This is a genomic window from Mariniphaga sediminis (assembly GCF_003573545.1).
GTDB lineage: Bacteria > Bacteroidota > Bacteroidia > Bacteroidales > Prolixibacteraceae > Mariniphaga > Mariniphaga sediminis.
Map to the genome: position 1 here is coordinate 403,701 of NZ_QWET01000001.1, position 57,671 is coordinate 461,371.

The window sequence follows — 57,671 nt, forward strand, 5'->3', positions numbered from 1 at the left end:
CAGAAGGTTTCATATTTGTCATACACAAACCAAAGATAGGGCATCATCCTCATTGTTTAACCGATCCTACACCGATTGTCAACTTTATATGTAATCAAACTGAAGTTTATTGATCACGCAATGGCGAAATTATTTTGTAATCAAACATAGATTCGTCAAAGCAATCTCAATAGGAGACAAGGGTTATTGTTGTGGTTGGTGAGTTAATGATATGAATTTCAAAGTATTAATAGGTAGATCTACCGATTTTAACCCGATATAAAACTGTGTGAACATTTGACATTAACGATCCCTTTTTTCTGACTCAATAGCGATATTTTTTTAATTTAGCGCCCTCAAAAGGTTTATAAACCGGTATTAGTTATTTTATGGTCAAACCGCTTGTGAAAATAGATGAATCTGTAATCGCCAGAGTGAGGAAGGGCGATGTGACTGCTTTTGATGTGTTGTACAGAACCTATTGTCAGCGACTGTTTTGCTTTGTTTTGCAGATCATTAAAACGGAGACCGATGCTGAAGAGATCGTTCAGGAGGTGTTTCTGAAGCTTTGGGAAACACGCCTGCAAATCGATAAACATGCCGTGTTTGAATCTTACCTGTTCACTATTGCCCACAACACAACAATAAGCCTCATCAGAAAAAGGCTTTCCGAAAAAAAGTATATCGACTATATTTCTTCACTTCAGGAGGTTACGTCGGCATCAGAACCTGACGGGGAAACGGAATTTAAGGAACTTTCACAACAATTGCAGAATCTGTTAGAAAAGCTTCCCCCCCGGCAGAAAGAGGTTTTTCTTTTGCATCGCGAAGAAGGACTTACCTATCAGCAAATAGCGGAAAAGCTGGATATTTCAAAGAATACGGTGGAAAACCATATTGCAAAAGCCCTGCAATTCCTGCGCAAGAACCTCGGCGGGGGACATTTTTCCTCCTTATTGTTTATTTGTCTTTTTCTGGAATCACAAAGCGGAGTGTTTATATAGATGGAGAAAATAATAAAAAGTGGGACTGTTCAATAGCCTTCCGTTCCCTTCTCAGGGTAATTGAGTTTTACTTCTGTAATAACTGAGAAAAAAAAATTGTACCTCAGGTAGTGGTTTATGCAAAGTTAAACGTAAACTAAATAGTTTTTCGCTTTGAATAAAGCAAAATATATTTTTAGACTACATTTACAATAATGGATAAAGAACTGTTTCAGAAATATTTGAATAACAATTGTAACCCTGAAGAATTGCAGGAAACGTTCAGGTGGCTGAAAGAAGAAGCAGGAAGCCTGCACGGAAAGAGGATGTTGGAACAGTTCTGGAAAGAGTATAATTCCGGGAACATCTACGTTGAAGAAGACAGGGTGGAAAGAATGCTGGATAAGTTGCATCATCGGTTAAACCTGTACAATTTTGAACACAAGCTTATAAAGAATGCGCAAAGCACTTCAACCACATTTCAGCGTATAACTTTTTTCCTCAGCCGGGCGGCAGCAATCCTCTTTATTCCGGTGCTGTTGACGCTTGTATATACATGGTCTCGTCCTAATTTGAGCGAGAGTGAAACTTCCCGTATGACCGGGAATATAGAGGTGGTAGCCCCGGTAGGTTCGCGAACCTTTATCGAATTGCCGGATGGCACGGGTGTCCACCTGAACCACGGCAGCAAACTTTCGTATCCCCATAAATTTACGGGAGGGAAGCGCAGGGTATCACTCAGCGGAGAGGCCTATTTTGTGGTGACAGAAAACCATGAGCGACCCTTTCTTGTAGATGCCGGGGATTTGGTTGTTACTGCACTGGGAACAGAATTCAATGTCATGGCCTATTCCGGTCAACCCAGGTTGGAGACAACCCTGGCTCAGGGGAAAGTGCTTGTACAAAGGAAATTGCCGGATAACCGGCTGGAAACTCTCCAGGAAATGAGGCCGGGCCAGCACCTGAGTTATCTGCTGGAGGAAAACAGTTTTTCCTGTGTAAAAAGAGACATACAAAAATATATACTATGGAAAGACGGGCTGCTGATGTTCAAAGATGATCCGTTGGAGGAAATTACTCAACGGCTGGCCAGATGGTACAATGTTGAGTTTATTTTTAGTAATGATTCATTGAAGGATTATCCTTTCACCGCTACGTTTGTAGATGAAACCCTGTCTCAGGCGCTCGATCTTTTGTGCCTTGCCATTCCGATGGACTATCAGGTCACGCCCCGGGTCAAACAGCCCGACGGGACCTTTACCAAACAAAAAGTCATTATAAACTCAAAAAAGTAAGTTATTTGTAACCTGACATTAAAAAAATCAAAATGCCTATGGAGTAAGATCTGCTGCTGACAACAAAAAAGCAGAAAGATGCGCACACATCCTTCTGCTTCACGTGATTTAAAAGAAATTTTTAAACCTATTAAAAACAAAAGTATGAAATTTCGCAAAAGAAAAGATGCGGGAGGGATAGTAAATCGCTCCGTACTTAAAATTTTAATGATTATGAAACTTACTACCTGTCTGTTTCTGATTTCAACCCTCGGCGTACTGGCGAATTTGTCGTATGCACAAAATACAAAGCTGACGCTTCACTTTAAAAACACTCCGGTGGAGCAAGTACTTTCGGCCATAGAAAACCAGAGTGAGTTCTTTTTTCTTTACAGCAAAAAGGCAGTTGACGTGGAACGTACAGTGGATATTTCTGCTAACGACGAGACTGTAATGACTATCCTGAATGAACTTTTCAGGAAAGAGAATGTGCACTACATTATCAAAGGACGGCATATCGTCCTTTCAGCCCGGGACAACCTGTGGAATACCGAATCCCTGGTTTACCAGCAACATACGGTTTCCGGTAAAGTTACTGACTCCGGCGGCTCACCTCTTCCCGGTGTAACAGTTGTAATTAAAGGCACCACTCATGGTACGGTAACGAATGCGGACGGGGAGTATTCTATTTCTAACTTTCCTGAAGATGCTGTATTAGTGTTTTCGTTTGTGGGAATGAAGACACAGGAAATACCTGTGGCAGGAAAAGCATCAATCAATGTAGTGATGGCAGAAGAGACAGTTGGGATTAAAGAGGTTGTGGCGATTGGATATGGTACGATGAAAAAAGTGAATTTGACTGGATCTATTTCTTCCGTTTCAGCGGGTGAGTTAGAAAAGAACCCTGTACAAAATCCATTGCAGGCATTACAGGGCAAGACACCAGGAATGCAGATTGTACAAAATTCAGGTGAACCAGGGAATGAAGGTTATCAAATTCGTATCAGGGGGCTTAATTCATACGGGAGTTCAAACAATCCTTTGGTCATCATTGATGGAGTGGCCGGATCGTTGGATTTACTAAATCCTATAGATATTGAATCGGTATCCGTGTTGAAAGATGCTTCGTCAAGTGCTATATATGGAGCCAGAGCAGCAAATGGTGTTATTCTCATAACTACAAAATCAGGAGAAAAAGAACCAATGAGTTTGACTTACAGAGGGAATTTTGCGGTGCATGATGCTATTATGCCATTTGATTTTATGAAGTTTGATACAGCGGCTGATTTTATGGAAGCTTTAAATGCAGCAGCTGATAATAATGAAGCTGTAGGTTATGCTGCAGCTCACCGTAAGTATTCGCAAGCTGAAATTGATCAATATAGAAATAATCCGGGTAGTAATCCTAATTTTGATTGGTTGGATTACATGATGCAATCGCCATTAGTAATGAACCACCATTTGGGTGCATCAGGTGGTACCGAAAAGGCGAGATACAATGTCTCCTTGGGGTATTACGACCAAAGTGGAGTGTTAAGGGGCTATGATTATAATAAATATACAGGCAAAGCTAAATTTGATTTTAAAATCAATAAACATATAGAAGTTGGAACTAATGTCATGTTTGGTTCGGGATTAAGAGAAGGAGCTTACTTGGATGCAAGAGATACCTGGTGGTGTACATTAATACAGCGGCCTACGTATGAGCCTAAGTTATCAGACGGGAGATGGACTTATTCGGCTTTTAGTCAGGAGTACACAAATAAAAACCCGGCTCTTTCAATAAACAGAGAGGCAGCAGGATATAAGGACACTCATGAATATAATGTGATTACAAGCGCTTATCTACGAATAAATTTTTTGAAAAACTTTTCTTGGGATATTACCGGTGCAATGAATTATGACAGGGCTGAAGTTAAAGCTCATCAAAAGGTAGTACCCCAATATCTATATCATTCAGGAGAATATTTTTATAATTGGGCTAAGTTTACCGAGATATCGTTGCAGGATACGTGGAAGAAATCAGTTAATAATACCGTCTACTCTACATTAAAATATAGTATTCTGCTGAACGAATCCCACGATATTAATTTAATAATTGGCTATAATCAAGAGAACTTCAAATATGAATACCTTGAGGGATATAGAAGAGGATTTAGTAGTGGAAATTTAGATGCTTTGTCTGCTGGAGAAACAGGAGAGATGGTTGGTACCGGGGATATTACAGATTGGGCTTTGCAATCAGTATTTGGCCGTGCGAACTACGATTATAAGGGCAGATATTTATTTGAAACTTCTTTCAGATATGATGGCAGTTCACGTTTCCACCCGGATCACCGATGGGGGTTCTTTCCTTCATTGTCTGCAGGATGGAGATTATCAGAGGAACCATTTATGGATGATATTTCATGGGTAGATAACATTAAGTTGAGAGGTTCATGGGGACAATTGGGGAACCAGGATGTAGGTGCTTATCCCTATCAAGCGACAATTAATATTGGCAATAATTATCCTTTTTCTGGTGAAGTTTCTCAAGGAGTTTATTATAACACTTTTAATAACGATAAAATAAGTTGGGAGACTACAGAAATAAATAATATTGGTGTCGATCTAAGTATTTACAGAGGACTTTTTTCAGTTAGCCTGGATGTCTATCAGAAAAATACTTCAGGCATAATAAGAAATATGCAAGTCCCAAGTGCTTTGGGTTTATCCGGACCCACAATCAACGGTGGTAAAATGAAAAATACCGGGTATGAGTTAATAGTGGGGCATAGTAAGAAATTAAATGAATTTAATTACCAGATTAGTGCTACCTTATCTCGTTTCAAAAATACATTGGTTGATTACGGTGCAAGACACATAAGCGGTCTGTATATTTATGAAGAAGGTCTTCCTTACAAGTCTTATTATATGCATGAGTTTGCCGGAATTTTCCAGGATCAGGAAGATATCGAAAGCTCTGCAAATCATCCTTATAAGGTTTATCCGGGAGCCATAAAATTAAAAGATCAGAATGATGATGGTGTTATAAATGGAGATGACAGAAAAGTTATAGATGGTGCATATCCAAAATTTGATGGGGGCTTGAACCTGGCATTCCAATATAAAAATTTTGATTTTTCCGCTTTTATTTATGGTGTATATGGGAAAAAGTTTTACGGATCAGTTTTGGGAGTATGGCCTTATTACCAATTTTTGAGACCTGTAAAAGCATGGGAAAATGCATGGACACCAGAAAACCATTCCAATGAAATGCCTCTTCTGACATTTGACACACCTGCTGCTATTAGATACAATTCTTCCTTTTATTTAATGAATACTTCATACCTTCGGTTACGAAATCTACAGTTAGGTTACAATGTACCTGATGTTTATGTTGAGAAAATTGGGTTAAAATCATTGCGGCTCTATTTCTCAGGACAGAATTTGTTCACATTACATAATATGAAATTTGGAGGAGACCCGGAAATGACTAGTAATGATGCCTGGAATGTAAGTTATCCCCAGGTTAAAGTGTTTTCTTTAGGGATAAATGTTAAATTTTAAAAACTATGTAATTATGAAAAATATAAAATATTTTTTAATATTCTTAACTATTACTTTCTGGAGTTGTGATGATTTTCTTGACAAATATCCCCACGATGAGCTCTCGGATAATACATTCTGGAAAAATGAGGAAGAATTGCAGATGGGTTTGACTGCTTGTTATGGTTTGATGCAAAATGAATATATTTCGTCAGCTACAGGATCAGGAGATAAGGTTTATTGGGATGGTTTAACAGACAATGCATTTGTTAGTGATTTTTGGGGACTACAGGAATTTTACTCAGGAGATCAAAATCCAACTAATGATCTCGCAGGAGGGTTATACTCAAAATGTTATAATGTTGTAGCAGCCGTAAATTCTTTTCTTTCAAAGATTGACTTAGTTGATATAGAGCAGGAAAAAAAGAATAAATATATAGCTGAAGCTCGTTTTATAAGGGCTTATGTTTATCATGAATTAGTGTTAAACTTTGGTGGAGTTCCCTTATTCAGTTCAGAGCCGACGATTGAGAGTGCAAGTGTAGGCAGAAGCACTAAAGAAGAGGTAATGACTTTGATCAATAATGATCTTGATTTTGCAATCGAAAATCTTCCTGATGAAAGTTATACCGGGCATGTGGTAAAAAATTCCGCACGAGGATTAAAGGCGCGTGTATTACTATATGGCGACGATTGGTCAGGTGTTGCACAATACACTCAAGATATCATGTCTTCAGGGAAAACATCACTTTATACTAATTATAAAAATATGTTTATTAATGAGGGCCAGGGAGATGATAATACTGAGATTTTGTTTTCAATAAAATTTTTGGCACCTGAAGAATGGCATAACATTGATTACAGGGTAGGTGGCCCATCACATATCAATGTTCTTGAAGATTTGGTTAACGATTATTTGACAATAAATGGTTTGCCAATTGATGAAGATCCTATTTATAATCCAGATTCTTTACATAAAAACAGGGACCCCAGGTTACAACAAACTATTTTCTGTGAAGAAGGAGAGCCATGGATATATGATGTAAACAATGGCTATACCTACTATTTTACCAATAATACAACGAAATTTTCTTGTAAAAAATATATTGATGAGAGTGTGCAGGCCAGTCATGTTACACAAAGTGACCAAGATATTGTTTTGTTACGCTATGGCGATGTGCTTTTAATGTATGCCGAAGCTAAAAATGAATTGGGGCAATTCGGACAAAATGAATGGAATCAATCAATACGTCTAATTCGTGAAAGGGCTGGATTTATTGTTAGCCAAGCCTTGGATTTTCCAGGTGGAAATCAAAGCAATTTAAGAGAGATTATACGGCATGAGCGCAGGATTGAAATGGCTTTTGAAGGATTCAGATACTATGACTTGTTAAGGTGGGGTAATATTAAAGAAGTATGGGAAAACATTGAGGGAGAGAACCCACAGGTAAGACAATACAATGAAAATAAACCGCTTTTCCCAATACCGGAGAGTCAAATAGATTATTATAACAATAATGATATTCCTTTTGAACAAAATCCTGGGTATAACTAGAAAATTTAAAATTCAATTAATTCAATAATATAGAGGCTGTTGTTATTACTCAACAGCCTCTTATTACCACTTTCTATAAAATTTTGAATTTCCCTAATTCGTTAAGGATAGACTATCTATTTATATATCACTTATCTCAACATGAACAATTTATTCAAAAAAATTCTATTCCTTTTATTTCTTCAGATATTGAGTCTATCTCAATTGCTTGCCCAACAAAATGCTTTCGTAAAATTAAATAATCCTGATTCATGGACAATGGTTTTGATTCCTGATCCACAGGCTTATGTGAAATTTGAACGGAACCAGCCAATAATGGATATTATAACTACGTGGCTCAAAACCAATAAAGAAGAATTGAATATTGAACTGGTGCTGTGTACAGGTGATTTGGTGGAAAGCAACAATTCAATTATCCCCGGTCCCAAATATGGGGGAGATCAAACTGCTTGGCAGCAATGGGAGGCAATTTCCCATTCATTCAATAAACTGAATAGTGTTGTACCGTATATTCTATGTGTAGGCAATCACGATTTAGAAACTTCGAAAGGTGCCTGTAGGTACAGCCAGTTTAATTCGTGGTTTCCTCCCAATGGAAATCCTCTTACCGAAAAATTGTTGGTGGATATGTTTCCAAATCCATCAAATGTGAAAACATTGGAGAATGCTTATTACGAATTTGTTTCACCTCATGGCGTTCCCTTTCTTATCTTTTCTTTAGAATTTTTGCCTAGGAATACAATTGTAAAACAGGCCGAAAAAATTGTTCGGATGGATAAATATGAGAAATACAAAAGCATTGTGTTAACCCACAGTTACCTGGAGGCAGATAATAGCCGTTGCCTGAAAGAAGGTTACCGGTTGAAAGATGTAACAAATGGGGAGGATTTGTGGAAGAGGCTAATTGCCCCCTCTGAAAATATTGAAATGGTAATTTGCGGGCACAAGGCCGGAAAAACGCATAGGGAACACGTTGGTTACCGTATTGATAGAAATGCAGGAGGAAAAGGTGTACATCAGATTTTGTTTAATGCGCAATGGGAAGGAGGTGGTCCCAATGGTAACGGGGGTGATGGATGGATCCGGATTTTTGAGTTTTTGCCGGATAAAAAAACAGTTCTGGTGAAAACGTTCTCCCCTCTTTTTGCAATCTCTCCGGAAACCCGGGATAAAGCTTTTAGGACAGCAGACTGCGATCAATATGAATTAAAATTAAAATAGTTGGCAATGAACAGGAAAACCACACTTCTCATTTTAATACTGATGACCACACTATTGGCATCGGCGCAGCAAAGATTACTCAAGAAAGAATTCTTGGTTACCAATCAGTATTTACTTTTTCCAATAGACAATGGAGCGTCAAAATCACGAATGAACCTTAGCGTTGGGAACCTCAACACGTATTTTGATATTTGTTTAGCCTCTGATTCCGGGAAAGTTGATTTCTGGGTATATCTGGACGTTGGGCGGTTTATGAAAGAAAAATTAATAATTTCGACCTCTTTGGATAATCATCTGGAAAAGGGATTCGATTTATTATTGTTTGATGATAAAATAAAGACATTAGTACCAATTTATTCAGAGAAACTCCGGCCTCAATTACATTTTTCTTGTAAAAGGGGGTGGAATAGTGATCCAAACGGGTTGGTTTACTATGATGGCGAATATCATATGTTTTATCAGCACGATCCATTTGGCTGGAAGAAGAGCCTTGCCAGTTGGGGACATGCAGTAAGCAAAGACCTTATCCATTGGGAAGAATTGCCGGTTGTACTTTTCCCCGATTCAATGGGAATGATTAAGTCCGGCTCTGCAGTTGTGGATTTTAACAATACTGCCAGCTTCCAAAACGGGAAAGAAAAGGTAATCGTTGCAGCATATACCGCCGGGCCTGAGTATGGCAAAGTTTCTTTAATTGACTCTATTGAAGCATCACGGCAGTGCCTTGCTTACAGTAATGATCGTGGACGTACTTTTACCAAATACAAGGGAAATCCTGTTCTTCCTCTGTCAAAGAGAAAATTATGGTTTAACTCCAGAGACCCTAAAATATTCTGGTACGAACCCGACAGCAACTGGGTAATGGTATTGTTTGAAGGGCTGGGGCATTCAATTTATACTTCCGGGAATCTTAAAGATTGGAAATACGAAAGCCATGTGAAAGAATTCTGGGAATGTCCCGAGCTTTTTGAATTACCTGTCGATGGAAATCCCGAAAATAAAAAATGGGTCATGTACAGTGCATCGGGTAACTATAAGATTGGTAATTTCGATGGAAAACAATTTATTCCCGAAACAGATAAAATACGATATTCAATATATCGGGATATGTATGCAGGCCAGACTTTTAATGATGAACCGAATGGAAGAAGAATCCAGGTGCTTTGGGGAAAAACCATTGCAGAAGGGATGCCATTCAACCAAATGATAACTTTCCCTACTGAACTGTCGTTAAAAACACACCGGGAAGGCGTTCGGATGCATGCTAATCCGATAAAGGAAATTTCAACGCTTTATAAAAAATCATACAAATACGGTTCTTTTGTTTTTGACAAAGAACTATTGATTAATGATTTTCAAAGTAAGTTGCTTCACATAAAGCTGGATATAAAAACATTAAGCGCCATTATCTTTTCAGTAACAGTTAATGGCTATAAGTTTACCTATGACGGCAACTTTAGTAAATTGAACGATGCTTTTATTCCCTTAATTGATGCTGAAAAATTAAAACTTGAATTTATTATCGATGTAAATTCAATAGAAGTTTATATTAATGACGGCCTATATGTAATGATGATACCTTACGATTCGAGTGATAAGCAACCTGAAATTCTGTTTAGCCCTACTATTGGTAAGACTACAATCGTTGAAAATCTCGAAGTACACGAATTAGAATCAATTTGGAAATGATATAATGTTGATGAAAATTAACTATTCGCGCAATTAAAATTAAGTTTAATGAATAAAACAATACAGGTATTCACTTGGTCTATCATTGTAGCTTTGGGTGGTTTTCTTTTTGGATTTGATACCGCAGTTATTTCCGGCGTGGAGAAATCGATACAACAATTATTTGTGCTTTCTTCATTCTGGCATGGTTTTACAATATCCTCGGCCCTGATTGGTACAATTGTTGGAGCATTGGTTGCCGGAAGGCCGGCAGATAAATACGGGAGGAAGCCAATCCTTTTTGTAATTGCTTTTCTATACACAGTTTCCGCAATAGGAAGTGCCCTTTCAAATCAGATATTCACTTTTATCGTTTATCGTTTTATCGGAGGAATTGGAGTAGGAGCCTCTTCTGTAGTCGCACCTATATATATATCTGAAATATCTCCGGCAAAAGTAAGAGGACGCATGACAGCGCTTTTTCAGTTCAATGTTATTTTCGGGATATTAATGGCATTTATATCGAACTACATGTTACGAGAAACCGGAAATGCTCCCTGGAGATGGATGCTTGGAGTTGAAGCTGCACCGTCTGCAATCTATTTTGTACTCTTATTTTTTGTGCCTGAAAGTCCAAGATACCTTATAAAAGCAGGGAATATTGTAAAAGCAAAGTATATTTTGACTAAAACAGAACCGGGAAATATTGATAATGAAATCAATAAAATCCAGATAAATCTGAAACAATCAGGAACTGCAAAGAAAAAGCTTTTCGCTATGCGGTACATAAAACCAATTTCCATTGCTTTTTTTGTTGCTATGTTTAACCAGTTCTCAGGAATTAATGCTATTCTTTATTATGCTCCGCGTATGTTTGAATTAGCTGGTTTTTCTTCTGATGATTCCATGTTCCAGCCTGTAATAATAGGATTAACGAATGGCATATTTACGGTATTGGGACTTGCAATAATTGATAAATATGGAAGGAAAAAATTGCTGATTTCTGGTTCAGTGGGAATGTCGTTAAGTCTGGGACTAATTGCTTTTATTTTCTATACTTCTGGTAACATCGGATTTGAATTATTGATATTGCTTATTGTATATATTATGTTTTTTGCTTTTTCTACAGGAGCCGTAATTTGGGTGTTAATATCAGAAATTTTTCCCAATTCAGTACGGGGAAAAGGACAATCATTGGGAAGCTTTACGCATTGGTTTTTTGCGGCTTTAATAACTTTCTTATTTCCTGTTATCGCTGAAGACACCGGAATGGGAGTGGGGCATTCATTTGCATTTTTTTCATTCATGATGGTGGTTCAGGTATTTGTTGTGTGGAAATATTTTCCTGAAACCAAAAGAAAAACATTAGAGGAACTTGAGATAAAATTATCAAAACAATAAAAATATTTTCTTAAAAATTATTAATTATGAAAAGTTACAATCGAATTTTTTTATTAATTATCATTACTCTTTTTTATACTTTCCAAGTAGCATGTGCTCAAATTCAACAAAAAACGCCAGATAAAAAAGATTCTTTCAGTTTTGTATTCATGACTGATGTTCATATTCAGCCTGAAAGACATGCTGTTGAGGGGGTTTTACAAGCCATTGACACGATTAATAAGATAGAACCTGACTTTGTTCTTACGGGTGGTGATAATGTGATGGATGCTTCTTCTCAAAGTTTGGGTCGGGCCGATAGCTTATATTCGCTGTTTACTAATACCATGAAAGTACTTAAAATGCCATGGTATAGTACTTTTGGAAATCATGAAACTTTTGGGCTTCATAAGAAAGATTTTACTTCAGAGCAACGTAAAGGGATGTACAAAAAGTACTTTGAAAAAACGTATTATACATTTGAACATAAAGGCTGGCAATTTATTGTGCTCGATGCCATTATGTATGGAGATGGAAGGGAAGACAGGTATTACGGACAGATTGATTCGGTGCAAATGGACTGGATGAAAAGCGTTTTTGATACCATCGGAACAGAAAAACCAGTCATTGTTTCATTGCATATCCCGATACTTAGTGTTGGTGACCAGATTGAAAAAAATGGTTTTACCCCGAGGTCAGTAATAAGGAGGGGAAATGCGATGGAGTTAATCAGGCTTTTTGAGGCCCACAATGTAAAAGCCGTATTACAGGGACATTTACACATGTACGAAGATATTTCGTTTAACGGTATCCATTACATTACAGCTGGTGCTGTATGCGGCGGATGGTGGGAAGCCAGGCTTCCAGGAAAAGAAAGGGAAGAGGGTTTTTTGTTGGTTAATATCAATGGAGATGAATTTACATCGGAATATATTGATTATGGGTGGGATGTAGAAGAATAATCTGAATTATAAACCAAATTTTTAAAAAATATTTTTACATTATATAGATAGTGCGATTTTTCACGCTTTTGAGGCTTCTAATATATGTTAAATTAGTTTAATGCCACGGCCATTGGGGAGGACTGGTATTGTTTGCAAAGTAAATTTCCATTGAATACCTCGGGGTTCTACCTTGGGTAATCCATTCTTATGATGCTGTGCGATAGTGATTTTAGATTCACTATAATATAAATCAACTTTCTATACATTTTTAAATATTGAAAAGCAAAAAATTGTGTGTACAACTATGTTTCTTGGCGTTATTTTAATGTTTCTTTCTTTAGGCTGTCAGAAGAAAACAGAAATTCCAGAGCGGCTTTGGTACACAAAATCTGCAAAAAGCTGGCATGAAGCTCTGCCGTTGGGAAATGGCAGATTGGGAGTTATGATATTTGGATCGGTAGCCGAAGAACATCTTCAATTAAACGAAGAAAGCTTATGGGCTGGCGTGCCGGAAGATCCTTTCCCTGAAAATATAAAGAAACATTATGCGGAATTTCAACGTCTGAACCTGGAAGGTCAATATCCACGTGCATTTGATTATGCTATGGCGCATTTGGCTGTTTCCCCAACCGCTTTCCGTTCCTATGAGCCTTTAGGAGATCTTTACCTTTATTTTGGACATAATAATCCTAAAAATTACAAACGTTCACTTAACCTGGAAAAGGGAATAAACACTGTGGAATATGAAATAAACGGGGATAAATTTGTTCGCGAATCATTTGTTTCGTCGAAATACAATGCTGTTTTTTATCATTTCACAAGTGTTGATAAAGAGGAGGTTGAGTGTTATATACGTTTTGAAAGAGAAAGAGACATTAGAAAGTATGTAAATGCTGATAATATCATTTGTGTTGATGGGCAAATTTTCGATGATCCGGAAGGGGATGATGACAACCAAGAGGGGTCTGGAGAAGGTGGCTACCATATGAAGTTTTCTGCTCATGTCGGAGTGAAGGTTGAAGACGGAAATATCATTGCAAAAGGTGATAGTCTGGTTGTTTCTGGCACAAATGATTTTACAGTTATTGTGAGTTCCGTAACTGATTATAATCCTGATTTAATGAATTTTGATCGTACAATTGATTCGGAAAAAGAATCGCTCAAAATCATGGAGACAGCATTGAATACACCTTACCAACAAATAAAGGAAGAACACATTCATGACTTCTCATCTGTTTATAATCGAGTTAAATTTCACTTAGGAGAAAACCCAAAAGATACTATTCCAACAGATAAACGAATAAAAAATGTACAAAAAGGGGGTAATGATAATTACCTTACCCAGTTACTTTTTCAATATGGCAGGTACCTTTTAATGTCCAGTTCAGGTTTTCGAGCCGTTTTGCCAGCCAACCTTCAGGGGATATGGAATGCAGATATGTGGGCTCCTTGGGAATCTGATTATCATTTGAACATTAACTTGCAAATGAATTATTGGCCGGCTGATGTGTGCAATCTTTCGGAAACACTTAAACCTTTATCTAATTTTATGGTTAGATTGACTGAAAAAGGAAAAACAACAGCAAAAAAGATGATAGGTTCTGAAGGTTGGATAGCCCATTATTCAACAAATGTTTTTGGGCGTACAATTGCCTCGGGATCGACGAAAAGTTCACAAGTAAACAATGGCTATTGTTTTCCCCTGGCTGGTGCATGGATGTCTTTAACTTTGTGGCGACATTATCAGTTTACCCAAGATCAAGAATATCTGAAAGATACAGTTTATCCGGTAATTAGCGGCGCTGTTGAGTTTATTCTTGATTTTCTGAAAGAAAACAGCAAGGGAGAACTGGTGACTGTGCCATCCTATTCTCCTGAAAATTTTTACATCGATCCGGTATCTGGTAAGAGATTGCGTAACACGATGGCTGCTACTATCGATATAGAAATTATTCGTGATATTTTTGATGCCTGTCTGTCTGCTGAAAAAATTCTGTCAAAAGATAAATTAACAAAAAGGATCCATGAAGTATTAGTAAAATTACCGTCAATAAAGATTGGAGCGGATAGTACTATCCAGGAATGGTACGAAGATTACGAGGAAATAGAGCCCGGGCATCGTCATATATCCCATTTGTATGCTCTTTATCCATCCAATCAAATTACAAAAGCTACGCCTGAACTTTTTAAAGCAGCGCGGACAACAATAGAAAAACGTCTGTCAGGCGGAGGTGGACAAACCGGATGGAGTCGTGCCTGGATTGTAAATTTTTATGCAAGATTATTTGATGGTAATGAATGTAACAAGCATATTAATGGCTTGCTCTCTGGGCAGGTTTCGTCAAACCTTTTTGACCTGCATCCGCCGCATGTTTTTCAAATTGACGGGAACTTGGGAGTTACCGCAGGTATTGCCGAAATGTTACTGCAGTCACATGAAAATAAAACAATACGTTTGTTGCCCGCTTTACCCAAGGATTGGAAAGATGGTGAAATAAAAGGGCTTTGTGCAAGAGGAAATTTTATTATTGATATTGATTGGAAGGATGGTAAAATGGAAACTGTCTGGATTTATTCTCCAAAAGGGGGAAAATGCAGACTTCGATATCAGGGAAAAGAAAAGGAATTTAGTATGAAAGCAGGTGAACAACTTAAATGGGCTAACTTTTAGTTCATTGAAAACACAGTCTAATCAAAATATACAATAATGAAAAAAGCTCTTACAGTATATTTTCTCCTAATTAATTTTTACATAACCGCACAACCTATCTCCCGAACCTTTGAACTAAGGTACTTTACCAGTGACCCTGCAGCCAATGGGGAAACAGATTTCAAGGGAGAAACCGAATGGTTTAACACTGAAGGTAGGGTTCAATTTTTAAATGAATATGCAAATTTTGCTTCCCGTTATTTTGATAATCCGGAGTTAGACAAGGAGATAGTTACGGAAGAAGAGATTGGTGATCTGGTAAGAAAAATGAAACCCCAACCAGGAACCAAAATCCGGCAGACAATTCCATTGAACGGATGGAAAACTTACGGCTATAAAAAAGGGCAGGACATTCAAAACGAAAAAGAACTTGAGTTCTGGAATAACATTCCCGGGGCACGAATTATTAACGATAAGCTGGAATTACGCAATACCACTATCAAAAAAGAGTTCGGACCTTTAAACTGGCGGTTTAAACTGGAATGCAAGGTAATGGTTGCAGGGAACAGCCAGGTTACATTTAAACTGAAAGGAGAAGATAAAACGGCTGTCTCCCTGGCTTTAAACAAGGAAGAATTAAATACAGAAGGTTCTGAATTGGTTATCGAAGGGGACATGACCCAAAAAAGGTTTAATTGTTACGTGAATGGCAAACTGATTCATGACTTTGCATTAATGACTGACACTACAGTTACAGCCATATCTGCTTTTTCAGTTTCAGTATCCGGTAATGGTTTTATTGATGACCTTTTTTTGTTCAATCACGTTTTGCAGGATAACGCCAATTATCCCTACTATTCGCAGGTTATTTTGGATGAGGATTTTGAAGAAAAACCTGCAATCGAAGGATGGCAATCCGTCTATTTCGACGATAGCCACTGGAAGAAGTCTGATTTGCCTGCCGTACACGGAGGCCTTCGTGAAAAGGAAGAATCCTTTTATCTAAGAAAAAAACAGTATGTCGGAGAATTTGAAAGGGCTTTTTTACAAATAGAAACCCTCGACCCGGGTGGAGAAGTTTGGATCAATAACGAAGTAGTGGCTGTTGTTAATAACCGGCATCCCCAGGAAATAGAAGTTACCCGCTTTCTGAATAAGAATCAGGAGAACTTGTTTGCGGTTAAAGTAAACCCATACAAATTGAATTTTCCAATGCCGCATACCCCAACAGACCATCACATTGGATGGTTTTTGGGACGTACAAAACTGGAGCTTACCTCGAAATGCAGAATCAAAAGTGTGGTTGCTACTACCCGCGAGTTGGGAGAGGAGGCTATACAGGCACATAAAGTCATCCTGCAATACCCCACACGGAATTTTTTTGAGGGGAGTATTGAAATCAATTACTATCCCTGGTTCCCGGAGGAAGGCGAAAGGGTTGCCTCTTTCTCCCGCGAAATAAAAGTACGCCCAAGGATAGCTCATGAATTCCATTTCGATATTCCCGTACCTTCCCCCGGCCTGTGGAGCCCGGAATCACCGAACCTGTACAGGGTTGAGACAATTTTAAAAGATAAAGAAGGGAACCCTGTGGACGACTTTGTAACCACTACCGGAATAAGGACGGTAAAGCAGGCAAACGGTCACCTGTATATCAACGGGAAAGCCGAGATGTTAAATGGTGCACAAATTATGGGATTTCGCACTCCCATTGAAACAACCTCAAAGTATAACAGATGTGCACCACTTGAAACCGTGGCTGAGGAGATGCTCATGATAAAAAAAATGAATGCAAACATGCTACGTGTGCATGTACATGCCGAAAAAGATACAGTAGATGGAATAAATGATCCGCGGTATGCTGAATTTGCCGATCAGATGGGCATTTACCTGATATGGTCCACAGCCGGATTTATCAGGGAAGGTGAGGCCTGGAATGTGGATTTTGAAGGTTATCCCAAATTTATGAAACAGGTCATCAATCATCCGAGCATTGTTCTCTGGGAAGCCTCCAACCACCCCAACCGTTTTAAACTTCACGATATTTCCGAAACGCATGACTATATAAAGAAAATATATCAAACTATTTCCGATGCCGATCAAAGCCGGTTAATTTCACCAACCTCTTTTTGGCAACATACCCACTATGCAAATTATGATGGTACCCTGGATTACCAGGGCAATTCCATTACAGCAGTCCCAGAATACATGGCTGCCCTTAATACACGGGGAAGCCAGGATGCTTATACCGGATATGGCGCCGATTGGTCCAGGCTCCGGAATGCCCCGAACGATTGGGCCGCCTCCTGCCTTGCTGCGAATGATAAGGCCTATTTTAATTTCGAACACGAAGAGTCGGCAGGGCAGCCCAACTGGGAATTATGTAAAGGGAAACCCTGGTATTTAATCCATTCTTATGAATGGGATTATGATAAAGGTAGTGTAGGGAGGCGTTTAACATTGGACGAATGGCGGGCAAGCCAGGCGTGGCAGGCCTTTTCAGCCTGGGAGTCGATGAAAAAACAAATGTTGCTGGGGTACGATGGTTTTTCGTGGTGCTGCCTTCGGGGAGGAGCCAACATGGGAACGTACCAGAAACCGTTAATTGACAACCTGCGTCACCCTAAACTGGCCTACTATACCAATAAAATGGTTTTTCAAAAAACATGGGCCGCCAGCAATAATGTGGATGTGGTTTATGGCCCAGAGGATGAGGTAATTCCTTTTGTTCATCATTTAGGGAAAAAAAAGCAAGTTGACCTTTTTGTTGAACTTCAAACCCCGGAAGGAAAAACCATAGAAAAAAAATCATTCGAAAATATTCAACTCCCTGAAGGAAGGGGAATTGTCCAGTTGGAAAAATTCAGGTTTAAAAAGATGAAAGATGGAGTTTATGTTATAAAATACGAACTGAAAAATTCAAAATAAAAATTTTCAAAAAAATAGTTTTACCATTCAAACTCAAACATCATGGATGTTAATGACCCACACCGTATTATTGAAGAATTTGAAAATGCTTTGTACAAGTTACAGCATACAAAAGAAAATCAGTTTGCCTTAGTGGAAAAGATGGTTTCTCTCTGTTCGCTGGCTTTTCTGGACTTGCGTGAGATTGTTATAACCAATGGATTTAAAAGCCATAGTGATTTAGTTTCCAGTCCGACCATTCAGTTTCAAGCAAAGTACTGAGTTCAACGTATGATTATATAGTTGAGTTGGTATGGCAATATGGTAAATATCCGCTTCAAATAGAAGAATGTGATGAAAATTATAATGGAAAATCCAATTACTTGATAAAGGTTTTAAATACATTCTTAACCTCTGTTTTTTCGAAACTGTTCAGGGGTAAGTGAAGTGTATTTCTTAAATATTCTGCAAAAATAGGCCGTTGTACGGAAACCGGTTTGAGAAATAATATCTGATAGTGGATCATTGGTGGTAAGCAATAATAATTTGGCTTTCTCTAAACGTTTTCGGATAATGAATTCGCTGGGTGGCATACCTGTAATTGACTTGAATACACGTGAAAAATGGTCTTTTGATGTAAACGATAATTCAGCCAGCCTACTCACCGAGATTTCCTGAGCGATATTCTCCTGTATGAATTTCAATACATTTTGAAACTTGTTATTTGCAATTTTATTTATATCAATCGGCAATTCTTCTTGAACAAAGCGCGAAAAAAGTTGCTTTAAAATTGCGGTTGTTTCCAAATAGTGTGATAATGAGGTATAAGTGATTTCTTTATTTATCCATGGTTTTGACTGGTAAATTTTAGGATCATGGTGTGGAAGTTCATATCCGGGATTCAGATTAAGACATTTTTGTAAAAGACTCTGATCTAAAGTGGTAGCACTGATTTTAGAAAGCACGTTGAAAAGATTATAAATATTAAGACCGGAAGGCATTTCCATACTAAAATGAATATAAATGTGTGCCAGATTCTTTTCAAAAAAATAGGAACATGGAGTAAAGCTTGGGATTAAATACATGTAGTTAGGTTCGAGAACAGTAGTGGCGCCATCAAAAACAAAATGTCCTTTCCCTTCTGTGATAATGTAAAGGCGTGAAAACGGGCTTATAATATTTTTATAAGCCGAATTGTCACTGAATCTTAAATATGCAATATTCTTTAAATTAAAATTTATCGTTTTCCCAATTTCTTCAATATGCATTGTTCTTATTTTTAACTTGTTTATCGATACTAAGCTAAGATTATAAATATAATAACTTTAAATGTAAAATCGTATTTGTGCAATATGAAATCGTGAAAGTGTAATAGTTTTACAGTTCTCCAGATTACATTTGAAACCATAAAAACCAATATCATTTCCAACATGGAACTAAGTATTGTTCTCGGAATTTTGCTAATCGCCACCGGCGCGTTTTCTGCCGGCAGTTTTGCAGTCCCCTTTGGTAAAATTAAAGGTTGGAAGTGGGAAACCTACTGGATGGTTTTCAGCCTCGGGGCATATATAATTATGCCTTTGATTGCCTGCCTTGTTTTTACGCCTGATTTTTTAGCAATCATTCGGTCAACTCCGCTCGAACCCATTTTACTTGTTTTTATTTTAGGTGGAGTTTATGGTGTTGGAAATCTCTCTTTTGGTTTGGCACTGCGTTACCTGGGACTTTCGCTGGGGTATGCGCTTTCATTAGGGTTGATGTTGGCCATCGGTACGTTGGTTCCGCCAATTATCGACGGACGATTGCAATTAATGATTGAATCCTATGGCGGTAAACTTTTGCTTGCCGGAATTGCGGTTGCCGCCGTTGGAATAGCTTTTTCGGCATGGGCCGGTATTACGAAAGACAAATCGGTGACACTGGAAAAGAAACAGGAAAGTGTTTCTGAATTCAACCTGGGAAAAGGGATTCTTGCTGCATTGCTGGTGGGTGTGACCGGTTCCGCCATGGCACTTGGGTTTGAACAGGGATTGCCCATTTCTGATTTTGCAGAACAAAGCGGTATCGACCCGCTCTTTTCCATGATGCCGGTTTACCTTATGCTTTTATCAGGAACATTTGTTTCAACGCTGATTTGGTGCTTTTTTCTTGGGTTCAGAAATAAATCTGTAAAAAACTATGTAAGTGCAAAAACCGGTAAAACACTGGCGTTAAACTACGGATTTGCTTTACTGTCCGGACTATTATGGTTCAGCCAGTTTATTTTTTACGGAATGGGGAAAAGCAAAATGGGGCCGTTTACTTTTACGTCTTGGGGAATACTAATGGCGCTGACAATTGGATTTGCTTCAGTTTGGGGGCTTATCCGCGGCGAATGGAAAGGTTCCCCGGCAAGGTTTTATGGCATTATGGCGTTATCTCTGCTCATTCTCATTGCAGCTTCTTTTATGATTGGTATCAGCGGTTCAGTTTAAATAAAACAGAAAAATAGTTTATCATGAACAAAAAAAATATGACATCACACGAAAGGATTTTGGCTGCTATTAATCACCAGACACCCGACAAGGTGCCTGTTGATTTGGGAGCAACTCCAAGCTCGGGAATTTCTGCAATAGCATATAGTAATCTTGTAAAGTATATTGGAATGCCGGAACTACCCGTCCAGATTTACGATGTGGTGCAACAACTGGCACAACCCGATATGAAAGTACTGGATAAATTCGGAGTGGATGTGCTCGACATCGGACGTGAATTTAACACGAACGCATCTGACTGGAAGCCAACAACGCTTGCAAATGGTGCACCGGCATTTTATCCCATGTGGTTTAACCCGGTGAAATTGGAAAACGGCTCGTATGCCACCTATGATGACGACGGGAAAACAATGCTTTCGAGAATGCCGGTTGGCGCTACTTTTTTCGATCAAACCTATTTCCCGTATGTGGATGGATATCCGGATAACTACGATAACCTGGATGCTGAAATGGGTCGCATTATGTGGGCACGCGATGCACACAGTCCATGGGACCATGCCGGCAATGACGGATTTTGGGAAACACTGCGCGAGAAAACGCTGCATCTGCGGCAAAATACGGACAAAGCTTTGCTGGTGGTTTGCGGGTGCAACTTGTTTGAGTGGGGAACTTTTCTGAGAAGGATGGATAACTTTTTGATGGATTTGATATGCGACCATGATAATGTAGAAAAATTGCTGGATGAATTGCTTAAACGCCACCTGGCAACCCTGGAAAAAGTGTGTAATTCCGTGGGCGACATTGTGGACATTATCCGTTTTGGCGACGATTTGGGAATGACTCAGGGACCGTTTATGGAACCTGAAATTTACCGGCAGTTGTTTAAACCGCGCCACAAAATATTATGCGATTATGTGAAAGAACACAGCCAGATGCACACGTTCATTCACTCCTGCGGTTCTATTTCGCTGCTTATGCCTGATTTGATTGAAGCAGGGATTGAAATTTTTAATCCGGTGCAAACCAATGCCTATCTCATGGAACCTGGTTTCCTGAAGAAAGAGTTTGGAAAAGACTGCACTTTTTGGGGAGGTGGAATTGAAACGGCAGGTGTACTGAATAATGCATCTCCTGAAAAAGTCAGGGAACAAGTATTGGAAAGGCTCGAAATATTTTCTGAAGGGGGTGGTTTTGTTTTTAATACGGTGCACAATATATTACCCGATGTGCCGCCGGAAAATATTGTGGCCATGTTCAATGCAGTCGACGAATTCAATAATAAAAACCAAAAAAGATGAAACGATTTGGACAGATAATCGGAATCCGGCCCGAACAGTTTGAACGGTACAAAAGCTATCATTCGAATGTATGGCCTGAAGTATTGGAAAAAATAAGAGAGTGCCATATCAAAAATTATTCGATTTACCGCAAAAACGGATTTCTTTTTGCCTATTTTGAATACTATGGGGAAGATTTTGCAAAAGACATGCAAAAAATGGCTGCGGATGAAAAAACTCAGGAATGGTGGGAAATCATGAAACCCATGCAGCAGCCAGTTACCAATCGTTTACCTGATGAATGGTGGGCCAATATGGAAGAGGTGTTTCATTTGGATTAATCCACACTTTTTAATTGCAGAAATGTGAAAAATACGAAACGAATCTGAATTTGTTGAATCTGTTGTTCCGGACAATCGAAAAATAAGTTTGAGAAATGGCACCAGTTTTTAAATAGTCAAGCAAAATTCAGAAGCATAGTTAAAATTTCATTATAAATTATCAAAATACACTAAGTTTGCTTAATCGTTTAAGCATACATTTGTCATGTAATTTGAAATAAATCGGTCGGGATTGCTTTCATATTTCTAAAAATAATGACAAAAAAGGTACTGTTAAAAGATATTGCAAAAAAAGCGGGTGTTTCAACGGCACTGGTTTCTTATGTCCTGAATGGTTTGGAAAAAGAGAAAAGAGTGGGGCGGGATGTTGTTGAAAAAATAAATAAGATTGCAAAAGAACTTAATTACCAGCCAAATCAAATAGCCCGCAGTCTGAGAAGCGGGAAAACAAAAACTATAGGATTAATTATTGCTGATATTTCAAACCCTTTTTCCGGACAAATTGCCCGGTTTATCGAAGGGGAAGCTGCAAGATTGGGGTATACTGTAATTATTGGTAGTACTGACGAAAATAGTACCAAGTTTTCAAGCTTAATCGATTCAATGCTTTATCGTCAAGTTGACGGATTAATTATGGCTCCGGCAGAAGGATCATCTCAAAAGATTAAAAAGCTTGTGAAAGAGCAGGTGCCATTTGTGTTCATTGACAGGTACTTTCCAGGTATCTCAGCTAATCATGTTGTCCTCGATAATTATGAGGCAACATATAATGCTGTCAATTATTTAATAGCTCATGGAAGAAAAAATATTTGCCTAATCATTTATAAAACTTTGGCTGTGCATATGCAGCAGAGAATCCTTGGATATAAGCATGCAATGAAAGACAATGGACTTGAAGATAATATAATTGTAAAAGAAATCCCCAGGAGAAGTTATTTCCAGGTAAAAGCTGATACTGAAAAAAATATGGATGAATTATTTGCAGACAAAAAAATGGATGCATTACTTTTTGCTGCGAATGCATTATCCATTTCCGGTTTGTATGCTATAAGAAAACACAAGATAAAAGTTCCTGATGAATTAGCAGTGATTGGTTTTGACGGCCATGAAGTTTTTGATTTTTTCGAACCACCAATAGCCTATATCAAGCAACCGCTCGAAGAAATGGGAACGGAAGCTGTACGGATTTTAGTAGAACAAATAAAAGGCGTAAAGAAAACTGTCCATACTGAAGTGAAACACCAGTTTATTAGCCGGGAATCAGGTGGTTAAAAATTTTATTATGCTGCTTAATCGATTAAATAGTTTGGTGATTGATTTTAAATGAAGAATTAGCTGTCGAAGAATAAATTGGATAACTGATGGAAGATATTAAACAATTTTTTGGTGGCGAAACGATTGACTCAGATTCTTTTGCCGCCCCTTTTTTAAGGCGATTTAACAGATGAAGATAAACGGAGAAGGCCATTTTATACAAAATGGAGTGATATTGCTCCACTTTATATTTTTTAATTTTAAATTTAAAAACGGCAACGATGAAAAAAAAGACTTTAATTAAGATTTACACTTTTTTTATAATTGCTTTAATTTGTAAAATGTCTGTTGCTCAGGATGATATGTCCTTTCTTAATCCTCCTGAATTAATAAAAAACCTCTCCTCTGTTGAAGATTACACGCCTGAAAGTAGAAAATTTACAGGAATTTCAAGTTTGGCAATAAGTCAGGAAGGAAGGATGTGGGCGGTATGGTATACCGGTATCACCCCCGGAGAAGATGCCAACAACTATGTTGTAGTGGCAACAAGCGGAGATGATGGAAAAACCTGGGAGGAGGTTCTTGTAATTGATCCCGACGGACCGGGGCCTGTAAGGGCTTTTGATCCGGAAGTATGGGTTGCTCCAAATGGCCAACTTTGGGTTTTCTGGGCCCAACAGATTCAACCATCACGATCAACAAGTAGCGGAGTTTGGGCAATTACTACTTCAAATCCGGAAACAGGAAACACCCAATGGTCAGAACCCAGAAGACTGGTAGATGGCATAATGATGTGCAAACCTCTGGTTTTATCAACAGGGGAATGGGTGCTGCCTGTTGCATTCTGGCATATCTGGGGAGAGTGTGCAGCGATGGTTACTTCGGAAGACGACGGAGAAACATGGGAAATACGGGGAGCCGTGAATGTTCCTGATGAAGTGCGTAGTCCTGAAGAAAATATGATTGTGGAACGAAAGAATGGCTCACTCTGGATGCTGATTCGCACCAAGTATGGGATAGGTGAAAGTATCTCCAACGACAGGGGCTTCACATGGAGTCCCGTTGTTCCATCAAATATTCAACATCCCGCTGCACGGTTTTTTATTTACCGACTTAATTCCGGTAGTCTTTTGCTTGTAAAACATGGACCAATCGATATGCGCACCGGGCGCTCCCATTTAATGGCATTTATTTCAAAAGATGATGGTCATTCGTGGTCCAACGGATTGCTGCTGGATGAAAGGCCGGGTGTATCCTATCCGGATGGGCAACAAGTAAGTAATGGTAAAATCCATATAACTTATGATTATAGTCGTAGGGGAGCTCAAAACATTTTAATGACAAGTTTTACAGAAGATGATATTAAGACCGGTTCCGATAATTCGTTATTGAAAGTATATAAAAATAGACAAATTATCAGTAAGGGAGGTAAAGAATAAAAATATACAATATAATTTTAAGAAGCTTGAAATTCCGAATTTGTAAGTTGGTTTAGTTCTATGTTCAAATAAAAACTAACAAGATGACGAAATTAATAATTAGATTTTTAGGCGTTGTATTTATATGTAGTACAATCATAAGTTTCTCATCAGGCAACAATAAGAAATCCTTTCTTGATCCACCTGAAATCATTAAAAAAGAGCAAATAAAAAAACAACATTCTCCTGAAAGTCGGAAATTTTCCGGAATATCAAGTCTGGCGGTTAGTCCTGGCGGACGAATGTGGGCTGTTTGGTACGCAGGAATCACCCCAGTAGAAGATCTGAATAATTATGTGGTGGTTGCAACCAGTGGAGATAAGGGAAAAACGTGGGAAGAAGTTCTTGTGATTGATCCTGATGGACCTGGGCCAGTCAGGGCATATGATCCGGAGGTATGGATTAATCCGGAAGGGAAGCTTTGGATTTTTTGGGCTCAGGCTGCTCCAACAAGTGGAACCTGGTCATTGGTGGCTGAAGGTACCTCGGCAGGAGTTTGGGCGCTTCAGATAAATGACCCGGAAACAAATGAGCCAGAGTTAAATTCACCTTTCCGGATTACCGATGGCGTAATGATGTGTAAACCCATTGTGTTATCGACAGGAGAGTGGGTTTTACCGGTATCCATGTGGAAAATGGAAAAGGAAAGTGCTCGTATGGTAGTTTCTCCGGATAGTGGAAAATCATGGAAAATAAGGGGTGGGGCATCTGTCCCTGAAAATGTCCGTAATTTTGATGAACACATGATTGTAGAGCGAAAAGATGGTTCGCTTTGGATGCTGGTACGTACCAAGTATGGGATAGGTGAAAGTATATCCAACGACAGGGGCTACACATGGAGTCCTGTTATTCCATCCAATATTCAACATCCCGCTGCACGGTTTTTTATTTACCGACTTAATTCCGGTAGCCTTTTGCTTGTAAAACATGGACCAATCGATATGCGCACCGGGCGCTCCCATTTAATGGCATTTATTTCAAAAGATGATGGCCATTCGTGGTCCAACGGATTGTTGCTGGATGAAAGGCCGGGTGTATCCTATCCTGACGGTCAGCAAACAAACGATGGGACTATTTATATTACTTACGATTTCAACCGCACAAAAGACCAGAATATTTTGATTACAAGTTTTACAGAAGATGATATTAAAATGGGTTCTGACAATAAAATTCTGGAAGTGTTTAAACAAAGACAGTTAATCAGCCAGGGTGGTACTAAATAATTCTGAATAATTTTTTTTGGTAAAAATTAAAAATGATAAACTATGAAAAGGCGTTCTTTCTTTAGAAATTCTATCTATGCCGGAATTTCCGGCATGGTTTTCCCTGGCATAAGTTGTTCACCTGAAAAAACAAATACAGCATCTGGTGAATTGCTCTACAACGGAATCCGGTTACCAGAAATTTGGCCTCCCGGGAATATGAATCTCAATTCCTATGACCCGATGCCTGTTCCATATCTTTGCAATCCTCCGCAGGTAGTCCCCATTGATATTGGACGTCAACTCTTTGTGGATGATTTTCTGATTGAGTTTACCAACCTTAAACGGGAATTCCATACCGCTAAAAAATATGAAGGGAATCCGATCCTAAAACCGGAAACCGAACTGGAAATGGGAGCTAACGGGTTACCGGTAGCCTGTCCGAAAGACGGGGGTGTTTGGTGGGATCCAAAAGACAATATTTTCAAAATGTGGTATGAAGCAGGTTGGATTGGGACCATGGCTTATGCCACAAGCCGTGACGGAATAAACTGGGAACGTCCCAATTTGGAAATTGTGCCCGGGACGAATCAACTGCTTCCGGGACTCAGGCCTGATTCAACAACCGTGTTTTTAGATCATGATACCAAAAATCCGGATGAACGGTTTAAGATGTTTCTTCGTGGACCAGATTTTCTGGGTGAATATCATGGTTTCAGCCTGGTTTCACCGGACGGGATCCATTGGAGTGAACCGGTCCGTACCGGTTATTGCGGAGATCGTAGTACAATGTTTTACAATCCTTTTCGCAAAAAATGGGTTTACAGTATTCGTTCCGGAGGCCCACTAAAAAGTGGAAGCGGACGTGCCCGTTATTATCATGAACATTCTGACTTCTTAAAAGGCGCTGAATGGAAAGAGGGGGAAATTCCATTCTGGACTGGCGCTGACAGGCTTGATCCTCCGGATCCTATAATAGGCAACAAGGCCCAATTATATAATTTATCAGCAGTGGGCTATGAAAGCTTGATGCTTGGTTTTCATCAAATCCATCTTGGTCCGCCAAACGGTGAATGCCAAAAACTGGGAATCCCCAAAATCACGGAACTAATGCTGTCATTCAGTCGCGATGGATTTCACTGGCACAGGCCAAACAGGGAGGCTTTCATCCCTGCAACCCGCAAACCCGGAGACTGGGACAGGGGATATGTTCAGTCTGTTGGTGGAATTTGTACAGTTGTTGGTGACCAATTATGGTTTTATTATATCGGATTTAAAGGCGATCCGGAAAAGCGTCATTCTGATGGGATGAAAAGTGGCATGTATGCAAATGGGAGCACGGGAATTGCCATTTTACGCAGAGATGGATTTGCATCAATGGTTGCTGACAAGGATGGAGGTATGCTGGTAACAAAACCCGTTACTTTTAATGGGAAATTTCTATTTGTTAATACCGATTGTATCAAGGGAGAACTTAGAGTTGAAATTCTGAATGAGGATAATACTGTTATTTCTCCTTTTTCCGCTGATAATTGCAATCCGGTTTCAATAGACAGTACTATCCAGCCGGTAAGTTGGAAGAATTCGAAAGACTTATCCTCTCTAAAAGGCAAAACAATACGATTCCGGTTTTATCTGAAAAACGGGCATTTATACTCATTCTGGGTGAGTCCTGATGAATCCGGGGCAAGTCAGGGGTATGTTGCGGCCGGCGGTCCCGGGTTAAATGGTTCAAAGGACGAAGTGGGAAATTCCGGGTATATTCCATCTGAGAAATTCCAAATTGGTTAATAATTGATTGAACAACAGGCTTTTTAAAACTTTATTGAATGAATAATACTTCGAAAATTTCTTTTTTTAAGAGAATCTGGCTAACGATGCTGGCCATCGGGCCAGGTATTTTTTGTATTGGTTATACCATCGGTACCGGAAGTGTTACAGCAATGGCGAAAGCCGGCAGTGAGTTTGGCATGCAATTGTTGTGGGTTTTGGTTTTAAGCGTTTTGTTTGCCTGGGTATTAATGGAGGCTTATGGAAGATATGCAGTCGTAACCGGAGAGACAGCCATTCATAGTTTCAGAAAAAAAATCAAGCATGGAAAAATTCTTGCCATAATCATTGTAATAGGCATTGTGGTAGGGCAATGGAACTCCCTTACCGGAATTTTAGGATTATCAGCAAATGCCATTTATGAGTTGGTTCATTTGTTTTTTCCTGCAACTGCCGCTGAGAATTATTGGGTGGTACTGGGAATTGCAGTTTTTTTGATAGTTGTATTATATGGCTTGCTACTGGTTGGGAATTATTCATTTTTTGAAAAAATCCTGATTGTGTTTGTTACTTTTATGGGGGCTTCATTCCTCCTGTCCATGTTTCTTGTTTTTCCTGACCCGACAGAGATAGCTGTTGGGTTAAAACCTTCCATTCCTCAGGTGCCGGGAGGAAAACTTATGGTGGCCGCTTTTGTGGGGACCACCATGGCTGCGCCTACATTTGTTGTCCGCCCATTATTGATGAAAGGAAAAGGCTGGGGCAAAGAAAATACAAAAGAACAATCTAGAGATGCTTTGTTTTCAGCAATCTTAATGTTCGTAATTAGTGCGGCAATTATGATTACTGCCACTGGTGCCTTGTTCCATGAAGGAAAAACCATTGAAAGGGTTCTTGATATGGTTTATACTTTAGAGCCTGTGGCCGGTAAATTTGCCGTTGCAATTTTTGTTTTTGGAACTTTAAGTGCAGGTTTATCATCAATTTTCCCAATCCTCATGGTAGCACCGCTTTTAATGGCAGATTACAGGAATGGCGAATTGGATACAAACTCCAAACAGTTTAAGATTTTAACTGCCATTGCCGCAGTATTTGGATTAATTGTCCCCATATTAGGCGCGAATCCCATAGTTGCTCAAATTGCCACCCAGGTTGCCAATGTATTTGTCCTTCCCCTTGTAATAGGTGCAATAATTTATCTTGTAAACAATAAAGCTGAAATGGGAAAACACAAAGCAGGTATCCTTCTTAATATTGGATTGATGTGCGCCTTCATTTTTTCCTGTTTTATCGCCTATAACGGAATCCTTGCACTCCAGGAGTTATTATAGCCATTTAGTTTATTAAAACAAATAAAATGAGATTACTTGAAAATATTAGAAACAAAAAACTCTCTATCGGTCCATTTTCCAAGAGTTGTGATTCTGCTATAATTGAATGTATCGGTCTTGCCGGTTTTGACTTTGTTATTATCGATTTGGAACATGGTCCAAATTCAATGGAGACTGCACAAAATTTAGTCAGGGCTGCAACACTTTATCAGATTACTCCAATCATCAGGGTGAACGAAAATAATGAATCAATGATTTCAAAGGCACTTGATATTGGGGCACAGGGAGTGCAGGTTCCTCAAATAAACAACGAACAAAGTGCCCGGAATGTAATAAATGCAGCAAGGTTTTCTCCTTCAGGTAATCGTGGAGTATGTCGTTATGTGCGTGCTGCAGAATATTCAAAAAAAAATAAAAATGATTATTTTGAATATTCAAATAAAAATACCCTGATAATAATTCAAATAGAAGGAAAAAAAGGACTTGAAAATATTGACAGTATTTTACAGGTTGAAGGTATTGATATTGTATTTATTGGCCCGTACGATTTGTCACAATCCATGGGAGTTCCCGGGCAAACCAATCATCCAAAGGTCTTGGAGGCAATGAAAATGATAACAGAAAAGGCAAACCACTACAATAAAATTGTAGGGACTTTTATTGAGACACCTTCCGATTTGAAAATTTGGAAAGATTTGGGATTGCTGTATTTGTCATATAAAGTTGATGTAGGTATATTTTACGATGCCTGCTACAATATTTATAATGAGTTGAATGAAGTTTGAAATAGTTTAATTGCTGAACCCGGTGATGAAAAAAGTCGTTACGTTTGGAGAGATTATGTTGCGTCTGGCAACACCCGGTTATCGAATCCTCGGTAATAGAATTTCTTCCGACAATTTTTTTGTGATGCAGAATTACAAATTCAGGGTTTTATGAAAACGTCTGTAATGCCCATATAATAAGGCATCCTAAAAGGATATAGGTTTTCATGTTAAGTAGATTAAAACATGTCAATCCTGAAAACCAGTCCATTTTCGTTAAAATTGTAGCTGATTTCCCAGCCCGACCAGTAAACACCCGCAACAAAGTCACCTGCTTTTATTCCTGATTTCAGGCTAAATCCTTTAAACAGGTCATAATAAAAACTTACATCATATTCATTAAAGTACCAGATTTCAATATCCTGATTGTCCAGCAAATATTTGTTGTTTTTATTGTACCGGTGGTAAGAATAAGAGGCCCCAAGTGATAGTTTGGGTGCAAAATAATACCCGGCAGAGGCTTTTACTCCATAATCGAACATATTGTCATCGATTTCCCATGTTGTCCCGTCTATGCTTAGTTCTTTAATTTTTGAAAAGTTCAGGAACGGACTTATTTTAAAGGAAAAACTATTGTCTTTTGACTTATAGATCTTTATGGGGATGGCTAATCCAATTTCATTGATCCCGTCAGAGGTAAAATAGCGGGGATTTATATCGAAATATTTGTTCAGTTGACGGTAATACTGAACGCCAAATGCCGCATTATCTGAGATATCCATTCCCAGGACAAGCATTAGAATATGTTCTGTCTTTTCTGTATAGTCTTCAGGATTCATTGAATAGCCAGGATGGAGACTGTTGTAATAATATTTGGGAATAAATGGACGGAAGAACTTATCGTATGCCTTACCTTCATTTCCCGAAATATAATCCTTCGCATAATTCCTTTGTCTGAGCCAGATACTATCCTGAGGATCGGAATCCCGGTACCCCCTGAATCTTTCTGTGAATTTGCCGGAAGAATAATTTAAATATTTCCGGTATGCTGTTTTTGCTTCATGGGTCTTTCCCATTTTCTCCAGAGCGAATGCTTTTAAAAAGGAACAATCACTGAAATAAAGGGCATCAGGGTAGAGCGATAGTAATTCATCCATTTGCGAAGGAACCTTTTCAAACCGGTTATTATGGATCGCATCAATACTCCCGGAATAAAGAGTTGCTATTTCGTGATCAACAAATTTTATCGAATTGGCATTTTCAATTAATTTATTGTTTTGATATTTGTTTTCATCTGCCTCTAATTCGCGGAGAAAAGCGTCGTAGTTGGATTCAGAAATCAGTTCATTGTTACTATTCCTTAAAAGAGTGGCATTTTCGGGCGTAGCGCCATATTCATACAATCCTTTTTCATTATTGTAATGAATAAGATCCGGGTTGAATGTGGCACAGCTGCTTAGTAATTCTATTACCAGGGCAATAATAAATATTTTATAAGAGACCAGCGGTATTTTATATCTTTTTTGGTTAATCATTTACTTTTCAGATTTTTTTTTGCAAACATAAATATTATATGTAAATGAGAAACTTCAAATGCAGTAATTGGATGGATCATTTCTGAAATTTTGTCGATTATTTAATTCTGGATACCGTGTTATTTTCCGTTCCTGTTTTTTGACATACGAAGAGAAAGGTCGTAATAAACAAAAAGGTTATTTCCCGTGCACCGGCCCATTTCCCTTCCTGTTTCAGCGGCTCCCCGGACCCGTTCGTGCCTCACGGGAACGGTCGCCTTTTCACCGTACGGAAAAAGAGCCTTAATGCACCCCACGGCAAAAGCGACCCTTCTGTTTGTTCCACTTATTCCGGGACAACCGTTACTGCGCCTGCCCCGGTTTTTCCGTCCTCCTGGTATCCTCCCTTCAAAAACCGGAAACAGGCTTTGTTACCGTCCCGCGCTGTTCGCTGCACGTCACGGCAGGGCCGCATTTGCCCTTTCCCCATCCGCAAAACAATCCATAACAGGTTTACCTGTTTTATCAAAAAACCAAAAAGAAATCCAAAGTTAGCCCCCCTCCCTGCCATATCGTCGCATTTGAAAATGCAAGGCCGGGGCAAGTGGCACAACCACATTATAATGTGTAAACGTTATAAATTGAAAGGGGTGCCAGCCCTGCATTTTCGCCCCGGGTGGCTGTGTTTTGGCTTTCTTTTCTTTTTTGATGGTTTTTCTTTTCTTTTGAAAAAAATCTTTCCGTAAAGAACCGGTTCTTTTGAAGACTTTTACCCTGCAAAATAGCCGGTGCTTCCGGCCATATACACAAATCAATTCAAATCTGTTTTTTTGAACTCATCCCTGTAAGTCTGCTTAACAATAAAAATATCCCAGTGTCTTCCCAGCTTGGGGGATAATTCATTTTGGATGTTCCACATTTGCCGGACAGTCTCCGGTAACCTGAATAAAACCGGGGATATAAGTTTTATCATAAAAAAGAAAAAATGTTTGGACTCAATGAAATCAGCTGGAAAGAATTTATACAGTTTATCTGTTCCGGGATATTGCTGTGGTATGCGGTACTTTTTCTCCTGGTATGGATAAAAAGCAGGAACAGGCGGGATAATATACATTACGAAGATTTTCAGGAGGGAGGTTTCCGCCCGGAGGGCTTTCACCCTGTAAGAATTTCATCCGGGTCATTCCCCGCCAGTTTAATCCCCTGTCCCAATGAAAACATCCCGCTGGAAGTGGTAACCTGTGAAGAAACAGGAGAGCAGGGAGGTTATGTTATCGATGAATTTTCCCAAAATAACAACCCGGTACTTTCAGCAATGCTAACGAAAATCCAGTATCAACAATAATCCATTAACAATTTACAACATGAAAAAGTACATGCAGAAAAATGTTTCCAGGGGAACGGCAATGGTCATCGCCCTGTTTGTAAACACTTACCTTTCTTTTGCCCAAAGCTCTGCCGGCATCGACCAGGCCACCGCAGAAGTAGGCTCTTACGTGGATCCGGTGTCCAACCTGATAATTGCCATTGGCGCCGTAGTCGGCCTGATTGGCGGCGTCCGTGTCTATATCAAATGGCAAAGCGGAGACCAGGACACCCAGAAAGCCATTATGGGCTGGTTTGGTGCGTGTTTATTCCTGATTCTTGTGGGCGTGGTCATTAAGGCCTTTTTTGCCTGAATCAAAATGCACAGAATGAAAACGTACACCATTCAAAAGATTGATACCAACCTGTACGTGAAAGGTTTTTCCGGGCAGATGGTATACAAGGCATTGTACGGCATACTCGGTGCTCTGCTGCTGTTTGTATGGCTGTATATCCTGACCGGGGTATTTCCGGCTGTACTGATTTGTATTCCGGCCTTTTTTGCCTGGCTTTTCCGGTTACACCGCATACAACAAAAATATGGTCCGGACGGGTGGAGTAAAAAAAGGACTTCCCGTCAACTGCCGCAATTTATCACCATTAAACAACGCATCTGTCATTATGAAAACAATGAGAGCCAAACCCATTGAAAAAACGCTGCCCGTGCTGGGTTTTACCGGGGATATTCTGGTGTCCGACAACCTGGATGCGGGTTTCGGACTGGAACTGGTTTTACCGGAACTACTGTCACTGAGCAGCGACCGGATATACATGCTGCATGATACATTTAAAAGGGCAGTTAACCTGATGCCGGAAAATATCCTGCTGCACAAACAGGACTTCTTTTTTGCCGAAAAATTCGGTGAACCGGATAAAAAGGAATCGGGGAATACAAATACTGAAAAGGGACTGGATAACTGTTATCTCGCTCATTTTACCGGCAGGCCATCTCTCCGGCATGAGTGCTATCTCTATGTCAGTCTACTGAATACAGGGCTTCTGAAGAACTACCTGGGTTCAGCCCTGCTTTTCTCCCGAAAACAAAAACAGCAGGAAATGCGCATGCTGGAAAAATTACATGAGCTCTGCTCCAATCTGGTATCCCTGTTTTCCCGCAGTGGAATTGGCTGCCGGGTAATCAGCCGGGAGCAGGCCATCGGCAATGCGAAGCAACCGGGGTTGATTGAACGTTACCTTACCCTGAACTTCGGGGAACGGCAACCCGTTCTGGGCGGAATAGATTTCCGGGACCGGTTGCGGGTAATGGACCGGTTTGTGGAAATCCTCAGTCTGAGTGATTTTTCACACCTGCCACCGGAACTGAAACCGGTAACCAGTCATCCCCGCACCAGCCTGCCGGTCTCCTTTGTTTACCCGCTGACTTTCCACCTTCCTTTTTCACACATTACCAACCAGTTTATTTACGTGCCGGGACAAATGGAGGTTAAAGCCACGCTGGAAGGGCACTACAAAAAAATATACAGTCTCTCCCGTTTTTCCTCGGAAAACAAAGTAAACGCCGGGTTGATAGAGCATTTTCTCAGTACCGTCCAGTCCTCTGGTGAGAAGGTTGTGAAAACCCATTTTAATGTGACCCTGATGGAGGATTCTATCCGGGAACTAAAACAGTACAAAAGCGAAACGGCGGGCGCTTTTTCGCAAATGAACTGTTTTCCCTACCAGCACAGTTTTGATTTGCCATTGCTCTTTTTCGCCTGTGTACCCTTTTCCACCCAGCTTCCGGAAACCGAGCTGTTTATTACCCAGGTGCCGCAGGCCTGCTGTCTGACCAACTTTGAAGGTCCGGTCCGGGACAGTCCCTCGCCCTTTACTATCCGGCTCTCTGACCGGATGGAAGGGAACCCGGTAAAAACTGACCTTTCGGATGAACCAATGGAAAAGAATATCATTCACAACCGTAACAAAATTATCATTGGCGGTTCCGGCTCCGGGAAATCTTTTTTTACCAATCACCTGCTCAGACAGTATGCAGAAAGCAGGAGCTGCCATGTGGTTTTACTGGATGTGGGAAGAAGTTACGAACTGCTGACTGCTTACCTCAATGAACAATTAAAAGATAAAGGCGGGGCCAGACTGGTGGAGTTTACGGAAGAAACTCCCATCTCTTTTAACCCGTTTGTGACAGAAGGAGAAGCGGACATGGAACACCGGCAAACCATTCTTTCAGTGCTTTATACGATCTACAAAGAAAACCTCTCTGAAATGGAAAAGGATGTGATTGCCCGGTCGGTTTCAGCGTTTTTCAAAACGGAGAACAGGGAGAATTCCTTTAACGGGTACTACAGTTTTTGCCGTGAATATATTCCGCAACTGGTAACAGAACAGTCCCTGGAATTTAACAGCAATGAGTATTTTTTTATTCTGGAAAAGTACTACCAAGGCGGGGAGTATGATTACCTGCTGAACAAACCCATGCAGACCGATGAGTTTTTTACCTGTCCCTTCCTGGTGTTTGAACTGGACAACATCAAGGATCACCCGGTGATTTTCCCGGTGGCTACCCTGATAATCATGGACATTTTTTTACAGAAAATGCGTCGGTTAAAAAACACAAGAAAAGTCATCTGCATCGAAGAAGCCTGGAAAGCCATCACCACTCCGCAGATGGGTGGGTATGTCAAATACTTTTTTAAAACCATCCGCAAGTTTTTTGGGGAAGCCATGGTCGTTACCCAGGAGGTGGATGATGTTATCTCTTCCCCCGTTATCCGGGATGCCATCGTGGGCAATGCCGACACAAGAATTTTGCTGGACATGGGCAAGTTTAAAAACAGGTTTGACCAAATCAGCCAGGTGCTGGGATTGACCGAATTCCAGAAAGAGCAGGTTTTGTCAATCAATAAAAATCTTCCCGGCAAACGGAAATGCAAGGAAGTGTTTATTGCACAGGGGACGCACTCAAAAGTATTTGCACTGGAGGTCAGCCGTGCTGAATATTACTGTTATACCACCGAACAAAAGGAGAAAGAGCTGATTCTTCAAACATGGCAGGGAAAGGAATCATTGCTCGAAGTACTCGAAAACATGTAATAACCCAACGTTTTAAAATCATAAAAAAATGGAACCATGAAAACAATTCTTTTATTCACTATGATGTTAATTTTTACTTCCGGTTTGTTTGTCCGGGAAGTAATAGCCCAGTCGCCGGTTCCGGTTACCGATGTGGGGGCCGGAATCCAGCGGGAGTTTCAGTGGACCCAGGAAAAGGGCATCCTGACCAAAATTAACTGGTACAACGTGCTGATAAAGGCCCTGAACGGAGACATCAAAGGACTGACCGGGGAAATCCTGGGAATTGACCGGAAAATGCTGGAAAGCCTGGAAAAAGTATCTGCCCTGATAAAGGATTACAAAAGGGTAGAGGAGACCCGCGATATTCTCGGTAATGTCGTAGATATCTATACGCAGAAATTACCCCTTCTCATTCAGGATGAAAACTTTTCCCCACAGCAGGCAGCCGCTATTGTGGAATCTTTCGATATGATCCTCGATGACAGCCGGAAACTGGTTACCACTGTTTTGAATACCATCCTGCAGGACAACCTGTTTATGATGGATGACAAACAACGTTACGATACCATCAATGAAATCTACCACAGCGTAAAACAACATTACGGAACCATCAGCTACCTGTATAATAAACTCCTTTATGCTTCCTACATGAAAAGCCACCAAAGCGGCAACCTGGAAGCTTTTGCTCTTTATTACAGCCTTTACCGGTAAAAACGAAAATGATGAAAAGCAAAATACAACGTACCATTCGCCTCTCATTTTTATTAAAAATGGGAATCATCCTGTTTTTACTTGCTGTTCTGCAAACAGACAGGGTCACCGGTCAGGTATTTGAAGTAAAAAAGTGGACAGGAACCTACCCGGATATGGAGGGCAGTTATCCATTGACTTTTATAGCGTTCAAAGGCAGTATCATCGGAATTCCTCATGTGTTTATCCGTTACTGGCCGACACACAACTACAAGGATATGATAGCCAAATCAACAGTGGACGCCACTGAAATCTCCGGGAAAATCCGGACAGATTTGGCCAAAAACCTTATGAGGTTAACAGAGCAAACATGGATAAAGGGGCGCTTCACTGAGACCAGTCAAATAAAAATCAATACAAAACATCAGAATGAAATCGTCCAAAAGATTTTTAAAGCCCGGTCTGACCAGCTGGGGGATATTTGGGAACTCACCAAAATGTTCCTGCAGGTCTATCACCAGATTGACCGGTTTCATGGAACGGGAGTCCATAGTCAAGTGAAGGGACTGCTGAAAGAAGATGCCGACAAACTGTTTACCCGGTTTCTGCTGATCAATTTGCTGAAATCCGGACACGGACAGAAAATGGATTCATTGGGGGATTTGGAAAAGGAAGTTACCCGCCTGCTTGGTCAGGTCGATTACACTTTTAAGAAGCTTCAATATTTTGACATGTCCGGCAAGTTATCCCCGATCAGTTATTCTGTTTTAACCCGGTAAAAAAAGGATATGTTGTTACAGATTATTACCACCGACCGTTTTTTTACGTTTACTGATTTCCTGGTTCAATCCGGAATCAGCCACGCAAATATCCTTACAGATATGGCCCGGGCTATCGGCGGGATAGCTGCTTTCTTTTATATCTCAAAACGAATTTACGAACAGCTGATTGCCGACAACCCGGTGTATATCCTGCCGCTGCTCCGGCCGTTTGCCCTGTTATTGGTGATTACCTTTTGGGGGCCGTTCGTCAACTTACTGATGGTGCCCACCCGGGGACTGACCCATCTTTCGGAAGCGGTCTATGCGGATAAGAAACACATTGTTGAACAAAAACTCGGTGAAAAGCAGCAGGCCATCCTTTCCACTGACTTGCCCCTTTTCTATGAAAATGAAGAGAAGGAAGCCCAGCTCTGGGACAAAGGAATTAACCTGCTGCTGACTACTTATAACATTATTACCGGCAGGGCCATGCAGAACCAAATCAACTTTTACATCATGGATGCTGTACGGCAACTGCTGGAAACGCTTTTTGAGGTGCTTGTTTATCTGGTTGCCTTTTTACGGACTGTGTTTTGTATCCTGCTGGTTATATTCGGCCCGCTGGTATTTGCCCTCTCGGTTTTTGACGGGTTCCAGGATAACTACCTGCAGTGGATCGCCCGGTTTATCCATGTCAACCTGTACCTGCCCATTGCTTTGTTGATTCTTTCGCTGGTGCAGGAAATCCTGATTTTTGTTTTGGATGCCGAAATTGCCCAAATCAATGCCCTGCCCGTTTACCAGCCGCAACTGTTTTATGTCTCCAACCTGGTGGTGCCGGTCTGCGGAATTATCGGGATAGCCCTGGTGCCTAAAATTGCCTCCTGGATTGTGCAGGCCTCCGGCACTGCCACCGGTGGCGGAAGAGTGCTCCGGACAGCCGCTGTTATGGCCACCACCAAAGCCACGTTATAACCAGCTATTGTTGAACAGAATTTATGCCTGACGGGCTTTTTCCCCGATTCCCGGGCTGAAAATTTAAAAGAAAAGATGAAGAAACAATTTGATATACAACGTAAGTTCCGGTTCACCGTTTACCTGTTTTTAATCATCAGCCTGGCGCTGACCGGAATAAGCAGTTATGTTTTTACACTCTCCGCCCGGATGGTGGAACGTTCCCGGCAAAAGATTTATGTGCTGGACAACGGAAAATCCCTGTTGGTCGCCCTCCGGGAAGATATCTCCGAGAACCGGGACGCCGAGGCCCGCGACCATGTGAAACGGTTTCACGAGCTTTTTTTTACACTGGAACCCGACAAAGAGTATATTGAAAACAATGTCCGGGAAGCCCTTTACCTGGCCGACCGGTCAGCCATGGAGCAGTACCGGTCGTTTAAGGAAAATAACGTCTATAACCAGGTGATTGCCTCGGATATCAGTATGACACTGAAGACCGATTCCATCCGGCTGGATTTTTCTACGTATCCCTACACGTTCCGGTATTACGGAAAACAGAAGATAGTCAGGACCTCAAATATTACCATCCGCAACCTCGAAACCATTGGCAGCCTCCGGAATATCTCCCGGACGGATAACAACCCTCACGGGTTTTTAATAGAAGGCTGGCGGATTGTGGACAACAAAGACCTGGAAACCGTACGCCGGAAATCTTTTTAAAATACAAAAAATGAACAGAAATATGACACAACATAAACAACCGGAAAACATTCCGTTAAAGGATGTGAGCCGCTTTAACAGGTGGATAAATCACCTGGATGAAAAAGACAAATTGCTACGTCCGGAAACCAGGAAAAGAAAATGGATAATATCCCTGGCAGTACTTTTTCTGTTGTTTGTACTCTCCTTTATCCTGTTTCCATGGGTGAAAATGGAGTATAAAAACCTGGGCGTGACAAACGAACAGGTAATACAAACATTGCCGGACAAAAACCGGCTCCTCCCTTTGGAAATGCCCGTAGATTCATTTGAGCAACGATTAAAAAAGCAAATCCATGAAAACAATTCTGAAAAAGAGTAAAGCGATGTTTATCCTGCCATTGATCCTGCTTCCTTTTGTGGTACTGATATTTTATATCCTGGGTGGCGGAAATCCAACTGGAAGCGGAGGACAAAACAATGCTAAGAATGAAGGGGTCAATTACTCCATGCCCCAGGCTGAAAGTACCATCGAAATTACTGACAAGATGGAGGCCTATGAACAACAGGGCGGGCGGGCATCCACAACAGATTATCATATCCTTGAAATCCCGGATTCATTACAGCAGCCAAACGAGGTTTTGGATTTACCGGAGGAACTGGCTGAATCCACAGGCTCAGACACCAAAAAACAGTTAAATGGCAGTATCTCCCATAACCTGTTGGCGCATATCAAACAAAAAGAACAGGAAATTAACCGGGAGTTGAATCCTCCGGAGTGGGAAACGGACAAGGTGAAAACAGGAGGTAAAACCTCTGTAAAAAAACAAATCTCCCGTGTTCAAAACAATGAAAATAAAAACGGGAAGGGACAATCAGCCGTGACTTTGCAAAGAACAGGTATACAAGAGCTGGATAAAGTATTTGAAGAGAATATTGATTTGAACCGGCAGAATGATTCCTTGAAATATACCCTCCGCCAATTACAGCAGCAACAAATGGAGGAGGAACGAAAAGAAAATGCCCGCTTTGCCCTGGAAAAGAAAAACAATTCCGGGTTTCAAAAAAATGTGACAAATAACCTCCTCATTAAAGCGGAAATTTATGAAACCACCACCGTCCTGGACGGCCACCGGGTGAAGCTTCGGTTGCTGGAAGACACATGGCTGAATGACAAAAAAATACCTGAAAACACATTTGTTTACGGGATTTGCAAAGTCAGGAATGAACGGCTGCATATTACCATTAGCCAACTGCCCGTTGAAAATACTTTTTTACCGGTGGACCTGGCCATCCATGATCTGGACGGGCTGTCCGGCCTGTATGTACCCGGCAATGCAGCAAGAAAAATTACCCGCGAAGTGGGAAGCCAAACCAATACCTCTTCTCTTTTTGGGATGACTGACAGTCCGTTGACCTATGCAGGAATCAGGGCAGCTGACAGAACCACACAGGCCTTTTTAAAAAGGGTGCGCCTGAAAAAAGTAACCGTCAAAAAAAATACACTTGTTTATCTCATCAATCAAAATCAATAAGCCATGAAATTTTTTATAGTTAGTATTCTAATCAGTTTTCAGCTATCATTGGTGGCACAAAACGGTATCCTGGTAAATGAAACAAAAGCCACACACATCATCTGCCCTGAAAGGGTAAGCTATCTTCAGGCGGGTGACCATTCCAGAATCCTGTCCGAAGTGGTGCCGGAACATCCCAGCCTGATCCGGGTAAAAGCAGTAGAACCGTTTGACGGGGAATCTTCCCTGACACTGGTTAGTGCCGGCAGGATGTATTCCCTGTTTGTATCTTATGGAGACACAGGCCCCATTGAATATAACCTGAAATCTTTTTACGGAGAAAAGACCGGGTTATCTGCAGCAGGTCCGGTTCCGGAGTATATTCTGAAAGAGTTGTGCCGGCAGATGTTATTTCGGCAGGGCAGGCATATTCGCAACAGGAAAACAAAAAAGGACGGAATTGTATTGCGCCTGGAAAAAACCGGACTGAACAATGACTTGCTGTTCTTCCAAATCAGCATCACCAACCAGACCAATACCGGATACCGGTTGGAAGGTTTTAACTGGTGGATTGATGACAAGCGGCAAATGAAAGCTGTTAATGTGCAGGAATATCAAATATTTCCTGAATTTCAGTATTATGGGATAACCTCTATTCCTCCTGAAACCACCCTCCGGGAGGTATTTGTCCTGCCCAAACTGACGATTCCCGGAAAACGGATACTCCGTATCGAAATGCTGGAACAAGCATTGGGAAATACAGGCCGTAAGCTGAGCCTTGAAATCAAAAGCAGGGATATCCTGAAAGCAAAGAAACTCAAATAGACACGGAAAAATGATACACGAATCCAGGGAACTGCAAAAAATGCACGAAAGCTTCCGTTTCTTCAGCTACCTGCTGTTGTTTCTGACATTGTATTTGAATCAGGTTCCATTTTTCAGGGAGAAAGGAATATACATTGCAGAGCTGTCGGATCTGATTATCCGGCTGAACCGGCTGGAGGTTATTGCACGGGTGGGCTACTCCAAAGTCCTGTGCCTGGTGTTCCTGGCCATTACGTGTATGGGTACCAAAGCTAAAAAGGAAAGGGACCTGAAGGTTTCGGTATTGGTAGTCCGGATAATATCAGGTCTCATAATTTACTGGGGAAGCCTGTATTTTTTTGACCGGCATGTTCCCATCTATCTTGGATTGTCTTTTTTGGGATTTGTGATTCTTAACATCGGTTTTGACAACGTCTCCAAACTGATTAATGTCAACCTGATGAAAGACCGCTTTAACCTGGAAAATGAAAGTTTCCCGCAACAACAGTCCTGCGTCGCCAATGAGTTTTCCGTGAACCTGGCCACCCTTTACCAATACCGGAACAAGTGGCATGAAGGATGGATAAACATTGTCAACCCGTTTCGGGGAACCATGGTTATCGGAACCCCGGGCTCCGGGAAATCCTATTCTGTGGTACTGCCTTTCATCCGGCAGCACCTGGCCAAAGGATTTGCCCTGTGCGTGTATGATTTTAAATATCCGGATTTATCGCAGATAGCCTATAACCATTATCTGAAAGCAAAAAAGAAGGGAATATTACCTGAGAATACCCGGTTTTATGTCATCAACTTTGATAACACCTGCAAATCTTTCCGTTGCAACCCCCTTTCACCGGAATTGATGGAAAGCACGATTGATGCTTTTGAGTCTTCCCGCACGGTGCTTTACAACCTGAACAGGGAATGGATACGTAAACAGGGTGAATTTTTTTCGGAATCAGCCGTTTCATTTTTTGCAGCGGTTATCTGGTTTTTGAAAAAATACCGGAACGGGGAGTTTTGTACGTTGCCGCATGCCATTGAACTGCTGCAACTGGACTATGACGATTTGTTTGAGGTACTTTCCGGAGAGCCGGACGTGACCAACATTATCAACCCGTTTATCAATGCCCATAAACGGGGCGCCCACGAACAACTGGAAGGGCAATTGGGAAGCCTGAAAATTGCCATCTCCGAAATCATTAGCCGGGAGATTTACTGGATATGTTCAGGAAATGATTTTTCACTGGACATAAACAACCCGGAGCACCCCGGGGTAGTTTGCCTGGCCAACAATCCTCTGCGCATAGAAATGTACGGGGCAGTCCTTTCCCTGTTCATCACCCGGATGCTGAAAGTTATGAACCGGAAGTACCAGCATAAATGCTCCTTAATTTTTGATGAATTACCTACTATTTATTTCCGGGGGTTGGATACGCTGATTGCCACGGCACGAAGCAATAAAATTTCAACATTACTGGGAATCCAGACGATGGATCAGCTTATCCGCGATTACGGGAAAGAACAAGCCCATGCTGTCCTGACCAACATCGGGAATATTTTTGCCGGCCAGTCGGTGGGGGAGACAGCCCGGTTTATCCAGAACCGGATGGGAAAAATCCTGCAGGAAAGGCAATCCATCAGTATTAACCGAAATTCCCAGTCTACCTCCTTCTCCACCCAGATGGATTACCTGGTACCGGAAGGAAAAATTGCCACCCTGCCGCAAGGGTATATGGTAGGGCAGGTAGCCGACAACTTCGGGGAACCAATCGGTCAAAAGAACTTTAACTGCCTGATGAATGCAGATTCAAAGACTCTGGAAAAGGAAGAAAAATGTTTTGTCCCGATTCCTGACTTTTATGATTTTGACAACCGGGACGATGTGCTGGAACGCAACCGCACCCGGATACAGAATGATATCCGCTCTATTGTAATAGAAAACCGGAAACAAAACCAGAATCAAACACAATAAAAACAAGTCGTATGATTGAAAACACAACTTATATCAAATGCAGACCATCTCAGGTGGTGAACCTGAAACATTTTTTTGTGGTGCTGATTATGACACCCTTGCTTTTAATCCATGGCGAAACAATACACCAAATGATACCGGGGGAGTTTATCCCGGATAATCTGGAAATACATCTTTGCAGGTTACCGGTATATCTGTTTGCGGGAACCCTTTTAAACCTGGGGTACCACCTTCTTAAAATTCGCTGCACTGGTTATGAGGTTGACGCTGAAGAACTGCACCATACAACAGGAATTCTGTACAGAAAACACGGTTATATTGAGTTATACAGGCTGAAGGATTTTCAAATTGACCGGCCTTTGATTTACCGTTTTTTCGGACTGGGAAACCTGGTTGTGTATACCTCGGACAAGACCACACCTGTATTCCGGCTGAAAGCTATCAAAAAACCGGAAGAAGTTTACACCATCCTTCGCGGCCTGACAGAACTGAACCGCAAAGAAAAACATGTTTTTGAAGTAGATTAACATTTAAAAATAAGATTATGGAACAGTACACCCGTATGAAACAGGAAGACATTCCTTTTGAGAAACTGGAAAAAGTGGGAATTAACCGTGATTTTGTCAATCACATGGAACCGAATGAACTGAAAGATTTTCTGAACGGTTTCCGCTCGGAGAAGCTCTACACTGTCAATGCCAGAATTGACAGCCAGGAGTATAAAATTCCGGCTAAAATCAGGCTGCAACAGCAGGACGACGGATCGGTAAATGTTCGGATACATCCTATTCAGCGTTTATTCGTCCCCGATGAATACATGGGGCATAAATTTACCAAACAGGAAAAAACTGCGTTGCTGAACGACCGGAACCTGGGAAAAACCATTGAGCTGACCGGGAGGGATGGCAGGAAAGATAATTACTACCTGGCTGTTGATTCCAAAACCAATGAACTGATATCGCTCCGGACGAGGCATATTCAGGTGCCGGATAGAATTAAAGGTGTTTCACTTTCCGAAGAGCAAAAACAAAAACTGGCAGCCGGGAAAAAGGTTACCCTGGACGGGATGACCGGGCGCAACGGGAAGAAATTCGGGGCAACACTACAGATTGATGCCGCTAACCGGAATATCAATTTCTCCGGGTTTAAACAGGAAAAAGAAAAAGACCTGGAGCAGAAGCAGGACAAAGCCAAAGGTGCCAAACAAAAAATAGGATAACCATCACTACGTACTCTTATTACGAAGAAAGGGAAGCCATTATAAAGAAGTTTCTCTTTCTTTTTTTTTGAAAAACGACCCATGAAAACAGGCAGGAAGAACCTTCGGGGTAGGGGAATGCAAGATGTGTTTTTGTAATACAAAAACGCTTGTGCCTATCCGGCAGGGACTTTTACCATCGGGTAAAAGCGTGATTAATCCTTCGGATTAAAATGAAAAGATGAGACCTAAAACGTCCGATACAGACAAACTGGATAAACTGATTTGCATACGGCTTTCAGGTTTGGAAAAGAGGTTATTGTTGCAGAGGTGTAAAAAAGAAGGCTATCGGACCATCAGTGATTTTTGCCGGGCAAAACTGGTTCGGAAAAGGGAAATCAAAAAAGTGGAAGCCAGCAAAGAATTTATGGAGGCAGCCCAAAAACTGGATTATGAGTTGAATAGAATCGGGGTGAACCTGAACCAGGTTTCCAAACGGTTGAACACCCATCCGGTTTACCAGTTCTCCAATGCCGACCGAAAGGTTTTCCTGCAGCTCCTTTCCGAATTAAAAAACTGTTTTGCCACGCTGCAACACTACCTGGACCAGATTGAGCCAAAATAGAAAAGCAAAATGAAACATGGTCATTGTCATTCATCAGGCGACGCACACTGAAAATGCCCTGCGCTACAATGAAAAAAAAGTGAAAGAAGGAAAAGCGGTTTTCTTCCACTCCCGGAATACGCTTTCTGTTAATCCCTTTATGTACGACGAAAAGCACCGCCTGAAAAACCTGTTGGATATTGAAAAAGCCAATACCCGTGTCAAAAACAAATGCCTGCACATCTCTTTTAATCCATCGGTGGATGATTACCGGAAACTGGGCGATACAACCATCCGGCATGAAATTGACCGGATGATGGAACACATGGGTTATGCGAACCAACCTTACTTTGTCTACAAACACCAGGATTTGGAGCGTGTGCATTTTCATGTGGTATCCACCCGGATTGACAGGGAAACCGGACGAAAAATCAAGGACAACTATGAAAAACAGAAAATGCAGAAGTTTGTGCAGGAACTGGAACAGAAATATGACTTATCAAACCAACAGGCCAAAGAACCATCCAATTTTAAATTTTCGCCCCGAAGCCGGAATATCAAACAAAACCTGGAAAACCTGTTTGTACACCTGAACCAAATGCAGGAAATCACCTCCAAGGATATGTACAATGAAGTCCTGAAGCTATTTAATGTCGAAATCAAAAAATCCGGGAGAGGACATATTGTTCTGGTAACCGATGGAGAAGGGATTCCAATCCGGTATCCGATCCGGTTGTCGAAGTTTAAGGAGAGGCCGAGGTTTTATGTATCAGCTAAAGTTGAGAAGACGATGGAAATTTCGAAACAGGTTATTGATAAATTTCAGTTGGCGCAGTGGGCAAAGGATTTGAATCGGTTGGTGGAGAAAAACAGACCTAAAGAAGCAGTTTTAAAACAAAAGATTAAGAAGAAGAAAAACAAACAAAAACGAATTTGATTTTCAATCAGAATCTCTGGTTTAACCTATTAACGCAAATCGTGTTCGGTTGCAAATTAGTCTTCTTGCCCCATTGTTGTTCATTTTGTTTTATCTAAGTCGTTGCTAGTCTTGTTTTTGGGTAAGAGCCTTCTGTTGCCCCATTAGTTTATAATATATTCCTGCACCAGAAGTTCCAATCTTATTTAGAATCTTAAATTTATCTACTAATTCTGTTAAATTATTGGTCGCTGTCCTTTTGGAAAATTCCTGATGAATAAAGATTTTCCCCCAATAACGTTCCACATTATATTCAATTTTCTAATTTTGGAAAAATGCAAACCGGACTGCAAAAGCTGTTTTGCAAATTTTTATTAATCAAGTATCTACCAAAACCGAAAACATTTCAATGGCTAAGAAAAAACCAAACGGCATGACTGACCGTAGCAAAGAGAAGGTGGAAAACAGAAAAGCATGGAAGAAAACCTCTGGGATTTGGCTAACGAGTTGTGGGGAATCGTCTATACATATTAAATTATGACAGAATCAAACCGAGTAGAATATAAACAGCAACTTACTGATGGATTGGAACGGGAAGTTGTAGCCTTTTTAAATTCGCATGAAGGTGGAATTATCTGGCTGGGAATTGACAAAGCAGGCACGTTAATCGGATTGGAAAATGCCGATGCTGTTCAGCTAAAAATCAAAGACCGGTTGAAACACAACATTCAACCCTCGTGTTTGGGGTTATTTGATGTGCTCAGTGAACAAAGGGAAGGAAAAGATATCCTGAAAATAATCGTCGCCAGTGGCCCTGAAAAACCTTATTACCTTCGAAAACACGGGATGACAGAAAAAGGGAGTTTTATCCGAATCGGATCAGCAACTGAGCCTATGCCCATTTCCATGATTGAAGATTTGTTTTCAAAACGCACACGCGATTCCATCAGTAAAATAAAATCGCACCGGCAAGATTTGTCTTTCGGGCAGTTGAAAATCTATTACAATGAGTCGGGTTATAATCTTACAGAGAAATTTGCTGCTAATCTGGAATTGTTAACCGAAACTGGAGATTATAACTACGTGGCCTACTTATTGGCTGATAATAACAACACTTCCATTAAAGTGGCAAAATACGCCGGAACTGACCGGGTAGATTTGATTGAAAGCAATGAGTATGGCAACTGCTCGTTAATTAAAGCTACCAAGCAGGTTCTCGATAAACTGGATTTGGAAAATAAAACCACAACCAGGATTACCCGTAAAGAAAGGATTGATACACCGCTTTGGAATCCCATCGCTTTGCGCGAGGCAGTAATTAATGCTGTTGTGCATAACGACTATTCATTTGAAGCCCCACCCAAATTCGAGATTTTTTCTGACCGACTCGAAATTACCTCGGCAGGAGGCCTGGTTTCAGGATTATCGCAGGAGGAATTCTTTGAAGGATATTCCATTCCGAGAAACAAAGAGCTTATGCGTATTTTTAAGGATCTCGATATGGTTGAATACCTTGGATCTGGTGTTCCGCGAATATTACAAAGCTACGGCAGGGAATGTTTCCGGTTTACCGATAACTTTTTACGCATGACATTGCCCAATGCGGTGGTCAAAAATGGTGAAGAAGGTGGTCAAATTGAATATGAAAATGGTGGCTCAATAGGTGGCTCAATAGGTGGCTCAATAAGCAAGTCATTTAGTTTGACTCCAAGGCAGGAACAAATATTGTCTCTGATAAATCAGGACAATAAAATTAGTTACCGCACGCTCGCTTCAAAATTACAAATCAATGATTCCGCTGTAAAAAAACATCTGGAATCATTAAAAAATAAGGGCGTTCTAAAACGTATTGGTGGAACAAGAGGGTATTGGCAAGTACACTTCCCTAAAGACAAATAATGAATGACCTGCAAGGATTTTTTACTCAGGTGAATAAAAATGTGAGCATTTGATTTTAAATATTTGTTGGAAAATGCCATCGGTAATGAATAAAACAGAACTTAATGATGGGAAATGTCAACAATAACTGAATGGCTTTATCATAAAAGAAAGGTTCAGCCCCATTGAATACGCACGCATGCAGGAAAAAAAGTTATACCATGTTGTTTTTAATACAACTACCGAAGAAAAGCCTTTTTCCTGGCCCGACCGTTTTGTTAATAGCCGACCGTATTAATGTAATTTATTTTTTTGATGAAGTACACTGGAGCCAAACCAACCTGAAGCAGAAAATCAGGATAATAGAAAAGGAGTAAAAAAAATATGGATCTGCCTGCCTTTATTCAATTTTGTAAAGTGTGTTTATACTAACGCTCGCCATTTCAGTGAGGTTGGTCTACGTAATCTGAAGTACTTTTTTTTGCTTGTTATTATCGTATGAATTTTGTAGAAAAATACGATGGTCGATATTTTATAGCGTAACGTATGAATCCCTTTGCTTATCTAAAAATATTCCAGCCAAAATATTTTTTAAACTTAATTTTTTATTTTTGTTACGGCCGTAACTGTTACGGCTGTAACAAAATGGAAGTATGAAATTTTATAATAGAGATAACGAGCTTAATGAACTGAAAAGAATACAAGATCTTTCTTTCCATGATTTTTCCCGGATGACAGTAGTTGCCGGAAGAAGAAGGATTGGCAAAACAAGTCTTGTGATGAAATCGGTTGAAAACACACCCACTGTTTATCTGTTTGTGGGACGCAAAAATGAAGCAACACTTTGTGCTGAATTTATTCCGATTATAGCCGGTTCGTTAAATACTTTTGTGCCTGAAGGTATTCAGTCTTTCAGGTTGTTGTTTCAATTCCTGATGGAGTTGGGCACACAACGCTCTTTTAACCTTGTTATTGACGAATTTCAGGAATTTTACAATGTCAATGAATCGGTATTCAGCGATATGCAGAATATATGGGACAGCTACAGGAAAAGAACTCATGTAAACCTGATAATCAGTGGCTCTGTTTATTTATTGATGCAGAAAATATTTCAGAATTCCAAAGAACCATTGTTTGGCAGATCAGATAATATTATCAAATTATCTGCATTTGATATTGTTACCCTAAAAAGAATAATGGAGGATTATTATCCTGAATATTCAAACGATGATTTACTGGCATTGTATACTTTTACGGGAGGTATTCCCAAATACATTGAATTGTTTTGCGATGGCAGCAGGTTCGATGTTGAAGGGATGATTGAATTTATGGTTCGCGAAAATTCTTCTTTTACCGAAGAGGGGAAGAATCTTCTCATTGAGGAATTCGGGAAAAATTACGCCACCTATTTTTCCATTTTGAGTGCTATTTCAGGAGGGATTAATACACAGCCCAAAATTGAAGTGGCACTGGGTAACAAAAGTATTGGCGGGCAATTAAAAAGGCTTATCGAAGATTATGACATTATTGTTCGCTGCAGGCCTGTTTTTTCAAAAGAGGGCACACAGGCAGTGCGCTATGAAATTCAGGATAATTTTATTCGTTTCTGGTTTAATTATTTTGACCGTCATCGGTCATTAATTGAAATAAAGAATTTCAACGGACTGCGAAATATCATTGAGGCTGACTATCCAACTTATTCAGGTAAAATGCTTGAACGCTATTTTAAACAGAAATTAGCCGAAAGCTTCCAATACAGGGAAATTGGTTCGTGGTGGGAATCTAAAAATGAGCAAAATGAAATAGATATTGTTGCATTAAAACTGGAGAAAAATCAAGCTTTTGTTGCTGAGGTGAAACGTCAGAAGAAAAACTTTAAACCTGATTTATTTTCAGCCAAAGTAGAGCGTCTCAAGGACAAAGCCCTGGCAAAATATACAATTGAAAAACGTTTTCTTTCGTTAGAAGATATGTAATATATCAAACTCCCGCCAGATTATTTTTTGCAGTTGGTTAACATGATAAATTTATAGTTTGGTAGTTCGAGCATTGAACAGGTGATTTATTTTTTCTCAGAAAGTATCCCAAACGAATATATTTTTTAACTTTAAGGCCATAAGTTCAAATCTTTAGTTATGCCCCACGATAACAAAGCGTTCAGGCTGCTCCGGTTGTTGTTTTTCCTTTCTGGAAGTTACCCCAAAACAAGGAAAGAGTGTACTGATTTTCTCGATATCAGGGAGTCAGCCTTTTACAACTATCGTAACGAATTAATCAATATTGGTTTTAATCTGCAGCAAAAAGAAGGGAAGTACTGGGTGGAAGCCGAGGATAAGGCCACACATGTACTGGCTAATCTGCTTCACTTCTCTGAAGAAGAAGCTTATATCCTTGCTAAAAGTATAGACGCCATTGAGGGGCACACGCTGCCGGCCAAACGGTTGAAGCAAAAACTGGTAGCTTTTCTGAACCAGGACAAAGCAGTGGAGGCGTACCTGAAAAAGGAAAAGACTGAAATGGTTTCTGTATTGAATAATGCCGTAAAAAACAAAAAACAGGTTTTGCTGGTGAATTATGCTTCAGGCAATAGCCAAACCGTGAAAAACCGGAGGGTGGAACCTTTTGAGTTTAAAGACGATTTTAACCTCGTTTGGGCATTTGACACAGAGGTAAAGAAAAACCGCCAGTTTAAAATTTGTCGCATGGAGGACGCGCTGGAAACTCCGTTTGGCTGGAAGTATGAACACTTGCACCACTCGGCGCCTGTAGATGTTTTCCGTAATACCGGGGAACTAAATAAGCAGGTGGAATTTGAATTGAATCTGCGGGCACGGAATTTACTGGTGGAAGAATACCCGTTAACCGAAAAATATATTACCGGAACCACAAAAAATCATTTTCTTTTTAAAGTCCCGGTTGCCAAATACGAAGGCCCCGGGCGTTTTATGATGGGAATGGCGGAAGATATCCGACTGATAGGCGACGATGGATTTATAGAGTTTCTGAAAGAAAAAATAGACAAATGCAAACATTTTCTATGACTTTCCACGAAATCTGGAGTTTGAAAACTGAACTTGCCGTGAATTTGAATAAATGGAATGAACAGGTTTGATTTTATAAAACGGATATTTTTAAGCGGAGCAGCAGCTCTCGTAGCAAAACATGCGGGAGCCGGTGTGCCGGAAAGGACGACAGAAATTTACCTGAATTCGCCTTACATCGCCGGGTTTAAATACTACAATGGATCCGAGTTGGAAAAGCATTTAAAGAAGAACGATGAACTCACGCTACAACGGCAACCCGAAAACCCGCACGACTATTTTGCAGTGGAAGTATTTCGCAAAAACCAAAAGCTAGGTTACCTGCCCCGCACCGACAATAAAATTGTTGCGAGGATGATGGACCAGGGTGTAAAAGTAAAAGCCAGAATAAGAAGTATTGATCCGGAAGCACAACCGTTTAAGAGAGTTAAGATTAGGGTTTATTCGGAGATAAAAACAGGAAAAATGTAGGATAATGCTAAAATATAAACACAAATAATGCATGATACTTTAATCGCCATTGGAAATGAGGTTGCCCGACAGCAAGGCGAATGGGACAATCTGGTTGAAATTCCTAAATTTGAAGAACGATCCAAAGACGGAGAGCCAATAATGAACTATGTATTGGTAGTGACGTTTGACATTGATCAACAAACAATTCATGTTGGAAATGATGTCTATGCTTTTGGGGTTGAATCTTCACCAATAAAAAACAGAAATATCAACAGCGAACTTTGGGGAAGAAGAGGTGATCCTTGGATGGTAACTTGCTCTTATCCTAAAAAGCTACCTATTTTACAAAAAAGTATTTTCGGTAAGCCTGAAGAAGATACCGGACAAGGACTCTTTCAGAAGAGCCTCCTGAAATCATACCCGGAGGCAAAAGAAACTGTTTTCTATAAAGCCTTGGATGCTTGTTGCTCTTTGAAAAATGTGCCAATAGAAGAAGAATCAACAGGGCTTGACGTGTTAGAAAGCGAATTCATTTCGAAAAAAATATCGTTACCCAAAAATCATAAAGTAGTAATGCTTACTATCGCAATCAAGGCTGAGGCTCTTGGAATAAACGAGCCAACATTGTTGTGTCATCTTGACGGATATGATTTTTATGTGAAAAATAATTTCTCGAAGAATTCAGTTCTGAAGACAGATGATTCTGAATCGCTTTGTTATATAACTGGAAAGAAAAGCGAAAGTGTGATATTGCCTTCTTTTTCAGATCGGGAAGATTTGAATAAATTATTTGTTACTACGACTATTAATTACGCAAGTAATTTTGACAATAAAGCTTTCAAGAAAAATTATCAAATTAACTCGGAAGTAAAGAATGCTCTGCAAAATGGATCGAATTACATCAGGGGTAAACTGAATAATCAACGCTGTTCAGTGAGGATTGCAAATATCGAACACTACTTCATTCCTGCTTTTCTTAATCCGGAGAATGTCGATATTAAATTTGAACTTGACCACATTCAAAGAATAAGCGAATGGGTATTTTCTACAAAACAATTAGATAACACGATTGAATCGCTCGGAATAGATTCAGAAAGTTCATTATATTGGATCAATTACATTGCTTATGCCAGCGATGGTAACAGCGTAAAAGTAATCAATCATATCAAGGATGTCAGCAGTATATGGTTTCACAATATTGTTTGGAATGACAAAGAGCAATCGGATTTAATCTCAAACTATTTCAATCAGAGACGGTTAAATCTTTCGGCTATTTATTTTGCTATCCCCATCAGAAAAGACCATGAACAAAAAAATGACGCACTGAAGATGTTATCGCAAATACTTGAACAAAGAAAAGTACAGAGGAGAAAAGTGTTTATCCATTTTGCTGAACTTATTCTTTGTCATTATTATAACCGTTACCGTTCTTATTCAAATATTACTTTTAAACCCGAAAGTTTTGACTTTGCTATTCGGGACAGCGTGATAAAATATCTCTTTTTACTCAATCTTTTAAAATCATTAAACCTTACTGATATGGAAGAAAATGAAAAAATATCTCAGGAGACTCCTGAAAGTAGCGACAAGCTACAACGGTTTTTTATCGATATGGGTTATTCTCCTCAACAACAAGCATTGTACTGGCTTGGACGGATAATCAACAAAGTAGGAACAGCCCAGTATAAAAAAGGGCATCAGCAAAAGCCTGTTTTGAATAAAATCAATTATAATGGAATGGATCATTCCAAAATACAGCGTTTATATGTAGATGCTTTTGAACTATCCTCACAATATAAAATCGTTAATCAGATCAATTATTATTCGAGGATGTTTTCTCAGGGGTTTCCTGCCGACGAAAGACTATGGGTTTTGTCCCCTCAGGAAAGTGTCTTCTATATTCTTTCTGGCTTTTCTCTCTATTTTGATAACAACTAATAAAAAATATAATCATGACAACAGTAAATCACAATTCCGATTTCATATTTTTGTACGATGCTACATTATGCAATCCAAACGGCGATCCCGATCAGGAGAACAAACCCCGTATGGACTACGATACTAACACGAACCTAGTCACCGATACTCGTGTGAAGAGATTTATCCGCGATTACCTGAAAGATCAGGGACAAGACATTTTTGTCGATATGGAGGGTGACAGTAAAGTGAGTTCTGATACCAAGCTTGAATATGTAATAGAACGAGTTTTATCGAACGAGAATGAGCGTGCTGTTCTATTCGAAGAAACCCCGGATTTACTAAAAGATTTCATTGAGATTATTGCGGAGAAGAAAGGAAAAGATACAATTCTTAAATTGTTGCAAAATAAAAAGAACAGTAAGTTAAATTATTACATCCTTTCACAACTGGTCAAAGACAAATTCATTGATATCCGAATGTTTGGGAGCGCATTTGCCGTAGGCGGATTCACTAAAGCCTATACTGGTGCGATTCAAATGAATTGGGGGTATTCCTTAAATCAGGTCGAATTGGTTGAATCAAACTCGATTGTGACTATCATGAATGATGACAGCAGTACATTTGGGAAAGATTACCGCGTGTATTATAGCTTGTTGGCATTTAATGGAACTATTAATAAATACGCTGCAAAAGCAACAGGATTAACCGAAGAAGACCAAAAGTTATTCCGTAAAGCAATCTGGGAAAGCATTCCATCGCAGCCTACGCGGTCGAAAATGAACCAGTACCCGAAACTTTATTTGGAAATTATTTACAACGAAGGGTTTAATAATGGTCACTTTGGCGATTTGAGGAATACAATTAAGGTTTCTTACAAAGAAGATATTCCGGCTAAGCAGGTACGAACATTCAACGATTTGATTTTTGATGTATCGGGGCTCGCTGAAATGATCATCGAGAACAAAGGTGAAGGTAAACCCATTAGCGAAGTGATTATCTACAAATCGGCAGATTTCCCTGAATTGAAAATCAATTAAATCAATTCATCATGGAAGTTATCTCATTTGATATTTCCGGTAAGATTGCTCATTTTCGCAAGTATTATGCAAACAATACGGCGCTGAGCTTTAGCATTCCGCCTCGTACCACTGTTATGGGGATGCTTGCAGCTATTTGTGGTTTGCCCAAAGATTCATATTACGAATTGTTTTCTTCCGAAAACATTGATATTGGGATTGCCTTGTTATCGAGAACAAAGAAAACAATTCACCGTCTTAACTTAATACGAGTGCTGGGACCAAGTGACTTCAGGGGAAGTAAAGGCCACATTCAAACACCATTTGAAATTGTTACCGGAGAAAACATAAACGATTCAATAATTACTTATCGAGTATTTCTTCGCCCTTTAAATATTGGAGAAAAAGATTATATCCGCTTGAAAGAACTAATCAAAACGAAAGGAAATAATTTTGCCCTGACGCTTGGAGCTGCCAGTTTCAATGCAAGTTTGTCTAACTATAAGGAATATGAGGCCACTGAGCGGAAAGCTTCGAATGAGTTTGAATATTTCGACAGTGCAATCAATTCTGACGACGTACTGGAAATAGAGCTTCTAAAGGAAAATGGAGGACGTATAAGTATTGTTGAAGAAGAATTAATGCCTGCTGATTTTGTGGCAAACTACAACCGGGAGTTGCAAAAAATGAACCGGATGTTGTATTCGGTTTCAGCCTCCCAATTAAAAGCCCGATTGAAGGAATCGGCAAATGTTTTGGAGCTTATGGAAGGAGAAGCGAAGAGTCACATTCAATTTATGAAGTGATGGATTTTTTTTCACATGCCAAAGATACTCCGCGGGGTAGAATCGGATCAAAATTACTCAAAAATCATCTGGAAAATGTCAGGCTACAATTTCAGAAGGGATTAAAATATTCCTGCATTTCTGCAGACAAAAAAGATGTATTCGAAAGCGTTGCTATATTACACGATTTGGGAAAATATACTCAATACTTTCAGGATTATTTGCTTGATCGCCCAAATGTAAATTATAATCTGAAATCACATTCAAGGTTTGGAGCATTTTATTTTTTGTCTAAATATTTTGACAAAGATCCTTTTGTAGCCGTTGTAGGATATTGGATCATATCGCAGCATCATAGTAATTTGCGGAGCCTGATGTCACTAAGAAGCGATTTTGGCAATGCGGAATTTGATTCTAAAATTTCATTTCTAAAGAGACAGCATAATTCTATTCATCCTTTTGAATCTGAAGTTAACAAAGAGCTGGGAATTGATGATATTGAAACATTCCCAGATAATTTGCAACCGTATCTAATCTATTTTAAAGCAATAAAACAGCTTCAAAAACACAGTAATATCCAAAACTACTTTTTAATCAATTATCTCTTTTCTCTATTAATTGAAGCTGATAAGCTGGATGCATCTAATACAAAAGTTTATCAAAGAGTGGCATTATCTCCGTCGAAAGTGGATGAGGACAAAGGTATGCCCAATCAACCATGGAATGAACATGCAACTGATTTTAGTAATCTTTCGCAAAATGAGTTGAGAAACCTTGTTCGAAGACGAGTAATCGAAAACCTTTCTAGCCAAAGCATTTTAAACCAACGAATTTTTACACTTACAGGGCCAACTGGAATTGGAAAGACTTTAACGGCTCTCGATTTTGCACTAAAGTTACGGGCTAAGATTCGAGATAAGGAAGGCCGCGAAGCACAAATCATTTATGCTTTACCGTTTATCAACATCATTGAGCAGTCTGACTCGGTATACCGAAAATTATTTGGAGATAATGAGGCTAAAATTCTCTCGCATTACCAGTATGCCGATGCCCTAAGCCAAGAGGAAGATAGACAGGATGAAGAAAGTAAAGGCTACAATCAAAAAGTAATGTCACTTGATACCTGGCAATGTGATATTGTAATCACGACATTTGTACAATTTCTACAAACCTTGATTGGCAATCGCAACAAACTGTTGAAAAAATTCAATCATTATGCTGGTAGTATCATCATTCTTGACGAAGTACAAACCATCGCATTAAAGCAATTGCCTCTTGTAGGTGCTGCACTTTACTACCTTTCTAAATTTCTGGAAGCGCGCATTGTGCTGATGACGGCTACCAAACCCAAAGTGTTTGATTTGGCCAACGAAAAGATTCTGAAAGGAGAAGGAGAAGAAGCCCGCCCGGTTGAGCTTCTGGGAACCGATGAAGATGTTACAAAGGTTTTCCGGTCGTTTAATCGCACAAAGCTTTGTCCTAAAATTGAATCATCAATTGAGAATTCACAGAATTTCGTTGATAATTATTTCAAAGAATATTGGTCAGTAGATAAATCGTGCCTGATAGTAGTCAATACTGTTAAACTTTCGATTGATGTATTTTATAGTATTCAAAGTTATTTCGATGATAGAGGAATTAAGAATCCACTGCATTATCTATCAACAAATGTGGTACCTGCTGGACGACAACAGTTGATTGAGCAGATTAAAGAAGAATTTCAGGCAACGCGAGAAAAGAAAGGATTAAAACCAGTATTAATATCGACTCAATGTGTTGAGGCTGGTGTGGATCTTGATTTCGATATGGCCTTCCGTGACCTTGCACCAATCGATTCTATTATTCAGGTTGCCGGACGGGTTAACCGGGAATATAATAAAAGTTTTATTGGTTCAATTTATATCGTTGATTTTGGGAAGTGTGGTAATATTTATGGGCCAATGACTGAAGGGACTGTCCGGCATGCAATTGCACATTTTACAAAAAAAGCCACACAAATTGAAGAAAGAAATTACCTGAACTTGGTTACATTTTATTATAATAACATTTATAAAAAAAATGAAGATGGCTTTAGCTTTTCTCATAATTTCTTTAAATCAATGAAAGAACTTAATTATGATGGTTCTGATTATTCTGTTTCAAAATATCAGGTAATTGAAAATGGATTCCACACAAACTCTGTATTTGTTGAGTGTGATAAAGAAGCAATAAAATCACGCGAAATGTTTGAGAAAATGATTCATAAAGAGTGTTCACGTGAAGATTTTGAACCGTATCGAAAAATGTTTCATCAGCATATTATTGCTGTTCCTGATTATTTAGATAAGGTGAAAGAACTTGATCAATTAGCAGAAGGAATTTTATTGGTTCCTAATACTTGTATCGAGAATTACTACGATTCAGTAACCGGATTTATCCGAGATAAAGTGGAGGACTTATCATGCACAATTCTCTAAAACGAATCTACTATGCAAATCAAACAAACTACCATCCAGTTCCCAATATATAGCTTTAAATATTTAACATACAAGCAGGAACAAAATAAAAAACTTGTTCGTTTTTCCGGAC

At 39.9% G+C, this 57,671-nt stretch carries 47 protein-coding genes; 44 read left to right on the forward strand and 3 right to left on the reverse strand.

Translation table 11 applies throughout. From position 1 onward, the window contains the following. Positions 1-368: 368 nt before the first annotated feature. From D1164_RS01415 to D1164_RS01465, 11 genes are all read left to right on the forward strand, one after another. On the forward strand, positions 369-983 hold the full coding sequence (locus tag D1164_RS01415; protein ID WP_119348140.1) for an RNA polymerase sigma factor: 615 nt from the start codon (positions 369-371) through the stop codon (positions 981-983). A 194-nt stretch (positions 984-1,177) separates the two neighbouring features. Next, the gene (locus tag D1164_RS01420) at positions 1,178-2,257 is read left to right on the forward strand and encodes a FecR family protein (protein ID WP_119348141.1); all 1,080 of its coding nucleotides are present in this window, start codon (positions 1,178-1,180) and stop codon (positions 2,255-2,257) included. A gap of 78 nt (positions 2,258-2,335) precedes the next feature. Continuing rightward, entirely contained in the window at positions 2,336-5,785 is a 3,450-nt protein-coding gene (locus tag D1164_RS01425) for a SusC/RagA family TonB-linked outer membrane protein (RefSeq protein WP_119348142.1), read from the forward strand. A 13-nt stretch (positions 5,786-5,798) separates the two neighbouring features. Then, positions 5,799-7,319: a RagB/SusD family nutrient uptake outer membrane protein gene (locus tag D1164_RS01430; protein WP_172594296.1), complete on the forward strand. Its 1,521-nt coding sequence runs from the start codon at positions 5,799-5,801 to the stop codon at positions 7,317-7,319. Positions 7,320-7,508: 189 nt separating this feature from the next. Continuing rightward, positions 7,509-8,540, forward strand: a complete 1,032-nt coding sequence (locus tag D1164_RS01435; RefSeq protein ID WP_172594297.1) for a metallophosphoesterase — start codon at positions 7,509-7,511, stop codon at positions 8,538-8,540. Between the two features lie 6 nt (positions 8,541-8,546). Beyond that, positions 8,547-10,229 (forward strand): glycoside hydrolase family 32 protein, encoded by a 1,683-nt coding sequence (locus D1164_RS01440; protein ID WP_119348145.1) that lies wholly within the window; start codon positions 8,547-8,549, stop codon positions 10,227-10,229. 48 nt (positions 10,230-10,277) lie between these two features. Beyond that, positions 10,278-11,609: a sugar porter family MFS transporter gene (locus tag D1164_RS01445; RefSeq protein WP_119348146.1), complete on the forward strand. Its 1,332-nt coding sequence runs from the start codon at positions 10,278-10,280 to the stop codon at positions 11,607-11,609. A 26-nt stretch (positions 11,610-11,635) separates the two neighbouring features. Then, positions 11,636-12,550: a metallophosphoesterase family protein gene (locus D1164_RS01450; RefSeq protein ID WP_119348147.1), complete on the forward strand. Its 915-nt coding sequence runs from the start codon at positions 11,636-11,638 to the stop codon at positions 12,548-12,550. A gap of 274 nt (positions 12,551-12,824) precedes the next feature. Next, positions 12,825-15,203, forward strand: a complete 2,379-nt coding sequence (locus D1164_RS01455; protein ID WP_206610889.1) for a glycoside hydrolase family 95 protein — start codon at positions 12,825-12,827, stop codon at positions 15,201-15,203. A gap of 36 nt (positions 15,204-15,239) precedes the next feature. Further along, positions 15,240-18,110: a glycoside hydrolase family 2 TIM barrel-domain containing protein gene (locus D1164_RS01460; protein WP_119348149.1), complete on the forward strand. Its 2,871-nt coding sequence runs from the start codon at positions 15,240-15,242 to the stop codon at positions 18,108-18,110. Positions 18,111-18,152: 42 nt separating this feature from the next. Further along, positions 18,153-18,371: a hypothetical protein gene (locus D1164_RS01465; protein ID WP_119348150.1), complete on the forward strand. Its 219-nt coding sequence runs from the start codon at positions 18,153-18,155 to the stop codon at positions 18,369-18,371. Positions 18,372-18,496: 125 nt separating this feature from the next. On the opposite strand, the gene D1164_RS01470 is transcribed toward D1164_RS01465, so the two are convergent. After that, a complete protein-coding gene (locus D1164_RS01470) occupies positions 18,497-19,357 on the reverse strand; it encodes a helix-turn-helix domain-containing protein (RefSeq protein ID WP_119348151.1) in 861 nt (286 codons plus the stop codon). Positions 19,358-19,519: 162 nt separating this feature from the next. On the opposite strand from D1164_RS01470, the gene D1164_RS01475 reads away from it, so the two are divergent. The 9 genes from D1164_RS01475 to D1164_RS01515 all read left to right on the forward strand — a co-directional run bounded on the left by D1164_RS01475 (position 19,520) and on the right by D1164_RS01515 (position 30,001). Continuing rightward, the gene (locus D1164_RS01475) at positions 19,520-20,563 is read left to right on the forward strand and encodes an L-rhamnose/proton symporter RhaT (RefSeq protein ID WP_119348152.1); all 1,044 of its coding nucleotides are present in this window, start codon (positions 19,520-19,522) and stop codon (positions 20,561-20,563) included. A gap of 23 nt (positions 20,564-20,586) precedes the next feature. Beyond that, positions 20,587-21,861, forward strand: a complete 1,275-nt coding sequence (locus D1164_RS01480; protein ID WP_206610890.1) for a uroporphyrinogen decarboxylase family protein — start codon at positions 20,587-20,589, stop codon at positions 21,859-21,861. Then, a complete protein-coding gene (locus tag D1164_RS01485) occupies positions 21,858-22,181 on the forward strand; it encodes an L-rhamnose mutarotase (RefSeq protein WP_119348153.1) in 324 nt (107 codons plus the stop codon). Before D1164_RS01480 ends, D1164_RS01485 begins: the two co-directional genes overlap by 4 nt. A 255-nt stretch (positions 22,182-22,436) precedes the next feature. Next, positions 22,437-23,453: a LacI family DNA-binding transcriptional regulator gene (locus D1164_RS01490; RefSeq protein ID WP_206610891.1), complete on the forward strand. Its 1,017-nt coding sequence runs from the start codon at positions 22,437-22,439 to the stop codon at positions 23,451-23,453. Positions 23,454-23,716: 263 nt separating this feature from the next. Next, positions 23,717-24,874, forward strand: a complete 1,158-nt coding sequence (locus D1164_RS01495) for a sialidase family protein (RefSeq protein WP_119348155.1) — start codon at positions 23,717-23,719, stop codon at positions 24,872-24,874. Between the two features lie 83 nt (positions 24,875-24,957). After that, positions 24,958-26,136 (forward strand): sialidase family protein, encoded by a 1,179-nt coding sequence (locus D1164_RS01500; protein ID WP_119348156.1) that lies wholly within the window; start codon positions 24,958-24,960, stop codon positions 26,134-26,136. Positions 26,137-26,178: 42 nt separating this feature from the next. After that, the gene (locus D1164_RS01505; RefSeq protein ID WP_206610892.1) at positions 26,179-27,906 is read left to right on the forward strand and encodes a hypothetical protein; all 1,728 of its coding nucleotides are present in this window, start codon (positions 26,179-26,181) and stop codon (positions 27,904-27,906) included. A 38-nt stretch (positions 27,907-27,944) separates the two neighbouring features. Further along, a complete protein-coding gene (locus D1164_RS01510; RefSeq protein WP_119348157.1) occupies positions 27,945-29,216 on the forward strand; it encodes an Nramp family divalent metal transporter in 1,272 nt (423 codons plus the stop codon). 26 nt (positions 29,217-29,242) lie between these two features. Beyond that, on the forward strand, positions 29,243-30,001 hold the full coding sequence (locus D1164_RS01515; protein ID WP_119348158.1) for an HpcH/HpaI aldolase family protein: 759 nt from the start codon (positions 29,243-29,245) through the stop codon (positions 29,999-30,001). A gap of 218 nt (positions 30,002-30,219) precedes the next feature. On the opposite strand, the gene D1164_RS01520 is transcribed toward D1164_RS01515, so the two are convergent. Further along, positions 30,220-31,515: a hypothetical protein gene (locus D1164_RS01520; protein WP_119348159.1), complete on the reverse strand. Its 1,296-nt coding sequence runs from the start codon at positions 31,513-31,515 to the stop codon at positions 30,220-30,222. A 325-nt stretch (positions 31,516-31,840) separates the two neighbouring features. After that, on the reverse strand, positions 31,841-32,065 hold the full coding sequence (locus D1164_RS01525; protein ID WP_119348160.1) for a hypothetical protein: 225 nt from the start codon (positions 32,063-32,065) through the stop codon (positions 31,841-31,843). 414 nt (positions 32,066-32,479) lie between these two features. On the opposite strand from D1164_RS01525, the gene D1164_RS01535 reads away from it, so the two are divergent. The 24 genes from D1164_RS01535 (at position 32,480) to cas3 (ending at position 57,559) form a co-directional block, all read left to right on the forward strand. Then, positions 32,480-32,839: a hypothetical protein gene (locus tag D1164_RS01535; protein WP_119348162.1), complete on the forward strand. Its 360-nt coding sequence runs from the start codon at positions 32,480-32,482 to the stop codon at positions 32,837-32,839. Positions 32,840-32,858: 19 nt separating this feature from the next. Further along, positions 32,859-33,173, forward strand: coding sequence for a DUF4134 domain-containing protein (locus D1164_RS01540; RefSeq protein WP_241558239.1), 315 nt, complete (start codon positions 32,859-32,861; stop codon positions 33,171-33,173). Positions 33,174-33,188: 15 nt separating this feature from the next. Further along, complete coding sequence (locus tag D1164_RS01545) at positions 33,189-33,509, forward strand: DUF4133 domain-containing protein (RefSeq protein ID WP_172594298.1); 321 nt, start codon at positions 33,189-33,191, stop codon at positions 33,507-33,509. Continuing rightward, positions 33,481-35,910 carry a TraG family conjugative transposon ATPase gene (locus D1164_RS01550; protein WP_172594299.1) on the forward strand — a complete coding sequence of 810 codons (2,430 nt, stop codon included), beginning with the start codon at positions 33,481-33,483 and terminating at the stop codon, positions 35,908-35,910. The genes D1164_RS01545 and D1164_RS01550 overlap by 29 nt, the downstream gene beginning before the upstream one ends. Before the next feature lie 36 nt (positions 35,911-35,946). Continuing rightward, the gene (locus D1164_RS01555; RefSeq protein ID WP_147371980.1) at positions 35,947-36,603 is read left to right on the forward strand and encodes a hypothetical protein; all 657 of its coding nucleotides are present in this window, start codon (positions 35,947-35,949) and stop codon (positions 36,601-36,603) included. An 8-nt stretch (positions 36,604-36,611) separates the two neighbouring features. After that, positions 36,612-37,361: a hypothetical protein gene (locus tag D1164_RS01560; protein ID WP_119348165.1), complete on the forward strand. Its 750-nt coding sequence runs from the start codon at positions 36,612-36,614 to the stop codon at positions 37,359-37,361. Positions 37,362-37,370: 9 nt separating this feature from the next. Next, positions 37,371-38,318, forward strand: coding sequence for a hypothetical protein (locus D1164_RS01565; RefSeq protein ID WP_119348166.1), 948 nt, complete (start codon positions 37,371-37,373; stop codon positions 38,316-38,318). Positions 38,319-38,393: 75 nt separating this feature from the next. Then, a complete protein-coding gene (gene traK, locus D1164_RS01570) occupies positions 38,394-39,020 on the forward strand; it encodes a conjugative transposon protein TraK (protein WP_119348167.1) in 627 nt (208 codons plus the stop codon). A 10-nt stretch (positions 39,021-39,030) separates the two neighbouring features. After that, positions 39,031-39,381, forward strand: a complete 351-nt coding sequence (locus D1164_RS01575) for a hypothetical protein (protein WP_119348168.1) — start codon at positions 39,031-39,033, stop codon at positions 39,379-39,381. Further along, positions 39,356-40,534: a conjugative transposon protein TraM gene (traM, locus tag D1164_RS01580; protein ID WP_119348169.1), complete on the forward strand. Its 1,179-nt coding sequence runs from the start codon at positions 39,356-39,358 to the stop codon at positions 40,532-40,534. Before D1164_RS01575 ends, traM begins: the two co-directional genes overlap by 26 nt. A 3-nt stretch (positions 40,535-40,537) precedes the next feature. Next, on the forward strand, positions 40,538-41,338 hold the full coding sequence (locus tag D1164_RS01585; protein ID WP_119348170.1) for a DUF4138 domain-containing protein: 801 nt from the start codon (positions 40,538-40,540) through the stop codon (positions 41,336-41,338). 10 nt (positions 41,339-41,348) lie between these two features. Further along, complete coding sequence (locus D1164_RS01590) at positions 41,349-43,292, forward strand: type IV secretory system conjugative DNA transfer family protein (RefSeq protein WP_119348171.1); 1,944 nt, start codon at positions 41,349-41,351, stop codon at positions 43,290-43,292. A gap of 11 nt (positions 43,293-43,303) precedes the next feature. Continuing rightward, on the forward strand, positions 43,304-43,819 hold the full coding sequence (locus tag D1164_RS01595) for a PH domain-containing protein (protein WP_119348172.1): 516 nt from the start codon (positions 43,304-43,306) through the stop codon (positions 43,817-43,819). A 17-nt stretch (positions 43,820-43,836) separates the two neighbouring features. Further along, positions 43,837-44,511 (forward strand): DUF3945 domain-containing protein, encoded by a 675-nt coding sequence (locus tag D1164_RS01600; RefSeq protein ID WP_119348173.1) that lies wholly within the window; start codon positions 43,837-43,839, stop codon positions 44,509-44,511. 220 nt (positions 44,512-44,731) lie between these two features. Continuing rightward, positions 44,732-45,115, forward strand: coding sequence for a plasmid mobilization relaxosome protein MobC (gene mobC, locus D1164_RS01605; RefSeq protein ID WP_119348174.1), 384 nt, complete (start codon positions 44,732-44,734; stop codon positions 45,113-45,115). 16 nt (positions 45,116-45,131) lie between these two features. Then, positions 45,132-46,031, forward strand: a complete 900-nt coding sequence (locus D1164_RS01610; protein ID WP_119348175.1) for a relaxase/mobilization nuclease domain-containing protein — start codon at positions 45,132-45,134, stop codon at positions 46,029-46,031. A 516-nt stretch (positions 46,032-46,547) separates the two neighbouring features. Beyond that, positions 46,548-47,909 (forward strand): RNA-binding domain-containing protein, encoded by a 1,362-nt coding sequence (locus D1164_RS01625; protein ID WP_119348178.1) that lies wholly within the window; start codon positions 46,548-46,550, stop codon positions 47,907-47,909. Positions 47,910-48,541: 632 nt separating this feature from the next. Next, a complete protein-coding gene (locus D1164_RS01630) occupies positions 48,542-49,864 on the forward strand; it encodes an ATP-binding protein (RefSeq protein WP_119348179.1) in 1,323 nt (440 codons plus the stop codon). Between the two features lie 159 nt (positions 49,865-50,023). Next, on the forward strand, positions 50,024-50,929 hold the full coding sequence (locus D1164_RS01635; protein ID WP_119348180.1) for a helix-turn-helix transcriptional regulator: 906 nt from the start codon (positions 50,024-50,026) through the stop codon (positions 50,927-50,929). A 57-nt stretch (positions 50,930-50,986) separates the two neighbouring features. After that, complete coding sequence (locus D1164_RS01640; protein WP_119348181.1) at positions 50,987-51,400, forward strand: HIRAN domain-containing protein; 414 nt, start codon at positions 50,987-50,989, stop codon at positions 51,398-51,400. Positions 51,401-51,427: 27 nt separating this feature from the next. Continuing rightward, on the forward strand, positions 51,428-53,320 hold the full coding sequence (locus tag D1164_RS01645; protein WP_119348182.1) for a TM1802 family CRISPR-associated protein: 1,893 nt from the start codon (positions 51,428-51,430) through the stop codon (positions 53,318-53,320). A 14-nt stretch (positions 53,321-53,334) separates the two neighbouring features. Further along, positions 53,335-54,339, forward strand: a complete 1,005-nt coding sequence (cas7b, locus tag D1164_RS01650) for a type I-B CRISPR-associated protein Cas7/Csh2 (protein ID WP_119348183.1) — start codon at positions 53,335-53,337, stop codon at positions 54,337-54,339. 11 nt (positions 54,340-54,350) lie between these two features. Next, positions 54,351-55,124, forward strand: coding sequence for a CRISPR-associated protein Cas5 (gene cas5 / locus D1164_RS01655; protein ID WP_119348184.1), 774 nt, complete (start codon positions 54,351-54,353; stop codon positions 55,122-55,124). Next, entirely contained in the window at positions 55,124-57,559 is a 2,436-nt protein-coding gene (gene cas3 / locus D1164_RS01660; protein WP_119348185.1) for a CRISPR-associated helicase Cas3', read from the forward strand. Before cas5 ends, cas3 begins: the two co-directional genes overlap by 1 nt. The last annotated feature ends 112 nt before the right edge of the window (positions 57,560-57,671 follow it).

Excerpts from the sequence above, each read along its gene's own strand:
- D1164_RS01415 (WP_119348140.1), top strand. The coding sequence starts at position 369 with ATGGTCAAACCGCTTGTGAAAATAGATGAATCTGTAATCGCCAGAGTG.
- D1164_RS01420 (WP_119348141.1), top strand. The coding sequence starts at position 1,178 with ATGGATAAAGAACTGTTTCAGAAATATTTGAATAACAATTGTAACCCT.
- D1164_RS01425 (WP_119348142.1), top strand. The coding sequence starts at position 2,336 with ATGCGCACACATCCTTCTGCTTCACGTGATTTAAAAGAAATTTTTAAA.
- D1164_RS01430 (WP_172594296.1), top strand. The coding sequence starts at position 5,799 with ATGAAAAATATAAAATATTTTTTAATATTCTTAACTATTACTTTCTGG.
- D1164_RS01440 (WP_119348145.1), top strand. The coding sequence starts at position 8,547 with ATGAACAGGAAAACCACACTTCTCATTTTAATACTGATGACCACACTA.
- D1164_RS01445 (WP_119348146.1), top strand. The coding sequence starts at position 10,278 with ATGAATAAAACAATACAGGTATTCACTTGGTCTATCATTGTAGCTTTG.
- D1164_RS01450 (WP_119348147.1), top strand. The coding sequence starts at position 11,636 with ATGAAAAGTTACAATCGAATTTTTTTATTAATTATCATTACTCTTTTT.
- D1164_RS01460 (WP_119348149.1), top strand. The coding sequence starts at position 15,240 with ATGAAAAAAGCTCTTACAGTATATTTTCTCCTAATTAATTTTTACATA.
- D1164_RS01465 (WP_119348150.1), top strand. The coding sequence starts at position 18,153 with ATGGATGTTAATGACCCACACCGTATTATTGAAGAATTTGAAAATGCT.
- D1164_RS01470 (WP_119348151.1), bottom strand. The coding sequence starts at position 19,357 with ATGCATATTGAAGAAATTGGGAAAACGATAAATTTTAATTTAAAGAAT.
- D1164_RS01475 (WP_119348152.1), top strand. The coding sequence starts at position 19,520 with ATGGAACTAAGTATTGTTCTCGGAATTTTGCTAATCGCCACCGGCGCG.
- D1164_RS01480 (WP_206610890.1), top strand. The coding sequence starts at position 20,587 with ATGAACAAAAAAAATATGACATCACACGAAAGGATTTTGGCTGCTATT.
- D1164_RS01485 (WP_119348153.1), top strand. The coding sequence starts at position 21,858 with ATGAAACGATTTGGACAGATAATCGGAATCCGGCCCGAACAGTTTGAA.
- D1164_RS01490 (WP_206610891.1), top strand. The coding sequence starts at position 22,437 with ATGACAAAAAAGGTACTGTTAAAAGATATTGCAAAAAAAGCGGGTGTT.
- D1164_RS01495 (WP_119348155.1), top strand. The coding sequence starts at position 23,717 with ATGAAAAAAAAGACTTTAATTAAGATTTACACTTTTTTTATAATTGCT.
- D1164_RS01500 (WP_119348156.1), top strand. The coding sequence starts at position 24,958 with ATGACGAAATTAATAATTAGATTTTTAGGCGTTGTATTTATATGTAGT.
- D1164_RS01505 (WP_206610892.1), top strand. The coding sequence starts at position 26,179 with ATGAAAAGGCGTTCTTTCTTTAGAAATTCTATCTATGCCGGAATTTCC.
- D1164_RS01510 (WP_119348157.1), top strand. The coding sequence starts at position 27,945 with ATGAATAATACTTCGAAAATTTCTTTTTTTAAGAGAATCTGGCTAACG.
- D1164_RS01515 (WP_119348158.1), top strand. The coding sequence starts at position 29,243 with ATGAGATTACTTGAAAATATTAGAAACAAAAAACTCTCTATCGGTCCA.
- D1164_RS01520 (WP_119348159.1), bottom strand. The coding sequence starts at position 31,515 with ATGATTAACCAAAAAAGATATAAAATACCGCTGGTCTCTTATAAAATA.
- D1164_RS01525 (WP_119348160.1), bottom strand. The coding sequence starts at position 32,065 with ATGGCAGGGAGGGGGGCTAACTTTGGATTTCTTTTTGGTTTTTTGATA.
- D1164_RS01535 (WP_119348162.1), top strand. The coding sequence starts at position 32,480 with ATGTTTGGACTCAATGAAATCAGCTGGAAAGAATTTATACAGTTTATC.
- D1164_RS01540 (WP_241558239.1), top strand. The coding sequence starts at position 32,859 with ATGAAAAAGTACATGCAGAAAAATGTTTCCAGGGGAACGGCAATGGTC.
- D1164_RS01545 (WP_172594298.1), top strand. The coding sequence starts at position 33,189 with ATGAAAACGTACACCATTCAAAAGATTGATACCAACCTGTACGTGAAA.
- D1164_RS01550 (WP_172594299.1), top strand. The coding sequence starts at position 33,481 with ATGAAAACAATGAGAGCCAAACCCATTGAAAAAACGCTGCCCGTGCTG.
- D1164_RS01555 (WP_147371980.1), top strand. The coding sequence starts at position 35,947 with ATGAAAACAATTCTTTTATTCACTATGATGTTAATTTTTACTTCCGGT.
- D1164_RS01560 (WP_119348165.1), top strand. The coding sequence starts at position 36,612 with ATGATGAAAAGCAAAATACAACGTACCATTCGCCTCTCATTTTTATTA.
- D1164_RS01565 (WP_119348166.1), top strand. The coding sequence starts at position 37,371 with ATGTTGTTACAGATTATTACCACCGACCGTTTTTTTACGTTTACTGAT.
- traK (WP_119348167.1), top strand. The coding sequence starts at position 38,394 with ATGAAGAAACAATTTGATATACAACGTAAGTTCCGGTTCACCGTTTAC.
- D1164_RS01575 (WP_119348168.1), top strand. The coding sequence starts at position 39,031 with ATGAACAGAAATATGACACAACATAAACAACCGGAAAACATTCCGTTA.
- traM (WP_119348169.1), top strand. The coding sequence starts at position 39,356 with ATGAAAACAATTCTGAAAAAGAGTAAAGCGATGTTTATCCTGCCATTG.
- D1164_RS01585 (WP_119348170.1), top strand. The coding sequence starts at position 40,538 with ATGAAATTTTTTATAGTTAGTATTCTAATCAGTTTTCAGCTATCATTG.
- D1164_RS01590 (WP_119348171.1), top strand. The coding sequence starts at position 41,349 with ATGATACACGAATCCAGGGAACTGCAAAAAATGCACGAAAGCTTCCGT.
- D1164_RS01595 (WP_119348172.1), top strand. The coding sequence starts at position 43,304 with ATGATTGAAAACACAACTTATATCAAATGCAGACCATCTCAGGTGGTG.
- D1164_RS01600 (WP_119348173.1), top strand. The coding sequence starts at position 43,837 with ATGGAACAGTACACCCGTATGAAACAGGAAGACATTCCTTTTGAGAAA.
- mobC (WP_119348174.1), top strand. The coding sequence starts at position 44,732 with ATGAGACCTAAAACGTCCGATACAGACAAACTGGATAAACTGATTTGC.
- D1164_RS01610 (WP_119348175.1), top strand. The coding sequence starts at position 45,132 with ATGGTCATTGTCATTCATCAGGCGACGCACACTGAAAATGCCCTGCGC.
- D1164_RS01625 (WP_119348178.1), top strand. The coding sequence starts at position 46,548 with ATGACAGAATCAAACCGAGTAGAATATAAACAGCAACTTACTGATGGA.
- D1164_RS01630 (WP_119348179.1), top strand. The coding sequence starts at position 48,542 with ATGAAATTTTATAATAGAGATAACGAGCTTAATGAACTGAAAAGAATA.
- D1164_RS01635 (WP_119348180.1), top strand. The coding sequence starts at position 50,024 with ATGCCCCACGATAACAAAGCGTTCAGGCTGCTCCGGTTGTTGTTTTTC.
- D1164_RS01640 (WP_119348181.1), top strand. The coding sequence starts at position 50,987 with ATGAACAGGTTTGATTTTATAAAACGGATATTTTTAAGCGGAGCAGCA.
- D1164_RS01645 (WP_119348182.1), top strand. The coding sequence starts at position 51,428 with ATGCATGATACTTTAATCGCCATTGGAAATGAGGTTGCCCGACAGCAA.
- cas7b (WP_119348183.1), top strand. The coding sequence starts at position 53,335 with ATGACAACAGTAAATCACAATTCCGATTTCATATTTTTGTACGATGCT.
- cas5 (WP_119348184.1), top strand. The coding sequence starts at position 54,351 with ATGGAAGTTATCTCATTTGATATTTCCGGTAAGATTGCTCATTTTCGC.
- cas3 (WP_119348185.1), top strand. The coding sequence starts at position 55,124 with ATGGATTTTTTTTCACATGCCAAAGATACTCCGCGGGGTAGAATCGGA.